General features: G+C 38.4%; 71 protein-coding genes, 1 rRNA gene and 2 other annotated features (1 of these 74 running past the window's edge). Of the genes, 1 reads left to right on the top strand and 71 read right to left on the bottom strand.

Going from position 1 to position 57671, the window contains the following annotated elements:
- Positions 1–536, top strand: partial view of a spore germination lipoprotein GerD gene (gene gerD, locus LD272_RS20505; RefSeq protein WP_226038461.1) — the 3' portion only. Its footprint begins 115 nt before the window's first position; only the last 536 of its 651 coding nucleotides appear in the window; its start codon lies beyond the left edge, outside the window; the stop codon is at positions 534–536.
- Between the two features lie 49 nt (positions 537–585).
- On the opposite strand, the gene salA is transcribed toward gerD, so the two are convergent.
- The 71 genes from salA to rrf all read right to left on the bottom strand — a co-directional run bounded on the left by salA (position 586) and on the right by rrf (position 57532).
- On the bottom strand, positions 586–1635 hold the full coding sequence (salA, locus tag LD272_RS20500) for an iron-sulfur carrier protein/transcriptional regulator SalA (RefSeq protein WP_226038460.1): 1050 nt from the start codon (positions 1633–1635) through the stop codon (positions 586–588).
- A 103-nt stretch (positions 1636–1738) separates the two neighbouring features.
- A complete protein-coding gene (cwlD, locus tag LD272_RS20495) occupies positions 1739–2452 on the bottom strand; it encodes an N-acetylmuramoyl-L-alanine amidase CwlD (RefSeq protein ID WP_226038459.1) in 714 nt (237 codons plus the stop codon).
- A 324-nt stretch (positions 2453–2776) separates the two neighbouring features.
- Positions 2777–3169 carry a 30S ribosomal protein S9 gene (gene rpsI / locus LD272_RS20490; RefSeq protein WP_226038458.1) on the bottom strand — a complete coding sequence of 131 codons (393 nt, stop codon included), beginning with the start codon at positions 3167–3169 and terminating at the stop codon, positions 2777–2779.
- A 20-nt stretch (positions 3170–3189) separates the two neighbouring features.
- Complete coding sequence (gene rplM / locus LD272_RS20485) at positions 3190–3627, bottom strand: 50S ribosomal protein L13 (protein ID WP_226038457.1); 438 nt, start codon at positions 3625–3627, stop codon at positions 3190–3192.
- 270 nt (positions 3628–3897) lie between these two features.
- A complete protein-coding gene (gene truA / locus LD272_RS20480; protein ID WP_226038456.1) occupies positions 3898–4647 on the bottom strand; it encodes a tRNA pseudouridine(38-40) synthase TruA in 750 nt (249 codons plus the stop codon).
- Between the two features lie 17 nt (positions 4648–4664).
- A complete protein-coding gene (locus tag LD272_RS20475; protein WP_226038455.1) occupies positions 4665–5462 on the bottom strand; it encodes an energy-coupling factor transporter transmembrane component T family protein in 798 nt (265 codons plus the stop codon).
- Positions 5455–6327: an energy-coupling factor ABC transporter ATP-binding protein gene (locus LD272_RS20470; protein WP_226038454.1), complete on the bottom strand. Its 873-nt coding sequence runs from the start codon at positions 6325–6327 to the stop codon at positions 5455–5457. Before LD272_RS20470 ends, LD272_RS20475 begins: the two co-directional genes overlap by 8 nt.
- The gene (locus LD272_RS20465; protein ID WP_226038453.1) at positions 6303–7142 is read right to left on the bottom strand and encodes an energy-coupling factor ABC transporter ATP-binding protein; all 840 of its coding nucleotides are present in this window, start codon (positions 7140–7142) and stop codon (positions 6303–6305) included. Before LD272_RS20465 ends, LD272_RS20470 begins: the two co-directional genes overlap by 25 nt.
- Before the next feature lie 437 nt (positions 7143–7579).
- Positions 7580–7933, bottom strand: a complete 354-nt coding sequence (rplQ, locus tag LD272_RS20460; RefSeq protein ID WP_226038452.1) for a 50S ribosomal protein L17 — start codon at positions 7931–7933, stop codon at positions 7580–7582.
- Positions 7934–7977: 44 nt separating this feature from the next.
- Positions 7978–8922, bottom strand: coding sequence for a DNA-directed RNA polymerase subunit alpha (locus LD272_RS20455; protein ID WP_226038451.1), 945 nt, complete (start codon positions 8920–8922; stop codon positions 7978–7980).
- 231 nt (positions 8923–9153) lie between these two features.
- Entirely contained in the window at positions 9154–9543 is a 390-nt protein-coding gene (gene rpsK / locus LD272_RS20450; RefSeq protein WP_226038450.1) for a 30S ribosomal protein S11, read from the bottom strand.
- A 23-nt stretch (positions 9544–9566) separates the two neighbouring features.
- Positions 9567–9932, bottom strand: coding sequence for a 30S ribosomal protein S13 (rpsM, locus tag LD272_RS20445; protein WP_226038449.1), 366 nt, complete (start codon positions 9930–9932; stop codon positions 9567–9569).
- A 24-nt stretch (positions 9933–9956) separates the two neighbouring features.
- Entirely contained in the window at positions 9957–10070 is a 114-nt protein-coding gene (rpmJ, locus tag LD272_RS20440) for a 50S ribosomal protein L36 (protein WP_003156543.1), read from the bottom strand.
- 33 nt (positions 10071–10103) lie between these two features.
- Positions 10104–10322 carry a translation initiation factor IF-1 gene (infA, locus tag LD272_RS20435; protein WP_003464670.1) on the bottom strand — a complete coding sequence of 73 codons (219 nt, stop codon included), beginning with the start codon at positions 10320–10322 and terminating at the stop codon, positions 10104–10106.
- A complete protein-coding gene (locus tag LD272_RS20430; protein ID WP_226038448.1) occupies positions 10300–10635 on the bottom strand; it encodes a KOW domain-containing RNA-binding protein in 336 nt (111 codons plus the stop codon). Before LD272_RS20430 ends, infA begins: the two co-directional genes overlap by 23 nt.
- A 16-nt stretch (positions 10636–10651) precedes the next feature.
- Positions 10652–11398 (bottom strand): type I methionyl aminopeptidase, encoded by a 747-nt coding sequence (gene map / locus LD272_RS20425; protein ID WP_226038447.1) that lies wholly within the window; start codon positions 11396–11398, stop codon positions 10652–10654.
- A complete protein-coding gene (locus LD272_RS20420; RefSeq protein ID WP_226038446.1) occupies positions 11395–12048 on the bottom strand; it encodes an adenylate kinase in 654 nt (217 codons plus the stop codon). The genes map and LD272_RS20420 overlap by 4 nt, the downstream gene beginning before the upstream one ends.
- A 50-nt stretch (positions 12049–12098) precedes the next feature.
- Complete coding sequence (gene secY, locus LD272_RS20415; protein ID WP_226038445.1) at positions 12099–13394, bottom strand: preprotein translocase subunit SecY; 1296 nt, start codon at positions 13392–13394, stop codon at positions 12099–12101.
- Positions 13394–13831, bottom strand: coding sequence for a 50S ribosomal protein L15 (gene rplO / locus LD272_RS20410; protein ID WP_226038444.1), 438 nt, complete (start codon positions 13829–13831; stop codon positions 13394–13396). Before rplO ends, secY begins: the two co-directional genes overlap by 1 nt.
- Positions 13832–13862: 31 nt before the next feature.
- Positions 13863–14045 carry a 50S ribosomal protein L30 gene (gene rpmD / locus LD272_RS20405; protein ID WP_226038443.1) on the bottom strand — a complete coding sequence of 61 codons (183 nt, stop codon included), beginning with the start codon at positions 14043–14045 and terminating at the stop codon, positions 13863–13865.
- A 13-nt stretch (positions 14046–14058) separates the two neighbouring features.
- On the bottom strand, positions 14059–14562 hold the full coding sequence (gene rpsE / locus LD272_RS20400; RefSeq protein WP_226038442.1) for a 30S ribosomal protein S5: 504 nt from the start codon (positions 14560–14562) through the stop codon (positions 14059–14061).
- Between the two features lie 21 nt (positions 14563–14583).
- Positions 14584–14946: a 50S ribosomal protein L18 gene (gene rplR, locus LD272_RS20395; protein WP_226038441.1), complete on the bottom strand. Its 363-nt coding sequence runs from the start codon at positions 14944–14946 to the stop codon at positions 14584–14586.
- A 32-nt stretch (positions 14947–14978) separates the two neighbouring features.
- Complete coding sequence (gene rplF / locus LD272_RS20390; RefSeq protein WP_226038440.1) at positions 14979–15515, bottom strand: 50S ribosomal protein L6; 537 nt, start codon at positions 15513–15515, stop codon at positions 14979–14981.
- 29 nt (positions 15516–15544) lie between these two features.
- Complete coding sequence (gene rpsH / locus LD272_RS20385; protein ID WP_226038439.1) at positions 15545–15943, bottom strand: 30S ribosomal protein S8; 399 nt, start codon at positions 15941–15943, stop codon at positions 15545–15547.
- Positions 15944–15972: 29 nt separating this feature from the next.
- Positions 15973–16158, bottom strand: a complete 186-nt coding sequence (rpsN, locus tag LD272_RS20380; RefSeq protein ID WP_010285078.1) for a 30S ribosomal protein S14 — start codon at positions 16156–16158, stop codon at positions 15973–15975.
- A 29-nt stretch (positions 16159–16187) separates the two neighbouring features.
- Positions 16188–16727, bottom strand: coding sequence for a 50S ribosomal protein L5 (gene rplE / locus LD272_RS20375; protein ID WP_226038438.1), 540 nt, complete (start codon positions 16725–16727; stop codon positions 16188–16190).
- A 26-nt stretch (positions 16728–16753) separates the two neighbouring features.
- Positions 16754–17065, bottom strand: coding sequence for a 50S ribosomal protein L24 (rplX, locus tag LD272_RS20370; protein ID WP_226038437.1), 312 nt, complete (start codon positions 17063–17065; stop codon positions 16754–16756).
- A 39-nt stretch (positions 17066–17104) separates the two neighbouring features.
- The gene (rplN, locus tag LD272_RS20365) at positions 17105–17473 is read right to left on the bottom strand and encodes a 50S ribosomal protein L14 (RefSeq protein WP_226038436.1); all 369 of its coding nucleotides are present in this window, start codon (positions 17471–17473) and stop codon (positions 17105–17107) included.
- A gap of 42 nt (positions 17474–17515) precedes the next feature.
- Complete coding sequence (gene rpsQ, locus LD272_RS20360; protein ID WP_226038435.1) at positions 17516–17782, bottom strand: 30S ribosomal protein S17; 267 nt, start codon at positions 17780–17782, stop codon at positions 17516–17518.
- A 24-nt stretch (positions 17783–17806) separates the two neighbouring features.
- Positions 17807–18007 carry a 50S ribosomal protein L29 gene (gene rpmC / locus LD272_RS20355; protein WP_017473656.1) on the bottom strand — a complete coding sequence of 67 codons (201 nt, stop codon included), beginning with the start codon at positions 18005–18007 and terminating at the stop codon, positions 17807–17809.
- A complete protein-coding gene (rplP, locus tag LD272_RS20350) occupies positions 17997–18431 on the bottom strand; it encodes a 50S ribosomal protein L16 (protein ID WP_226038434.1) in 435 nt (144 codons plus the stop codon). Before rplP ends, rpmC begins: the two co-directional genes overlap by 11 nt.
- 17 nt (positions 18432–18448) lie before the next feature.
- Positions 18449–19090, bottom strand: a complete 642-nt coding sequence (gene rpsC / locus LD272_RS20345; RefSeq protein ID WP_226038433.1) for a 30S ribosomal protein S3 — start codon at positions 19088–19090, stop codon at positions 18449–18451.
- Between the two features lie 3 nt (positions 19091–19093).
- Positions 19094–19435, bottom strand: coding sequence for a 50S ribosomal protein L22 (gene rplV / locus LD272_RS20340; RefSeq protein WP_226038432.1), 342 nt, complete (start codon positions 19433–19435; stop codon positions 19094–19096).
- Positions 19436–19454: 19 nt separating this feature from the next.
- Positions 19455–19733, bottom strand: coding sequence for a 30S ribosomal protein S19 (rpsS, locus tag LD272_RS20335; protein ID WP_226038431.1), 279 nt, complete (start codon positions 19731–19733; stop codon positions 19455–19457).
- Between the two features lie 57 nt (positions 19734–19790).
- The gene (gene rplB / locus LD272_RS20330; protein WP_226038430.1) at positions 19791–20621 is read right to left on the bottom strand and encodes a 50S ribosomal protein L2; all 831 of its coding nucleotides are present in this window, start codon (positions 20619–20621) and stop codon (positions 19791–19793) included.
- Between the two features lie 31 nt (positions 20622–20652).
- On the bottom strand, positions 20653–20943 hold the full coding sequence (gene rplW / locus LD272_RS20325; protein ID WP_226038429.1) for a 50S ribosomal protein L23: 291 nt from the start codon (positions 20941–20943) through the stop codon (positions 20653–20655).
- Positions 20943–21566: a 50S ribosomal protein L4 gene (gene rplD / locus LD272_RS20320; RefSeq protein ID WP_226038428.1), complete on the bottom strand. Its 624-nt coding sequence runs from the start codon at positions 21564–21566 to the stop codon at positions 20943–20945. Before rplD ends, rplW begins: the two co-directional genes overlap by 1 nt.
- A 25-nt stretch (positions 21567–21591) precedes the next feature.
- On the bottom strand, positions 21592–22221 hold the full coding sequence (gene rplC, locus LD272_RS20315) for a 50S ribosomal protein L3 (RefSeq protein ID WP_226038427.1): 630 nt from the start codon (positions 22219–22221) through the stop codon (positions 21592–21594).
- Positions 22222–22252: 31 nt separating this feature from the next.
- Positions 22253–22561, bottom strand: coding sequence for a 30S ribosomal protein S10 (gene rpsJ / locus LD272_RS20310; RefSeq protein WP_226038468.1), 309 nt, complete (start codon positions 22559–22561; stop codon positions 22253–22255).
- A 426-nt stretch (positions 22562–22987) separates the two neighbouring features.
- Positions 22988–24178 carry an elongation factor Tu gene (tuf, locus tag LD272_RS20305; RefSeq protein ID WP_226038426.1) on the bottom strand — a complete coding sequence of 397 codons (1191 nt, stop codon included), beginning with the start codon at positions 24176–24178 and terminating at the stop codon, positions 22988–22990.
- Between the two features lie 122 nt (positions 24179–24300).
- A complete protein-coding gene (gene fusA, locus LD272_RS20300; protein WP_226038425.1) occupies positions 24301–26379 on the bottom strand; it encodes an elongation factor G in 2079 nt (692 codons plus the stop codon).
- Between the two features lie 243 nt (positions 26380–26622).
- A complete protein-coding gene (gene rpsG, locus LD272_RS20295) occupies positions 26623–27093 on the bottom strand; it encodes a 30S ribosomal protein S7 (protein ID WP_226038424.1) in 471 nt (156 codons plus the stop codon).
- Positions 27094–27143: 50 nt separating this feature from the next.
- Positions 27144–27560, bottom strand: a complete 417-nt coding sequence (rpsL, locus tag LD272_RS20290; RefSeq protein WP_226038423.1) for a 30S ribosomal protein S12 — start codon at positions 27558–27560, stop codon at positions 27144–27146.
- Between the two features lie 101 nt (positions 27561–27661).
- Positions 27662–27913 carry a 50S ribosomal protein L7ae-like protein gene (locus LD272_RS20285; protein ID WP_226038422.1) on the bottom strand — a complete coding sequence of 84 codons (252 nt, stop codon included), beginning with the start codon at positions 27911–27913 and terminating at the stop codon, positions 27662–27664.
- 164 nt (positions 27914–28077) lie between these two features.
- Positions 28078–31692: a DNA-directed RNA polymerase subunit beta' gene (rpoC, locus tag LD272_RS20280; protein ID WP_226038421.1), complete on the bottom strand. Its 3615-nt coding sequence runs from the start codon at positions 31690–31692 to the stop codon at positions 28078–28080.
- A 64-nt stretch (positions 31693–31756) separates the two neighbouring features.
- A complete protein-coding gene (gene rpoB / locus LD272_RS20275) occupies positions 31757–35293 on the bottom strand; it encodes a DNA-directed RNA polymerase subunit beta (RefSeq protein WP_226038420.1) in 3537 nt (1178 codons plus the stop codon).
- 620 nt (positions 35294–35913) lie between these two features.
- Complete coding sequence (locus LD272_RS20270) at positions 35914–36516, bottom strand: class I SAM-dependent methyltransferase (RefSeq protein ID WP_226038419.1); 603 nt, start codon at positions 36514–36516, stop codon at positions 35914–35916.
- Positions 36517–36784: 268 nt separating this feature from the next.
- Positions 36785–37147: a 50S ribosomal protein L7/L12 gene (rplL, locus tag LD272_RS20265; RefSeq protein WP_226038418.1), complete on the bottom strand. Its 363-nt coding sequence runs from the start codon at positions 37145–37147 to the stop codon at positions 36785–36787.
- A 105-nt stretch (positions 37148–37252) separates the two neighbouring features.
- On the bottom strand, positions 37253–37756 hold the full coding sequence (gene rplJ / locus LD272_RS20260; RefSeq protein WP_226038417.1) for a 50S ribosomal protein L10: 504 nt from the start codon (positions 37754–37756) through the stop codon (positions 37253–37255).
- A 99-nt stretch (positions 37757–37855) separates the two neighbouring features.
- Positions 37856–38007, bottom strand: a sequence feature (ribosomal protein L10 leader region).
- 85 nt (positions 38008–38092) lie between these two features.
- Positions 38093–38782, bottom strand: a complete 690-nt coding sequence (gene rplA / locus LD272_RS20255) for a 50S ribosomal protein L1 (protein WP_226038416.1) — start codon at positions 38780–38782, stop codon at positions 38093–38095.
- 189 nt (positions 38783–38971) lie between these two features.
- Positions 38972–39397, bottom strand: coding sequence for a 50S ribosomal protein L11 (gene rplK / locus LD272_RS20250; RefSeq protein ID WP_226038415.1), 426 nt, complete (start codon positions 39395–39397; stop codon positions 38972–38974).
- Positions 39398–39619: 222 nt separating this feature from the next.
- The gene (nusG, locus tag LD272_RS20245) at positions 39620–40153 is read right to left on the bottom strand and encodes a transcription termination/antitermination protein NusG (RefSeq protein WP_226038467.1); all 534 of its coding nucleotides are present in this window, start codon (positions 40151–40153) and stop codon (positions 39620–39622) included.
- A 230-nt stretch (positions 40154–40383) separates the two neighbouring features.
- Positions 40384–40563, bottom strand: a complete 180-nt coding sequence (gene secE / locus LD272_RS20240) for a preprotein translocase subunit SecE (RefSeq protein WP_226038414.1) — start codon at positions 40561–40563, stop codon at positions 40384–40386.
- Positions 40564–40603: 40 nt separating this feature from the next.
- Positions 40604–40750 carry a 50S ribosomal protein L33 gene (gene rpmG, locus LD272_RS20235; RefSeq protein WP_226038413.1) on the bottom strand — a complete coding sequence of 49 codons (147 nt, stop codon included), beginning with the start codon at positions 40748–40750 and terminating at the stop codon, positions 40604–40606.
- A 69-nt stretch (positions 40751–40819) separates the two neighbouring features.
- Entirely contained in the window at positions 40820–41467 is a 648-nt protein-coding gene (sigH, locus tag LD272_RS20230) for an RNA polymerase sporulation sigma factor SigH (protein ID WP_226038466.1), read from the bottom strand.
- Positions 41468–41553: 86 nt separating this feature from the next.
- Complete coding sequence (locus LD272_RS20225; RefSeq protein ID WP_226038412.1) at positions 41554–42063, bottom strand: NYN domain-containing protein; 510 nt, start codon at positions 42061–42063, stop codon at positions 41554–41556.
- 3 nt (positions 42064–42066) lie between these two features.
- Positions 42067–42810, bottom strand: coding sequence for a 23S rRNA (guanosine(2251)-2'-O)-methyltransferase RlmB (gene rlmB, locus LD272_RS20220; RefSeq protein WP_226038411.1), 744 nt, complete (start codon positions 42808–42810; stop codon positions 42067–42069).
- Between the two features lie 7 nt (positions 42811–42817).
- Complete coding sequence (locus LD272_RS20215; protein ID WP_226038410.1) at positions 42818–43216, bottom strand: Mini-ribonuclease 3; 399 nt, start codon at positions 43214–43216, stop codon at positions 42818–42820.
- Between the two features lie 2 nt (positions 43217–43218).
- Positions 43219–44619 (bottom strand): cysteine--tRNA ligase, encoded by a 1401-nt coding sequence (gene cysS / locus LD272_RS20210; protein WP_226038409.1) that lies wholly within the window; start codon positions 44617–44619, stop codon positions 43219–43221.
- The gene (gene cysE, locus LD272_RS20205) at positions 44620–45264 is read right to left on the bottom strand and encodes a serine O-acetyltransferase (RefSeq protein ID WP_226038465.1); all 645 of its coding nucleotides are present in this window, start codon (positions 45262–45264) and stop codon (positions 44620–44622) included. It abuts the gene before it with no gap.
- 164 nt (positions 45265–45428) lie between these two features.
- Positions 45429–45646: a binding site (T-box leader), on the bottom strand.
- Positions 45647–45694: 48 nt separating this feature from the next.
- Positions 45695–47158: a glutamate--tRNA ligase gene (gene gltX / locus LD272_RS20200; protein WP_226038408.1), complete on the bottom strand. Its 1464-nt coding sequence runs from the start codon at positions 47156–47158 to the stop codon at positions 45695–45697.
- 52 nt (positions 47159–47210) lie between these two features.
- Positions 47211–47693, bottom strand: coding sequence for a 2-C-methyl-D-erythritol 2,4-cyclodiphosphate synthase (gene ispF / locus LD272_RS20195; RefSeq protein ID WP_226038407.1), 483 nt, complete (start codon positions 47691–47693; stop codon positions 47211–47213).
- A complete protein-coding gene (gene ispD / locus LD272_RS20190; protein WP_226038406.1) occupies positions 47693–48394 on the bottom strand; it encodes a 2-C-methyl-D-erythritol 4-phosphate cytidylyltransferase in 702 nt (233 codons plus the stop codon). The genes ispF and ispD overlap by 1 nt, the downstream gene beginning before the upstream one ends.
- Before the next feature lie 185 nt (positions 48395–48579).
- On the bottom strand, positions 48580–49674 hold the full coding sequence (locus LD272_RS20185; protein WP_226038405.1) for a PIN/TRAM domain-containing protein: 1095 nt from the start codon (positions 49672–49674) through the stop codon (positions 48580–48582).
- Positions 49675–49929: 255 nt separating this feature from the next.
- Positions 49930–51306 (bottom strand): DNA repair protein RadA, encoded by a 1377-nt coding sequence (radA, locus tag LD272_RS20180; RefSeq protein WP_226038404.1) that lies wholly within the window; start codon positions 51304–51306, stop codon positions 49930–49932.
- Positions 51307–51551: 245 nt separating this feature from the next.
- Positions 51552–53984: an ATP-dependent protease ATP-binding subunit ClpC gene (clpC, locus tag LD272_RS20175; RefSeq protein WP_226038403.1), complete on the bottom strand. Its 2433-nt coding sequence runs from the start codon at positions 53982–53984 to the stop codon at positions 51552–51554.
- A gap of 18 nt (positions 53985–54002) precedes the next feature.
- Complete coding sequence (gene mcsB / locus LD272_RS20170) at positions 54003–55067, bottom strand: protein-arginine kinase McsB (RefSeq protein WP_226038402.1); 1065 nt, start codon at positions 55065–55067, stop codon at positions 54003–54005.
- A complete protein-coding gene (gene mcsA, locus LD272_RS20165; RefSeq protein ID WP_226038401.1) occupies positions 55067–55615 on the bottom strand; it encodes a protein-arginine kinase activator protein McsA in 549 nt (182 codons plus the stop codon). Before mcsA ends, mcsB begins: the two co-directional genes overlap by 1 nt.
- Positions 55616–55645: 30 nt before the next feature.
- A complete protein-coding gene (locus tag LD272_RS20160) occupies positions 55646–56104 on the bottom strand; it encodes a CtsR family transcriptional regulator (RefSeq protein WP_226038400.1) in 459 nt (152 codons plus the stop codon).
- A gap of 172 nt (positions 56105–56276) precedes the next feature.
- Positions 56277–56975: an MgtC/SapB family protein gene (locus tag LD272_RS20155; RefSeq protein ID WP_226038399.1), complete on the bottom strand. Its 699-nt coding sequence runs from the start codon at positions 56973–56975 to the stop codon at positions 56277–56279.
- Positions 56976–57416: 441 nt separating this feature from the next.
- Positions 57417–57532 (bottom strand): 5S ribosomal RNA (gene rrf, locus LD272_RS20150).
- Positions 57533–57671: the final 139 nt, after the last annotated feature.

Genomic DNA, 57671 nt, shown 5'->3' with positions numbered 1-57671 from the left:
TGGTAACTGATATATTAAAAACTGATGATGGTAAAAAAGCAATTACTGAAATACTATCTGATGAAGAAATACAAAAAAAGGTGGTAATCGAGTCCAAAGTTGTCGAGGATGCTGTTAGTAAACAGTTGACCTCAGAAGAAGGAAAAGACTTTTGGAAGAAGATGTTTGATGATCCAAAATTCGTCGAGTCTTTTGCCAAAATGATCCAGAAGCAACAAGAGGATGTAACCAAAGGGTTAATGAGTGATTCAGAGTATCAAAAGAAAATGATTGAAATACTACAAAATCCAGAAATGGAAGAACAAGTTTTAAGTGTCTTAACTGGCCAAAAATTTCGCGAACATTTAGAGAAAACCATTCAAGAAACAATGGATTCACCTATGTTTAAAGCAAAAATGACAGACGTTATCTTAAAAGCTGCTGAAGAAATGAAACCCTCTGGTGAAGGTGGTGGCGGTGAAAAATCCGGATCTGGAGGTTCTTCTGAAGGTGGCGGTGAATCCGGTGGTGGAAGTGGTGAGAGCGAAGGAAGTTAACCCATCAAAAAAGGAGCTGAATTCTAATATAGAATTCAGCTCCTTACTTTTATTCAAATTTATCTATTACTTTAGCTGCAATTTTTCTATACTCTTTCCCGTTTGGATGATCTTCTTGATAGACCGATGGCGCAAATACTCCTTCTTCTTCAAAAGGCTGTTGTAAGGAGAGCTGGCCGATTACTTTGGTCTCTAATGCTTCTGCTAGCTTGTCGCCGCCACCTTTTCCGAACACAAATTCCTTTTCACCAGTTAACTGACTTTCAAAATAAGCCATATTTTCAATTACGCCCAATATTTCATGGTCTGTTGTCAGAGCCATTTGACCTGCACGAGCAGCTACAAATGCCGCTGTAGGATGAGGTGTAGTAACGATCACTTCTTTTGATGACGGAATCATATTATGAACATCTAATGCAACATCCCCTGTACCTGGTGGTAAATCAAGCAGTAAATAATCAAGTTCTCCCCACTCAACCTCTTTAAAGAAGCTAGTTAGCATTTTACCTAGTCTAGGCCCTCTCCAAATAACTGGTGAGTTGTCTTCTACAAAGAAGCCCATTGATATAATTTTGACACCAAATCGCTCAACAGGAATGATTCTGTTTCCCCTTAACTTAGGGCGTTCTTCAACTCCCATCATATCAGGAATACTAAAGCCATAAATATCAGCGTCAATAATACCTACCTTTTTCCCTAAACGAGCAAGGGCAACAGCCAGGTTAACAGTTACTGTTGATTTTCCAACTCCGCCTTTTCCACTAGCTACAGCAATAAACTTCGTATTCGATTGCCCGTCCAATAAAGACGGATCTTTTTCCGAGGTTGGCTGATGCTTTGCAATTACTTCATCTGGTAATTGGCTAAAGCGAAGACCTACTGTAGCGGCTCCGCCTTTTTTTAAAATATTAACGACGTTTTGTTGTAATTGCATTTGCTCAGCTGTATTTGTTTTTCCAATAGCGAGCTTTACACTTACATGATTTTTCTCTTCTTTAATTTTTATTTCTTCAATTCCGCCAGTTTCTTCAAACGTTTTATGTAAAAACGGATCCTTAATTGGATTTATTAAATTTGAAACCTCTTCCTTTGTTAACAAAGTAAGTCACCATCCCTTTATCGATGTTTATCTAATTACCGCTAGTATAACATATTACTCAAAGATAATAAGTGATACACATCATAAGGGGGCAATTTCTTAATTATTCTGTCGTTTTCTCTGTAGCATAACGAAGGATACCTTCATATACGCTCCCAGCTATTTTCCTTTGATACTCGACTGTTTTTAGTAATTCACGCTCATGAGCATTAGACAAAAAACCAATTTCAACTAATGCGCCCGGAATTTCCGCTTGTTTTAAGATATACATTCCATTCAGCGCAAGTGCTTCTCTAGTAGTATTCTCTAAATTCCTTATTATTTCTGATTGGACAAATTTAGCTAAGTGTTCACTTTCTTTTAAAGCTGGGTAATAAAATGTTTGCGCTCCATGCCACTTATCTGATGGAAGGGCATTTAAATGAATACTCAGGAAAAAGTCAGCTTCCTTTTCTTTAATAAACTCAACCCGCTTACGAATATCTTCACTTTTTCTACGAGATAATCCTTTGGTATCTTTTGCAGCTAAGTCATCATCAGCTTCTCTTGTTAGATACACCAAAGCACCAGCTTGCTGCAAATAATTTCTAATTTGTTTAGATACATTAAGTGCTATGTCTTTTTCCATAGTCCCGTCAGAACCAACCGCTCCTCCATCAGGATATCCATGTCCTGGGTCTAAAACAATTACTTTTCCAGATAACGGTAGTGACCAGGAATCCCAAGAATCGGTTGTTTTTTGAATAGGGTATTGAATAAGGATTACTAAAAGAATGGCACCAATAATCCAATAAGTTATTTTAACAGACTGACTCATCTAGGTATCCTCCCATAAACATTCCTGTTTCTAACTATATGGGACAAGGGTTATGTTTATGACTATTATAATCCTTAGAGGCTCAAAAACCTTTTAATAGAACTATATAAAAGTGTTAAAAATCTTATTGAACTATATTTGGTCATTAATCTTTTAACAGTATGATTTTCGAAGGGCGTCTTGGTCACCTCCAACAAGATTGACTTAAGACTTCAGGCGAGCTCGGCACTGGAAGCTAAACAACGAAGCTCGAAACTCTATACTTTCTTAGCTTACAAAAAAGACCCCCAACCAAAATGGTTGAGAGCCTTTGAAATGTTGATATTAACGTTTTGAGAACTGTGGTGCTTTACGAGCGCCTTTAAGACCGTATTTCTTACGTTCTTTCATACGAGCATCACGTGTTAGGTATCCAGCGCGCTTTAATGCAGCACGGTATTCAGGATCTGCTTCTAACAATGCACGAGCTACACCGTGACGGATAGCACCAGCTTGACCAGTGAATCCTCCACCTTCTACAGTTGCTAAAACATCGTAGCCGCCTTCAGTTTCTGTAATTGCTAAAGGCTGTTTAATTATTGTACGAAGTGTTTCATACGGGAAATAATCTTCCGCGTCACGTTTATTTACAATGATACGTCCAGTACCTGGAACTAGACGTACACGAGCAGTTGAACTTTTACGGCGTCCGGTACCGTAGTATTGTACTTGTGCCACTATTCGTTACCTCCTTTTAATTAACCGCGAAGTTCGTAAACTTCTGGTTTTTGTGCTTGATGAGTATGTTCTGGTCCTCTAAACACATGTAATTTTTTAGCCATTTGACGTCCAAGGCTTCCTTTTGGAAGCATACCTTTTACAGTAAGTTCCATCATTTGCTCTGGATATTTAGTGCGCATTTCTAATGCATTACGTGCTTTTAGTCCACCTTGGTAACCTGAATGACGGTAATACATTTTGTCATTTATCTTATTACCAGTAAGTTCAATTTTTTCAGCGTTAATGATGATTACGTGATCACCAGTATCTACATGCGGTGTGTATGTTGGTTTATGCTTTCCACGAAGGATTGTTGCAATCTCACTAGCCATACGGCCTAGAGTTTTTCCTTCAGCATCCACAACAAACCACTTGCGTTCAACATTGTTTTCATTTGCCATGAAAGTTGTGCGCATATCAGTTACCCTCCTGTATATCGAAAATTCTATTGTCGTTTTTCAAATTCATTCGCAAATATATTTGCTAGACTATCCAGCGTAAAACACTCGAAAAGCCTACTCTGACTCTATTCTAACACGAATTAACTTTCCGGGGCTATTTCGTGGTATAAAATAAATTGCCATAGAATATCATATAACAAAACGATGCACATTGTCAACAGGATGTTACACCAGGATACGTTGTTTTTTATATTTTTTCTCTAAATCTAATGACACTTAAGGTTATTACTCCTCGTTATATTGTACTTTCCATAGAAATAAACCTTGCGCTGGAGCTGTTTTTCCGGCATTTTCCCGATTCTTGGCATCTATTATTCTTCTTATGTCTGAGACAGGTCTATCATGTTTACCAATTTCAATTAATGTACCTACCAAAATACGCACCATATTATATAAAAAGCCGTTTCCTCTAATTACAAATATAATTCTATCACCCTCTTGATAACAAGTTGCGTGATAAATAGTTCTTATTTTGTCTCCTTTGACATCTGATCTTGCTGAACAAAATGAAGTGAAGTCGTGTTCACCAACCATTGATTCACATGCCTCTTCCATCGCCTCTATATCTAAATGATTTGGAACGTGGTAGGTAAAGTTTCTATTAAAAACATCGGATTGTGTTGAATTTAAAATAAAATAACGATATTCTTTTTCAACTACATCATAGCGCGCGTGAAAGTTTTCAGCTACATTCTCTGAACGTATCACACAAATATCCTCAGGTAAGACAGCATTAAGCGCTCTTGTCCAGTTCTTAATTGGAATGGTTAGATTCGTGTCAAAATGTATTACCTGACCTTTCGCATGCACGCCAGCATCCGTTCTACCTGAAGCATGAACCCGAACCGCTTTACCTTTGTGTAACTTCTTTAATGCCGTTTCGACATCTTCTTGAATAGTTCTTCCATTTGGTTGAACTTGGTAACCTGAAAAATTCGTTCCATCATAACTAACTTCACATTTGATTCGTTCCATAGGACTTCCACCTCTTATTATGTTCGAGTCAGATATAACCCTATTATAATTAAACAAAATATGCCAAAAGTAACTATATCAATTGGTTTTATCTTTAATTCACGTAATTTCGTTCTTCCCTCTCCACCTTGGTAACCACGAGCCTCCATGGCCATCGCAAGCTCCTCTGCCCGTTTAAATGCACTTACAAATAAAGGGACAAGTAATGGAACAATCGCTTGCAATCTTTCTTTTATTGGACCGGTTTTAAAATCAACACCCCTGGATGCTTGTGCTTTTGATATTTTTTCTGTTTCTTGCATTAGTGTGGGGATAAACCGTAATGAGATCGACATCATTAATGCTAATTCATGAACAGGAAACTTGATCCGTTTTAATGGATGGAGCAAACTTTCGATTGCATCTGTTATCTCGATTGGACTAGTTGTTAACGTGAGCAATGAGGTAACTAAAATCAAAAGAAAGAAACGTAATGAAATTGCAGATCCTTGTGCAACTGCTCCAGAATATACCGGAAAAGATAATAGCTCGAATAAAACGTCACCTTCTCGTGTAACCACTAGATGAAGAATGAAAGTAAAAATAATTAAGAACCAAACTGGTGTTAACCCTTTGATTATATAGGAGAGTTTGATTCTGGTGGCTAGAGCACTTCCAATCGAAAAAACAGTTAGAAGACCATAACTAGCAATAGAATTGGCAAAGAAAACGATAATGACGAAAAAGAAAATAATTGTTATCTTCGTTCTTGGATCTAGACGATGTATTATTGACTCTCCAGGGATATACTGACCAATAATAAATGCATTATTCATGATTATCAGCTCCCCTAATCAATTCCTTTAATTCTTGGGCCAGTTCACTTAGCTCTTGACCACGATAAGTCAACCGAAACCCAAATTTTTCTTCTACTTTGAAGATAAATTGAATTACTTCAGGAAGGTCTAACTGAACTTTATTTAACTCTTCTTTCTTCACAAAAACTTCGGCAGGTTTGCCCTCCATGTATTTTGTCCCATGATCGAGAATAATTACATGGTCAGCATAATGAAGTGCATCTTCCATACTGTGGGTCACAAGGACTGTTGTTAAATTCTTTTCTTGATGTAAGCGGTAGAACATGTCCATTATATCTTTTTGACCTCGAGGATCGAGACCCGCAGTTGGTTCATCTAATACCAATACTTCTGGTTCCATAGCCAGAACACCGGCTATTGCTACTCTTCTCATTTGGCCTCCACTAAGATCAAAGGGTGACCGTTCTAATAGATCTTCTGGAATTTGCACTGCCTGAATCACTTCATAGGTCCGTTTTTTGATTTCCGCTTGATCAACGCCAAAATTAGCAGGTCCAAAAGCAATATCCTTAGCAACTGTCTCTTCAAATAATTGATGTTCTGGATACTGAAACACTACTCCCACTCTACGTCTTAACTCTTTCATTTCCTTCAGTTTTTTATCTGAGGAAAGTTGATAATCTCCGATTGTTACTTGTCCTTGCGTTGGACGAAGCAAACCATTTAAATGTTGAATTAATGTAGACTTTCCTGATCCAGTATGTCCGACAATCGCAACAAATGTTCCTGATGAGACTTGAAAGGATAGATCATGAATAGCCCTATGCTCAAAAGGCGTCTTAGGTTGATAAGTATATGCTACATTTTCGAATGAGATATCCATAATTCCTCCAAAAGCTCCTCATGACTTAATGGCTGATTGTTGATCTCAACACCTAAATTAGTTAGTTGGTCCGCTAATTTAGATACAAAGGGTGTATCCAACCCAATCAGCTGCAGTTCCTCTTTTTTCGTAAAAACTTCTCTAGGTGTTGCTTCTAGCCATACCTTTCCATCATTCATTACAATTACCCGATCAGCTTTAGTAATTTCATTTAAATCGTGTGTAATCGTTACTAGTGCTAAATTATGTTTGTCTTGTACTTCTGTAATTGTACTCATAATTTCTAGTCTACCGGTAGGGTCAAGCATTGCCGTTGCTTCGTCGAGAATAATTACCTTAGGTGATATTGCCAATATACTTGCAATGGCAACCCTTTGCTTTTGTCCCCCAGACAGTCGATGTGGTTCATGAAGTAAATAGTCATTCATCGAAACGGCTGTTAGACTACTATCTATTCTTTTAATCATTTCAGGTCTTGGAACTCCTCTATTTTCTAATCCAAAAGCAACATCGTCTCTTACCGTTGTTCCAACAAACTGATTGTCCGGATTTTGAAAAACCATACCAACGCTTTTTCTGACTTCCCAGATTGTATCTTGACTTACTTTTAGGCCATCAACAATTATTTCGCCTTCTTGTGGAAAAAGTAATCCATTGATTAACTTTGCAATAGTTGATTTACCGGAACCATTATGACCAATAATTGCGACCCATTCATCTGGATAGATAACAAAACTTACATTTTTCAAAACCCAGGGATGCTCTTCTCCATATCGAAATGATACATTATTAAATTCAATAAAGCTTTGCCTCATCTGTCTCCCCCTCTGCCAAACTAACTTGTATTTCCCCGGGAATAATATATTAATAAATGTCAGTAACCTATACTGATTACCAATTACACTCGTCTTGATTATGCCTAAGACTTTATTTTATCACAAATATACGAGGATTTATCATTGAGGTAAATGAAACATCTATCTGAACAAAGCGCCGGAGCTGGCTAACTTAGTAATTAATTATCCATAGCAGTCCATTTTGTGATTTCCTAGACCATAAAAAGAAAAAACTTGCCGGTTGGCAAGTTTCTCTTAAATAGCTTGTACAAATAGTAACCGAGACTTTTACCAACCTATGATTGTAGCCTCGTTAAACCATTTTTAATATCATTAAAAAGATGATAGAACAAAAAAGGGCTGGGATTCATCCCACGGAAGAGATTCTGTCCTGCCCTTCAAGCTATCAAACCTAATTAAACTAGTTCAATAATCGCCATTTCTGCACCGTCACCACGACGCGGTCCAAGTTTTAGGACACGAGTATAACCGCCTTGGCGCTCATCATAACGAGCAGCGATGTCTGTGAAAAGTTTTTGGACTACAGCTTCATTTTCGCTAGCTTCTACATTATAAAGAAAAGAAGCTGCTTGACGACGTGCGTGTAAATCACCGCGCTTACCAAGTGTAATCATTTTATCAACAACGGAACGAAGCTCTTTTGCTTTCGCCTCTGTTGTTTCTAGACGTTCATGAATAATCAAGTTTGTGGCAAGGTTGCGAAGTAACGCCATACGTTGGTCTGTTGTACGACCTAGTTTTCTAGCCATGGATTATCCCTCCCTTTTTCGGAATTCTTACATGTTCAATTCTATCAATCGTCTTTTCTTAAACCTAATCCTAAATCATCTAGCTTATGTCTAACCTCTTCTAGTGATTTTCGGCCTAGATTACGTACTTTCATCATATCTTCTTCTGATTTATGAGCAAGCTCCTGCACAGTATTGATTCCAGCACGTTTTAGACAGTTGTAAGAACGAACAGATAAATCAAGTTCTTCAATTGTCATTTCAAGAACCTTTTCTTTTTGATCTTCTTCTTTTTCTATCATAATTTCGGCATTTTGAGCTTCGTCTGTTAATCCAACAAAGATGTTCAAATGCTCTGTATAAATTTTCGCACCTAATGAAACAGCTTCTTCTGGTCTTATGCTACCATCTGTCCAAACATCTAACGTAAGCTTATCAAAATTGGCAACTTGACCTACACGGGTGTTCTCCACTTGATAAGTTGCTTTAGATACTGGTGTGAAGATAGAATCTACAGGAATAACACCAATTGGCTGATCATCATGATTATTAGATTCGGCAGGTCGATATCCTCGACCACGTTCTGCAGTAATCTTCATTTGTAAGTTCGCATTCTTACCTAATGTAGCAATATGAAGATTTGGATTTAAAATCTCAACATCACTATCGTAAGTGATATCAGCAGCCGTAACTTTTCCATCTCCCTGTACATCAATCTCTAAGGTTTTCTCATCTTCAGAGTATACCTTTAGAGCAAGTTTCTTCAGATTAAGAACAATAGTTGTAACATCTTCAACTACTCCTTCAATCGTTGAAAACTCATGAAGCGCCCCATCAATTTGCACTGATGTTACAGCAGCGCCAGGAAGTGAGGATAAAAGTATACGACGCAAGGAGTTACCTAGTGTTGTACCATATCCACGTTCTAGCGGCTCAACGACAAATTTACCAAAGGTGCCATCATCGCTAACCTCTACCGTTTCAATCCTTGGTTTCTCAATTTCAATCATTAATTAAACCCTCCTTCAAAACGTCGAAACCCCGGTTAGACAGTTGTCTAACCGAAATCCCTCAGTTAGGCAGTTCCCGTTTCTGCACTATGCAACTTCGTATTCTTCTGTCATAAGCGTTGCTGTCTTTAGGGTGTTCAAAACGTCCGGTTATTGTCAATCGTTTCGATCCCAATACTTTTAGCTATCATAACCCATTATAGACAGAGTGACAAATTATATACAGACAAATTATACTCTACGACGTTTTGGCGGGCGGCAACCATTATGAGGAACTGGAGTTACGTCAACAATCGCTGTAACTTCTAAACCTGCTGCTTGTAGAGAACGAATTGCTGCTTCACGTCCAGCGCCAGGTCCTTTAACAGTTACTTCTAGAGATTTCAAACCATGCTCCATTGCTGATTTTGCAGCTGTTTCAGCAGCCATTTGTGCAGCAAAAGGAGTAGACTTACGAGAGCCTTTGAAACCTTGTGTTCCAGCACTGCTCCAGCTTACTGCGTTCCCTTGAACATCAGTAATAGTAACAATAGTGTTGTTAAATGTAGAACGAATGTGTGCTATACCAGTGTCAATATTCTTTTTGACGCGTTTTTTACGTGTGTTTGTTTTACGAGCCATTAATTAACTAACCTCCTTTTAAGTTATTTTTTCTTGTTAGCCATAGTCTTACGTGGACCTTTACGAGTACGAGAGTTGTTCTTAGTCTTTTGACCACGAAGTGGTAAACCTCTACGGTGTCGAACGCCACGATATGAACCAATCTCAATTAGACGCTTAATGTTTAGAGATACTTCACGGCGAAGGTCACCTTCTACCGAGTGTTTTTCGATCGCTTGACGAATATTAGCTAATTCGTCTTCTGTTAGATCGCGAACACGAGTATCCTCAGAAACCCCAGCTTCTTTCAGTACTTCTTGCGCAGTTGCTTTTCCAATACCAAAGATATAAGTAAGGGAAATTACTACACGTTTATCACGAGGAATATCTATACCTGAAATACGTGCCATTAGGTTCTTGCACCTCCTTATTAATTAACCTTGCTTTTGTTTGTGTTTCGGGTTTTCGCAAATAACCATTACTTTGCCTTTACGGCGGATTACTTTACATTTTTCACATATTGGTTTTACAGATGGCCTTACCTTCATCATCCATACCTCCTTTTGTATCGGAGCATTCATTTATTTGTATCGGTACGTTATACGACCTCTAGTTAAATCATAAGGAGAAAGTTCAACCGTCACTTTATCTCCAGGTAAGATTCGAATGAAATGCATGCGAATTTTACCAGAAACATGAGCTAGAACGGTATGACCATTCTCTAATTCAACTTTAAACATTGCGTTAGGTAACGTGTCAGTGACAGTACCTTCTACTTCAATTGCATCGTCTTTCGCCATCGAGTTGATCTCCCTTCTTTAAATCAGTCACTATTTCATTGACAAATTTTGTTAAAGCAAAACGCAACTTCCCATTTGTTACGCGACCAGTTTCTAGAAGGCTGTTTTGGACTTCCGGAGAGATATAATTAAATAGTTCAATATGATTCGAATTCTTTTTCTTGGGTCGATCATATTTTCTCTTTTCTCCATCGGCAAGCAAGACAAATCGATCATCAACAATTTGGATGACAATAGCAAATTGACCTACTTCACGTCCCTGTAAGATTCGAACAACTTGACCTATTCGCGGACTCGACTCCGTATCATTCAACCACGATCACCTTCACTTAGGCTATTGTTAAGATCTGATAACCTTCTTCTGTAATAGCAATAGTATGCTCATAATGAGCACACATCTTACCATCTTGAGTGACAACCGTCCAATCATCTGCAAGGGTTTTTACATGCCTTTTCCCTGCATTAACCATTGGTTCAATGGCTAAAACCATGCCTGGTTTTAATTGTGGGCCTTTATTACGAGGGCCGTAATGAGGAACATTAGGATCTTCGTGTAGGTCCTTACCTACTCCGTGACCCGCGTATTCTCTTACAATACTAAACCCTCTGGATTCCACATAGCTTTGTATGGCATGTGATATATTCGAAAGGCGGACACCTGGCTTTGCTTCTTCAAGACCTTTATATAAAGAAGTCTTTGTTATTTCTAATAATTCTTCAGTAGCACTATCAATAGTTCCAACCGGGTACGTCCAAGCAGAATCACCATGATATGAATTATACTTAGCACCGATATCAATACTGATAATGTCACCGTCTTTTAGCTTGCGGTCACTCGGAATACCATGTACTAATTCCTCGTTAACCGAGGCGCATATACTACCACGAAATCCATTATACCCTTTAAATGAAGGAATTGCATCCATACTGCGAATGAATTCGTCAGCAATGTTATCCAATTCTCTAGTTGTAATTCCGGGTTGTATATAAGGTTTTAGTTTTTGATGTGTCATCGCAACTATCTTACCCGCTATACTCATAATTTCAATCTCTTGTGGTGTTTTACGTATTATCATTTAGATAATTCGCCAAGTTTAGTATCGATATCTTCAAATACTTGATTAATATCTTGATCTCCATCGACACTAATTAGATAACCTTTATCATTATAGAAGTCTAACATAGGCTTTGTCTGCTCTAGGTTAACTTCTAAACGTTTTTCAACTGTATCTGGCTTATCGTCTTTTCTCTGAATCAATTCCGCACCATCTTTATCACATTTACCTGCCTCTTTAGGAGGGTTAAATAGTAGATGGTACGCCGTCCCACATGTAGGACAAATACGTCGTCCTGTCAATCTCTCAATAAGTTGATCACTAGGAACATTAACATGAATAACATAATCTAAAGATTCATTGATGTCTGTCAAAAGGTTCTCTAAAGCCTCGGCTTGAGCGACAGTTCTTGGAAAACCATCTAATAGAAAGCCTTTTTGACAATCATCCATGCTAAGACGCTCTTTAACAATTCCGATAGTAACTTCATCAGGAACAAGTTCTCCTTGGTCCATAAAAGCTTTTGCTTTATTACCGAGCTCCGTTCCTTCTTTAATAGCTAGACGGAACATATCTCCAGTAGAGATATGAGGGATCTGATATTTTTCTACTATCTTCTCTGCCTGTGTGCCTTTACCGGCACCAGGGAGACCCATAAGGATTAAATTCAAGGAATTTCCCCTCGCTCTCATTTCATCTTACATACAAGTTATTAACAGTTTTACTTGATAAAACCTTTATAGTGGCGTTTAACCAATTGACTCTCTAGTTGCTTCATTGTCTGTAATGCTACACCAACTACGATTAACAAACTAGTACCACCAATTTGTACTGCTTGAGGTAAGTTTGCCAAATTACCTAATACAAGTGGTAACACAGAAACAGCTGCTAGGAAAATTGATCCAACAAAAACCAAACGGTACATTACACGAGTAAGATACGTCTCGGTATTTTTACCTGGACGAATGCCCGGAATATATCCACCCTGTTTTTTCAAATTTTCAGCCATTTGTTCTGGGTTTACTTGAATGAATGTATAGAAATAGGTGAAAGCAATAATTAGAGCAACATAGATTACCATACCTATAGGCTGAGTGTAGTCAAATACTGTTTCTATTACACCTGCAATATTATTGCCTTCAAAAAATCCAGCAACAGTTCTAGGTGCAATAATGAATGAAATTGCAAAGATTACCGGGATAACTCCTGCAGCATTTACTTTTAAAGGTAAATGTGTAGAGTGACCGCCAACCGGAGAACGGTTAACTAATCTTTTTGCATATTGAACCGGAATCTTACGCAATGCTTGCTGGATGAAAATAACACCAACAACAACCGCAAGTACAACCAAGACTATTAATGCTACGATAATGATATTGATGAACAACTCATCTCCAACATTACCTCCAAAATACTGTTCGTATAACTGGTTAATACCATTTGGAACTGCGGCAACTATACCAGCAAAAATTAAAATTGAGATACCATTTCCAACACCATTGGCTGTAATTTGCTCACCCAACCACATTAAAAATGCTGTTCCACTTGTTAGTACAATTGCAATAACAAGGAATTTACCAACGCCGGGGTTAGTAATTAATTGCCCGCCTGTAATGGCATTAAAACCAATTGACATACCAATCGCTTGGACAAAGGCAAGAATAATTGTGAAATAGCGTGTAAATTGAGCCAATTTACGACGTCCAACTTCCCCTTGCTTCTTCCACTCTGAAAACTTTTCAACAACATCCATTTGCAACAGTTGCATAATAATGGAAGCAGTAATATAAGGCATAATCCCCATAGCAAAAATAGAGAAGTTTTGAAGAGCTCCTCCTCCAAATGTGTTAAGGAAGCCAAATACACTTTGATCATTCATAAAATCAATTGCTCCCTTATCAGAGAAAGGTACCGGAATAAAAGTACCTATCCTAAATACAATTAGCATTAATAGAGTGAAGATTATTTTGTTTCTTATGTCACCTACACGCATTAAATTGGAGATTGTTTGAAACATTAAATCACCTCAGTTTGACCGCCCGCTGCCTCAATTGCTTCTTTAGCTGAAGCAGAGAACTTGTGAGCTTTAACGGTAAGTTTCTTTTCAATATTTCCATTGCCAAGAACTTTAAGACCTGCTTTCAACTTACTTACAACACCAGTCTCAATTAAAAGCTCCGGTGTTACTTCTGTACCTTCTTCAAATCGATTTAAAGCATCAAGATTTATGATCGCGAATTCTTTTCTGTGCACATTTGTGAATCCACGTTTAGGTAGACGTTGGAATAATGGCATTTGGCCACCTTCGAACCCAAGTCGAACTCCTCCACCAGAACGAGAATTTTGTCCTTTGTGTCCACGTCCAGATGTTTTACCATTTCCTGAAGACATTCCACGACCTACACGATTACGCTCTTTACGAGCTTGTGATGGCTTCAATTCATGAAGTTTCATGCGAGCACCTCCTCTTTTGCGCTTTCGTTTTTTAAACTTCTTTAACCGTTACTAAGTGCGATACTTTATTAACCATGCCACGAACGACAGGAGTATCTTCACGGACTACTGACTGACGGATTTTTCTTAATCCAAGCGTTTTAACAGTAGCTTTTTGAATTTCCGATCTACCGATAACACTGCGCGTGAGGGTAATTTCTAACTGTTTAGCCATATTATTTCCCTCCTTATCCTAACAGTTCTTGTACAGACTTTCCACGTAGTTTAGCAATTTCTTCGGCACGCTTCAATTCACCTAATCCGTTTATCGTAGCACGAACCATGTTAATTGGAGTGTTAGAACCTAATGACTTAGATAGGATATCACCTACACCAGCAAGCTCAAGTACTGCACGGACAGGTCCGCCTGCAATTACTCCAGTACCTTCTGAAGCTGGTTTCATTAAGATATTACCTGCACCAAATTCACCAATAATCTCATGTGGAATAGTTGTACCAACGACTGGTACTGTTATTAGATTTTTCTTCGCATCATCAATTGCTTTTCTGATTGCCTCTGGTACCTCTTGTGCTTTACCAGTACCAAATCCAACGTGACCATTTTTATCACCGACAACTACTAATGCAGCAAAACGGAAACGACGTCCACCTTTTACTACTTTAGCTACACGGTTAATTGTTACAACGCGTTCTTCTAGATCTAATTTATTCGGGTCAACATGTTTTTGCAAGATATGTCCCTCCTTTAACTATTAAAATTCAAGACCTGCCCTGCGGGCAGCATCTGCTAATGCTTTTACACGTCCGTGATATAGGTATCCTCCACGGTCAAATACCACGTTTTTGTGTCCATTTTCCTGTGCACGAGTTGAAAGTAACTCGCCTACTTTCTCTGCAGCCTCTAGATTACCTGTAGACTCAAGGTTAAGTTCCTTGTCTATAGTAGAAGCGCTAGCAAGCGTTTTGCTATTTATATCATCAATAAGTTGTGCATAGATGTGTTTGTTTGAACGGAATACGTTTAAACGTGGACGTTCTGCTGTTCCAAATAAGTTTTTACGAACTCGCATATGTCTTTTTTTACGTACCGAATTTTTGTCGGGCTTTGTGATCATCTAGGTCACTCCTTTCTGTTCCCTAACTAACCTTACTTAGCTGTTTTACCTTCTTTACGACGTACATACTCGCCTTCGTAGCGAATACCTTTGCCTTTGTAAGGCTCTGGCGGTCGTATTGCTCTAATGTTTGCTGCAACAGCACCAACTAGTTCTTTGTCAATTCCTTTAACAATAACTCTTGTGTTAGTAGGAACTTCGATTTCAATCCCATCACGGTGATCAAGTTCTACAGGATGAGAATAGCCAGCGTTAATAATGATTTTGTCGCCTTGCTTTTGTGCACGGTAACCAACACCTTGAATTTCAAGAGCTTTTTCAAATCCTTTGTGGACGCCCTCTACCATATTACCAATCAAACTTCTTGTTGTACCATGTAGTGCACGATGTTCTTTATTATCACTTGGGCGTTCTACAGTTAGAACGTTGTTATCAATTTTAACTTTAATATCCTCATGGAATTTACGAGTAAGTTCCCCTTTTGGACCTTTAACAGTAACGGTATTTCCGTCTACTTTAATTTCGACACCTTCAGGTATTTCAAGAATCTTTAATCCTATACGAGACATTCAGAGCACCTCCTATCTTAAAAATATTATTACCAGACGAATGCTAGCACTTCGCCACCAAGGGCTTGCTCGCGTGCTTCTTTATCGGATAATAAACCTTTTGATGTTGAAACAACTGCAATACCAAGGCCGTTTAATACTTTAGGTACTTCATCAGCTTTAGCATATACACGTAATCCTGGCTTACTAATACGTTTTAGACCAGTAATTACTCGTTCTTCATTTACACCATATTTAAGGAATATACGTAGTACACCCTGTTTATTATCTTCAATGAACTCATAATCACGAACAAAACCTTCGCGCTTAAGAATATCAGCAATTTCTTTTTTTACGTTGGATGCAGGGAGTTCTAGCTTCTCATGACGCACCATATTGGCGTTACGAATACGAGTAAGCATATCTGCGATTGGATCTGTCATAACCATTATTCATTACCTCCTTCCCTAATCGGGGATTACCAGCTTGCTTTTTTGACACCAGGAATTTGACCTTTATAGGCAAGTTCACGGAAACAAATACGGCAAAGTTTAAATTTGCGTAATACAGAATGAGGACGTCCGCAACGTTCACAGCGTGTGTATTCTTGCACTTTAAATTTTTGCGTGCGTTTTTGTTTCGCAATCATAGATTTTTTAGCCACAATTTTCCCTCCTTGATTTAGCTCTACGCTTATTTTTGGAAAGGCATGCCAAGTTGACCTAAAAGCTCACGAGCTTCTTCGTCAGTATTAGAAGTGGTTACGATAACGATATCCATACCACGCACTTTACTTACCTTGTCATAATTAATTTCCGGGAAAATCAATTGTTCTTTTACACCTAATGTGTAGTTACCGCGACCATCAAAAGCTTTCTTAGAAATACCACGAAAATCACGAACACGTGGAAGTGATACATCTACAAGCTTTTGAAGGAATTCATACATACGTTCACCACGAAGGGTTACTTTTGCCCCGATAGGCATTCCCTCACGCAAACGGAATCCTGCAATTGATTTTTTCGCTTTTGTTATAATAGGTTGTTGACCTGAGATCAATGATAATTCCTCAACAGCGCTATCTAGAGCTTTTGAGTTTTGTACAGCATCTCCAACACCCATGTTAATTACTATTTTTTCAACTTTTGGTACTTGCATTACTGAATCATAGTTGAATTTTTCAACCAAAGATGGAACGATTGTACTTTGAAACTTCTGTTTCAGTTCGTTCATCGAGTAGCCCTCCTTTCGTCGCTAATTTATTTATCTAACGCTTCACCGGATTTTTTAGCGATACGAACTTTCTTTCCGTCACGTACTTCAAATCCAACGCGAGTTGGTTCGCCCGATTTTGGATCAATCGGCATTACATTAGAAACATGAATCGGTGCTTCTTGGTTAAGAATTCCACCTTGTGGATTTTCTTGTGAAGGTTTAGCGTGTTTTTTCACAACATTAATCCCTTCAACTAAAACACGTTCTTTTTTTGGATAAGATTCAAGGATCGTTCCTTGTTTACCTTTATCCTTGCCGGATATTACTTGTATTTTGTCACCTTTTTTTACATGCATGCTAGACGCACCTCCTTACAAGGCTTTTCGATAAGTGCTTTATATTACTTCTGGAGCTAGAGAAACTATTTTCATAAATTTCGCATCACGTAATTCACGTGCAACTGGTCCGAAGATACGAGTACCTCTTGGACTTTTATCGTCACGTACGATTACTGCTGCATTTTCATCAAATCGAATATAAGAACCGTCTTTACGACGCATTCCACTCTTCGTGCGAACGACTACAGCTCTAACAACTTCACCTTTTTTGACAACGCCACCAGGTGTTGCTTGTTTCACTGTACAGACGATCACATCTCCAATATTAGCTGTTTTACGACCAGATCCACCTAGTACTTTAATTGTAAGCACTTCGCGAGCACCTGAGTTATCTGCTACTTTTAAACGTGATTCTTGTTGAATCATACCGATGTAACCTCCCTTCGGAATCATTCCGAGCGAACTTTATTAAATAATTACCGCTTCTTCCACAACTTCTACCAGACGGAAACGTTTAGTAGCTGATAATGGACGAGTTTCCATGACACGAACGACATCACCAATTTTTGCTTGGTTGTTTTCATCATGCGTTTTAAATTTCTTCGAATATTTTACACGTTTTCCATAAAGCTTATGGAACTTATATGTTTCAATCAAAACTGTAATGGTTTTATCCATTTTGTCTGATACGACACGACCAGTGTAAACCTTACGATTATTACGTTCTTCGCTCATTTGAGGCTAACCTCCTCTCGATTATCAGTTATTTACGCTTAGCTCTCTTTCACGAACGACAGTTTTCATACGTGCGATTGATTTACGCACTTCACGAAGACGCGCTGTGTTCTCAAGTTGGCCTGTTGCTAACTGGAAGCGCAAGTTGAAAAGCTCTTCTTTTAATGATTTTACTTTTTGTTCAATTTCGGCAGTGGTTAGTTCTCTGATTTCATTAGCCTTCATTGATTTCACCACCAATTTCTTCTCGTTTTACAAATTTAGTTTTAATCGGTAATTTGTGAGAAGCAAGACGTAATGCTTCGCGCGCTACTTCTTCAGAAACACCTGCGATTTCAAACATAATCTTACCTGGTTTAACTACTGCAACCCATCCTTCAGGAGCACCTTTACCGGAACCCATGCGGACTTCTAAGGGTTTAGCAGTGTATGGTTTGTCTGGAAAGATTTTAATCCAAACTTTACCGCCACGTTTCATATAACGAGTCATTGCAATACGAGCAGCCTCAATTTGACGGCTTGTAATCCAAGAAGCGTCTACGGCTTGTAGTCCATATTCACCAAAAGCAACTGACGTACCGCCTTTTGCTTTACCATTCATTTTACCACGATGTTGTCTACGATATTTTACACGTTTAGGCATTAACATAATGCTTGCCCCCTTCCTTACTTTTTATTTTTAGTTGGAAGGACTTCCCCACGATAGATCCACACTTTTACACCCAGTTTACCGTACGTAGTATCTGCTTCTGCAGTTCCGTAATCGATATCTGCACGTAATGTGTGTAGTGGAACAGTTCCTTCACTGTAATGTTCTGCACGAGCAATGTCAGCTCCGCCTAGACGGCCTGAAACTTGTGTACGAATACCTTTTGCTCCAGAACGCATAGCGCGTTGTATTGTTTGTTTTTGAGCACGACGGAATGAAATACGACTTTCTAGCTGACGAGCGATATTCTCAGCAACTAATTTTGCATTCATGTCTGCTTTTTTAATTTCAACAATATTTATGTGAACTCTTTTTCCAGTTAAAGTATTAAGAGATTTACGAAGAGCTTCAACCTCAGAACCACCTTTACCAATTACCATACCTGGTTTAGCAGTAGAAATAGAGATATTCACACGGTTAGCTGCACGTTCGATTTCAATACTAGAAACAGCGGCATCTTTTAGACGTTGTTCTACATATTCGCGAATTTTAATATCTTCGTGCAATAAGTCTGCATAATCTTTGCCAGCGTACCACTTGGACTCCCAATCGCGGATAACACCGACACGAAGTCCTATCGGATTAATTTTTTGACCCACAGATTATCCCTCCTTCTTTTCTGATACAACCACAGTAATGTGGCTAGTTCGTTTGTTTATTTGACTTGCCCGACCCATCGCACGTGGACGGAATCTTTTCAATGTAGCGCCTTCGTCTACAAATACTTCAGATACGAACAAGTTATCTGGATTCATTTCATAGTTGTGTTCTGCATTCGCAATAGCAGAGTTTAATACTTTTTCAACAACAGGCGAAGCGCCACGTTGTGTATGATTTAAAATTGATACTGCTTCTCCAACATTTTTTCCTCGAATTAAATCTATCACCAACCGAACTTTACGAGGAGCGATACGAACAGATTTTGCAACAGCTTTAGCTTGCATCAAGAGTGCCTCCTCTCATTTAACGTTTTGTTTTCTTGTCATCGCCAGAGTGTCCCCTGAACGTGCGGGATGGCGCGAATTCACCCAATTTATGTCCAACCATATCCTCAGTGATATAAACCGGTACATGTTTGCGTCCGTCATATACTGCGAAAGTATGCCCAATAAAGTTAGGGAATATAGTAGAACGACGAGACCATGTCTTAACAACTTGCTTTTTGTCGTCCTCGTTCAACTTTTCTACTTTCTTCAATAAATGATCATCTGCGAAAGGTCCTTTTTTTAAGCTACGACCCATATATAAGCCTCCCTTCGCGATTGACTGACGGGTGTTTGTTCCCGTCGTTCAACCCCGTTATTTTTTACGTTTACGAACAATAAATTTATCAGTTGTTTTGTTACGTTTACGCGTTTTGTAACCAAGTGTAGGTTTGCCCCAAGGTGACATTGGTGATTTACGACCGATTGGTGCACGTCCTTCACCACCACCGTGTGGGTGATCGTTAGGGTTCATAACAGAACCACGTACTGTCGGGCGGATGCCTTTCCAGCGTGAACGTCCTGCTTTACCAACAGTGATAAGCTCGTGTTCTAAGTTTCCTACTTGACCGATTGTTGCACGGCAAGTACCTAATACTAAGCGCACTTCACCAGAAGACAATCTTACAAGAATATATTTATCTTCACGACCAAGAATCTGTGCTTGTGATCCAGCTGAACGAGCAAGCTGTCCTCCGCGTCCTGGCTTAAGCTCTACGTTATGAATGATTGTACCGACCGGAATGCTGTGTAGTGGAAGTGAATTACCTAATTTAATATCCGCATCTGGACCAGCGATAATTTGAGTTCCAACTTGGATTCCTTTTGGTGCTAAAATATAGCGTTTTTCTCCATCAACATAGTTTATTAACGCAATGTTTGCGGAACGGTTTGGATCATACTCAATCGTAGCAACGCGTCCTGGTATTCCTTCTTTGTCGCGTTTAAAATCAATGATTCTATATTGACGCTTATGACCGCCACCGTGATGACGAACTGTTAATCTTCCCTGGTTATTACGGCCACCGCGTTTGTGCAATGGACTTAATAGGGATTTTTCTGGTTTATCAGTAGTGATTTCAGCGAAATCAGATCCCGACATTCCACGTCTACCATTAGTGGTTGGTTTATACTTTTTAATCGCCATCTTAATTTCCCTCCTTCACAATTATATTTTTTTATACACTCTCAAAGAATTCTAGTTCTTTGCTATCTGCTGATAGTTTTACTACTGCTTTTTTACGATCTGGGCGGTAACCGCCATGGCGACCCATACGTTTGAATTTACCTTTAAGGTTCATAGTGTTTACTTGTTCAACTTTAACACCAAAGATTAATTCAACAGCATCTTTTATTTGAGTTCTATTTGCTTTTGTACTCACTTCGAACGTGTACTTCTTCTCAGCCATAAGGTCTGATGAGTGTTCTGTAATGACCGGGCGCTTAATAATATCACGTGGATCCATCATTATGCAAGCACCTCCCCTGCTTTTTCAGCTGCCTCTTTTGTCAAGATCAGCTTGTCATGCGTAAGCAAGTCTAGTACGTTAACTTCACTTACAGTTAATACTTTTACGTTTGCTAAGTTATTAGCTGAACGTGCAACAACTTCGTCTTGATTAGCTGTTACAATTAATGCCTTTTCCTCAACTTTTAATGATGCAAGTAGATTTACTACTTCCTTAGTCTTTGGAGCATCGATTGAAAGAGCTTCAAGAACTACTAAGTTGTCTTCTTTCACCTTAGATGAAAGAGCTGATTTAAGTGCTAGTCTACGAACCTTTTTAGGTAATTTGTAGCTATAGCTACGAGGTGTAGGACCGAAAACAGTTCCACCACCAACCCATTGTGGAGCGCGAATTGTACCTTGACGCGCACGACCTGTACCTTTTTGACGCCACGGTTTACGACCACCACCACGCACAGCTGAACGATTTTTAACAGCGTGAGTACCTTGATGTAGTGAAGCGCGCTGCATTAATACAGCATCATGTAATACGTGTGTATTAGGTTCGATTCCGAAAACAGCATCATTTAACTCTACATCGCCGACTTGCGATCCGCTTTGATTATATAGTGCTACTTTAGGCATGACATATCCTCCCTTCAACTTATGATTAGTTAGCCTTTATTGCACTCGTGATTTTAACGAATGATTTTCTTGCACCAGGAACGTTACCTTTTACTAGTAGAAGGTTACGCTCAACATCTACCTTAACGACTTCAAGGTTTTGAATTGTTACTTGTTCTCCACCCATTTGTCCTGGTAGGTTTTTACCTTTAAATACACGCATCGGGTCAATAACACCCATTGAACCTGGTCTTCTATGGTAACGAGAACCGTGACTCATTGGCCCACGTGATTGGTTGTGGCGCTTGATAGAGCCTTGGAATCCTTTACCTTTTGAAGTACCTGTTACATCAATTGCGTCTCCAGCTTGAAAAATCTCAACGCTAATCTCTTGACCTAATTGATAGTCATCAAGATTTGCGTTACGGATTTCACGAATGAAGCGCTTAGGGTTAGTATTTGCCTTTTCAGCATGACCTTTAGCTGGTTTGTTCGTACGAGATTCTTTTGTATCAGCAAATCCTACCTGAATAGCTTCATAACCGTCATTTTCTACAGTTTTCTTTTGAAGAATAACATTCGGTTCTGCTTGAATTACAGTTACCGGAGTTAATTCCCCGTCTTCTGAGAAAAGTTGAGTCATGCCGACTTTGCGACCTAAGATTCCTTTCGTCATCCGTCACACCTCCTAATTTCAATAATTTCTATTATAGTTTAATCTCAATGTCCACACCGGATGGTAAGTCAAGACGCATTAACGAGTCAACTGTTTGCGGTGTTGGACTAACAATGTCGATAAGACGTTTGTGCGTGCGCATTTCAAATTGCTCACGAGCATCTTTGTATTTGTGCACCGCGCGTAATACTGTATAAATAGTTCTTTCTGTAGGCAACGGAATCGGCCCAGAAACATCAGCACCTGAACGTTTAGCAGTATCTACAATTTTTTCAGCTGACTGATCAAGGATACGGTGATCATAAGCTTTTAAACGAATTCTAATTTTTTCTTTTGCCATTATTTTCCCTCCTTCTTCGCCCATTTTATAATAGACATTCTCCGCGAAAATAGCTCGGCATCCCGCCATGGCAAAGGGGCCGGGTGTGCCAACAACCTTCCGCATCATCGCCTTTTATGACCAACATTACTCATTATATATAATAAGTGTCGGCAATGCAACCATTAATTAAAAATAATTTAACTAACTGCACTTCGAATATTATACAAGACTACAAAGCATCAAGCAACCTTTTTATAAAAATAATATACAGTTAATAACTGGAATCACAACAATAACTATCAGGATGAAAACTAAAAGCTTTACAGCGAGGATAAAACTTACTGTCTTTTTGTCTGATTTTAGTTAAATGATTAAAACTATATCTAAAAAATAAGCAGACAGCGAAAGAACGCTGTCTGCTTATAGTTTTTCTATTTAAGTCTATTACTTTTGAATTGTAGCAACAACGCCAGCGCCTACTGTACGTCCACCTTCACGAATAGAAAACTTAGTTCCAACCTCGGCTGCAATTGGAGATATTAGATCAACTGACATCTCAACGTTATCGCCAGGCATAACCATTTCTACTCCTTCTGGTAAGTTAATTACGCCAGTAACGTCCGTTGTACGGAAGTAAAACTGTGGGCGGTAGTTACCGAAGAATGGAGTATGACGTCCACCTTCTTCTTTAGAAAGCACATATACTTCAGCTTTGAACTGTGTGTGCGGAGTGATAGTACCTGGCTTAGCAAGTACCTGTCCACGGTTGATATCTTCACGAGCAACACCACGAAGTAGTGCACCAATGTTATCACCAGCTTCAGCATAGTCAAGAAGCTTACGGAACATTTCAACACCTGTAACAGTAGTCTTCTTAGGAGCTTCAGTAAGACCGATGATTTCAATCTCGTCACCGACTTTAACAACTCCACGCTCTACACGACCAGTAGCAACTGTACCACGGCCAGTGATTGAGAATACGTCCTCAACAGGCATCATGAATGGCTTTTCAGTGTCACGATCTGGTCTTGGAATGTACTCATCTACTGCATCCATTAGTTCATAGATTGCATTTACATATTGCTCTTCGCCTTCAAGTGCTTTAAGTGCAGAACCTTTAATTACTGGTACGTCATCCCCAGGGAAGTCGTAGTCAGAAAGAAGGTCGCGAACTTCCATTTCAACAAGTTCTAGAAGCTCTTCATCATCTACCATGTCGCATTTGTTTAAGAATACAACGATTGAAGGTACCCCAACTTGACGAGAAAGAAGGATATGCTCACGAGTTTGTGGCATCGGGCCATCTGCAGCAGATACTACTAAGATAGCTCCATCCATTTGTGCAGCACCAGTGATCATGTTTTTCACATAGTCAGCGTGTCCTGGACAGTCAACGTGTGCATAGTGGCGATTTTCAGTTTCATACTCAACGTGTGCAGTGGAAATTGTAATTCCACGCTCGCGCTCTTCTGGAGCACCGTCGATTTGGTCATAAGCCATTGCTGTACCTGAACCTGAACGATTGTGTAATACTGTAGTGATTGCTGCAGTTAGTGTTGTTTTACCATGGTCAACGTGTCCAATAGTACCAATATTTACGTGGTCTTTGGAACGATCAAATTTTTCTTTACCCATTTATAGTTCCTCCTTAAGTAAGTAAGTGTTTATTTTATAAAATGTATGCTCACTCAAAAACAACAAGTTGTTGTTTTCAAGCTTACAATACAAGTTATACTTGAGAATAACGAAAAAATCAATTATTCACCAGCATTTTTTTTAACAATTTCTTCAGTAATGCTCTTCGGTGTTTCCTCATAATGATCGAAGTGCATTGTATAAGTTCCACGTCCTTGTGTGTTAGAACGTAGTGCAGTTGCGTATCCGAACATTTCTGCAAGTGGAACAAAAGCTCTTACAACTTGTGCATTTCCACGAGCGTCCATACCTTCAACACGTCCACGACGAGATGTAACATCACCCATAATGTCTCCCATATATTCTTCTGGAATAACAACTTCTACTTTCATCATTGGCTCAAGTAGAGCTGGGTTACATTTGTTTTTGGCAGCTTTTAGTGCCATAGATGCGGCTACTTTAAATGCCATTTCGTTGGAATCGACATCGTGATAACTTCCATCAAATAGTGTGGCTTTTAAGTCAATTAACGGATATCCAGCAATTACACCATTACCCATCGCTTCCTTAACACCAGCTTCTACAGACGAAATGTACTCACGCGGTACCGAACCACCGACTGTTTTGTTTTCAAATTCAAAACCTGCACCTTCTTCGTTTGGTTCAAACTTGATCCAAACGTGACCATATTGACCACGACCACCGGATTGACGAACGAATTTTCCTTCTACATTTGCAGCAGAACGGAAAGTTTCACGATAAGATACTTGAGGAGCACCTACGTTAGCTTCTACTTTAAATTCACGTCTCATCCGATCAACGATGATATCTAGGTGTAATTCACCCATACCTGCGATGATTGTTTGACCTGTTTCAATATTTGTTTCAGTTTTGAATGTTGGATCTTCTTCAGCTAGTTTACCTAAAGCAATCGCCATTTTATCTTGATCTGCTTTTGATTTAGGTTCAATAGCTACAGATATAACTGGATCCGGGAAATCCATAGCTTCTAAAATAACTACGTCTTTCTCATCACAAAGAGTATCCCCTGTACTTGTATCTTTCAAACCTACTGCACCCGCGATGTCACCAGCATACACTGCGTCAATTTCTTGACGAGAGTTTGCGTGCATCTGCAGAATACGACCTACGCGTTCGCGTTTATCTTTTGTTGAGTTTTTAACATATGAACCAGATTTAAGTGTACCTGAGTACACACGGAAGAATGTTAATTTACCCACATAAGGATCGGTAGCAACTTTAAATGCCAATGCAGAGAACGGGGCATTGTCGTCCGGCTTACGAGTAACTTTTTCTTCTGATTGGGGGATAATACCCTCAATAGGAGGTACATCCATTGGAGATGGTAAGTAGTCAATAACTCCATCAATTAACAATTGAACACCCTTGTTTTTGAAAGCAGATCCACAAAATACTGGGTAGAATTCTACACTTAATGTAGCTTGTCGAACAGCTAACTTAAGCTCATCATTAGAAATTTCGTCCCCTTCTAAGTATCTCATCATTAGATCTTCGTCAAACTCAGCAACAGCTTCCAATAACTTAGTGCGATATTCTTCAGCTTGTTCTTTATATTCATCCGGAATTTCTCGAGCTTCTGCACGAGTTCCCAAATCATCAAGATAGAAGAAAGCTTCCATAGTGATTAGATCTATAATCCCTTCGAAATCATCTTCTGCACCGATTGGTAGTTGTACAGGATGTGCATTTGCACCTAATCGGTCTCCCAATGTTCCAACAGAATATATGAAATCTGCTCCTACTTTATCCATCTTATTAACGAATACAACACGTGGTACACCATAAGTAGTAGCCTGGCGCCACACTGTTTCTGTTTGAGGCTCAACACCTGATTGCGCATCAAGTACTGCTACCGAACCATCAAGTACACGAAGTGAACGTTCAACCTCAACTGTGAAGTCTACGTGTCCGGGTGTATCGATGATGTTAATACGGTGACCTTTCCATTGAGCAGTTGTTGCAGCTGAAGTAATTGTAATACCACGCTCTTGCTCCTGCTCCATCCAGTCCATTTGAGAAGCACCTTCGTGTGTTTCTCCAATTTTATGGATACGTCCTGTGTAGAAAAGAATACGTTCGGTTGCTGTAGTTTTACCAGCATCAATGTGTGCCATTATACCGATATTACGAGTCTTTTCCAAGGAGAACTCTCTAGGCATGAATATTTCTCCTTCCTAATAAAAAAATTAGTTTGATTTTATTGTCTAGCCTAGTGCATAACCCCTTAGGGTGCTTAAGTGAACTCTATCTATGAAAAATCATTTCAGGTTATAACCTTAAGCATCTAGGGGGCTTCACTTAAAGAAAGTTTTAGTGAGTAGAAATCAAGTAGTTTATCTGAACCGATTAATCCTAATTGCAGATAGTTTACTTGCTTCTAAAAAACCACTTGCACTTTCTTACTACCAGCGGTAATGAGCAAATGCTTTATTTGCTTCTGCCATTTTGTGCATATCTTCTCTTTTCTTGACAGCTGCACCTGTATTATTCGATGCATCAAGAATTTCATTCGCTAAGCGTTCTTCCATTGTTTTCTCTCCGCGTAGACGAGAATAGTTAACGATATAGCGAAGTCCTAGTGCTTGGCGACGCTCTGGGCGTACCTCAACTGGAACTTGGTAGTTTGAACCACCAACACGACGAGCTTTTACTTCTAGTACAGGCATTACGTTTTTCATTGCTGTTTCAAAAACTTCCATCGCATCTTGACCACCGCGCTCTTGAACTAGTTCAAAAGCTTTATAAAGAATTTTTTGTGCTTTCCCTCTCTGTCCATCAACCATAATTTGGTTGATTAATCGAGTTACAAGCTTAGAGTTGTGTAACGGATCTGGTAAGACATCACGTTTTGCTACTGGGCCTTTACGTGGCATATGTCCCCCTCCTTTCTCTTTTATAATTGTTTTACGTCAGTTATGCTGACTTATTTTTTCTTTGGTCTTTTTGTTCCGTATTTAGAGCGACCTTGTGCACGTCCCTCAACACCAGCAGTGTCAAGCGCACCACGTACAACGTGGTAACGAACACCCGGTAAATCTTTCACACGTCCGCCACGGATTAATACAACACTGTGTTCTTGTAGGTTGTGTCCGATACCAGGGATGTATGCTGTTACCTCAATTCCATTTGTCAAACGAACACGAGCGTATTTACGAAGTGCCGAGTTTGGTTTCTTTGGAGTCAATGTTCCAACACGTGTACATACACCACGTTTTTGTGGAGAAGATTGGTTTGTTAAAGATTTTTTAAAGCTATTAAAGCCTTTATTTAGTGCCGGAGAGTCAGATTTTCTACCTTTACTCACGCGACCTTTACGTACTAATTGATTAATAGTAGGCATGTTTTTTCCTCCTTTCAGTTATAAGAATCTAATACCACATATCCAGGTGGTTCATAACAAGGCAAAAAACAAAGCCTTCGCGGAATCATCCCGCCAAAACTTTATTGCTTTATCGCCACAGTCGCTGTACCTACATCTATACCACATGCATTTCCGAGCTTTTTCATCGAATCCACTCGCACGCAAGGGATTTTCAATTCATTTGCAAGACGCGACACTTTGCTAGTTACTTGCTGATCAGCATCATCAGCGATGATAACTTCACTTACTTCACCATTTTTCATGGCTTTAACCGTTTGTTTGGTTCCTATAATTAAACCATTATTTACCTGTGTTACTTTTTCATAAGACATTTTTAAGTATATCCTCCAAAGCAACAAGGATTAACGGAAGCACCTTGAATATATTATCACTCAATAAATTTAATGTCAACTAAAATTAAAGACTTTTTAGAGTAATTTATTTATTCAAAGGATACTTCCACTAGTGCACCTTGTTTTCATAGAATTAACAGTAATTACTGCGTTATCTCTTCAGTTAATTGTTCTTCTGTTACATCTTCTATTACTTCTTCTGTTTCAGCAGTTATTTTTCGGTACTTTTGCATCCCAGTACCAGCAGGTACTAGTTTACCAATGATTACATTTTCTTTTAATCCTAGTAGCTCATCTCGTTTTCCTTTGATAGCAGCATCAGTTAAGACACGAGTTGTCTCTTGGAAGGATGCGGCAGACAAGAAGGAATCTGTTTCAAGTGATGCTTTTGTAATACCTAATAGAACCGGTCTTCCAACTGCAGGTTGATTTCCGCTTATAAGTACTTTCTTATTAGCATCCCTGAATTGATGTACTTCTAGTAATGATCCTGGTAATACTTCTGTATCACCTGCATCAGCTACGCGGATTTTACGAAGCATTTGACGAACCATAACTTCTACGTGCTTGTCACCAATTTCTACACCCTGCATACGATAAACTTTTTGAACTTCTTTTAGCAAGTATCTTTGAACACCTTCAACACCCTGGACTTTAAGAAGTTCTTTCGGATCAATCGAACCTTCAGTTAACTCCTGCCCAGCAATGACCTGATCACCAATACTTACTTTAAGACGACTACCATATGGCGTTGTGTATGTGCGACTTTCTACATCACCTTGGACGACAATCTCTTGTTTATCTTTCACTTCGTTAATATCTTGTATTGTTCCACGAATTTCAGAAATAGTAGCCTGCCCTTTAGGGTGGCGTGCTTCAAATATCTCTTGAATACGAGGTAAACCTTGTGTAATATCACTACCCGCAACACCACCAGTGTGGAATGTACGCATAGTAAGCTGTGTACCTGGCTCACCAATAGATTGAGCCGCGATAATACCAACTGCTTCGCCAACTTCAACCTCTTCACCAGTTGCTAGGTTACGGCCATAACATTTTTTACATGCACCATGTCTAGTATTACAAGTGAATACAGAACGGATTAATACATTCTCAAATCCTGCATCAACAATTTGCTTCGCTACATCTTCTGTAATTACTTCATCTTTCTTAATTAAAACCTTATCTGATTCTGGATGACGCAATACTTGGAATACTGTTCTACCAATTAATCGATCGATTAATGGTTCAATTAACTCGGTACCTTCTGTAATAGACTGTACTGTTAATCCTCTATCAGTTCCACAATCCTCTTCACGGATGATAACATCCTGCGCTACATCAACCAAACGACGAGTTAAATAACCAGAGTCGGCTGTTTTAAGCGCCGTATCCGCAAGACCTTTACGTGCACCGTGAGTAGAAATAAAGTACTCTAATACCGTTAAACCTTCACGGAAACTTGATTTGATTGGTAACTCAATAATACGACCAGCCGGGTTGGCCATTAGACCACGCATACCTGCAAGCTGCGTAAAGTTAGACGCGTTACCACGAGCACCAGAATCACTCATCATAAAGATTGGGTTTCTTGGATTTAGTGTCTTCATCAATTTTTCTTGAATAACATCTTTAGCCTGAGACCAGATAGAAATAACTCTATCGTAGCGCTCTTCTTCTGTTATTAGACCTCTACGGAACTGTTTCAATACTTTATCCACTCTCGTTTGTGCTTCTTCTAGAATTTCTTCCTTCTCAGCTAACACAACGATATCAGATACACCTACTGTAATACCTGCTTTAGTAGAGTATTTAAAACCTAAATCCTTCATTCTATCAAGCATTTTCGATGTTTCACTAATCTTAAAGTTTTTAAATACCTCAGCGATTATATCACCGAGAATTCCCTTTTTGAATGGCTGAATAATTTCGCGCTCAGCGATTACTTCTTTAATATTCGCACCCTTTTCAAGGAAGTATTTTTCTGGTGTTCGTACCTCTAGGTTGTTATGAGTTGGCTCATTCATATATGGGAATGAACTTGGTAACATATTGTTAAACAAGAGTTTTCCAACTGTTGTAATTAATAATTGATTGTGTTGTTCCTCGGTGAATGTCTCACTACCAAGTGATGATGCCTGGACCGCAATTCTTGTGTGCAAGTGAACATATCCACTCTGATATGCAATTACTGCTTCATCGAGATCCTTAAATACCATACCCTCACCAACGGCGCCTTTACGTTCCATAGTCATGTAATAGTTACCTAGAACCATATCCTGTGACGGTGTAACAACTGGTTTACCATCTTTTGGATTTAAAATATTCTGAGCAGCTAACATTAGGATACGCGCCTCTGCTTGAGCTTCAGCAGATAACGGTACGTGTACAGCCATTTGGTCTCCATCAAAGTCAGCATTATACGCTGTACATACTAATGGATGAAGTCGAATCGCACGACCCTCTACTAGAGTTGGTTCAAATGCTTGAATCCCCAAACGGTGTAGTGTTGGTGCACGGTTCAGTAATACCGGATGTTCTCTAATTACTTCTTCCAAAACATCCCAAACCTCAGAGTGCAGTCGTTCAATTTTACGTTTTGCAGATTTAATATTATGAGCTAAACCTTTTTCTACTAGCTCTTTCATGATAAATGGTTTAAATAATTCAACAGCCATTTCTTTTGGTAGTCCACACTGATACATCTTTAAATGTGGCCCTACTACGATAACAGAACGACCAGAATAGTCTACACGTTTACCAAGAAGGTTTTGACGGAAACGCCCTTGCTTCCCTTTAAGCATATGCGAAAGGGATTTAAGCGGACGATTACCCGGACCTGTTACAGGACGACCACGACGGCCGTTATCGATTAACGCATCAACTGCTTCTTGTAGCATACGTTTTTCGTTTTGAACAATAATGCTAGGAGCACCGAGATCAAGTAATCGTTTCAAACGGTTATTACGGTTAATTACACGACGGTATAAATCGTTTAAATCAGACGTCGCAAATCGTCCACCGTCAAGTTGAACCATCGGTCTAAGTTCAGGCGGAATGATAGGTAATACATCAAGTACCATCCAAGAAGGAGCATTGCCAGAATTTCTGAATGCTTCCAACACCTCTAGACGCTTTATTGCTCTAGTTCTACGTTGACCCTGTGCTGTTTTTAATTCTTCTCTTAAGTGTTCAACCTCTTTTTCAAGGTCAATATCATGTAATAACTTCCTAATTGCCTCTGCACCCATTTGCGCTTGGAAGGACTTACCGTACTTATCTCTATATGCACGGTATTCTTTTTCAGAAAGCAATTGCTTTTTCTCTAATGCTGTATCGCCTGAATCAGTTACGATATATGCAGCAAAATAAATAACTTCTTCAAGCGCTCTAGGTGACATATCTAGCACTAGACCCATACGACTTGGAATACCTTTAAAGTACCAAATGTGAGAAACTGGGGCAGCTAATTCAATATGCCCCATACGCTCACGGCGAACTTTTGACTTTGTTACTTCTACACCACATCGATCACAAACAACACCCTTATAGCGGACACGTTTGTATTTTCCACAATGACATTCCCAGTCTTTTTGCGGTCCGAAAATTCTTTCGCAGAACAACCCATCTTTTTCAGGCTTAAGTGTACGGTAATTAATTGTTTCTGGTTTCTTAACCTCACCAAAAGACCACGAACGAATCTTATCCGGAGAAGCTAAACCTATTTTCATAAATTCAAAATTATTTACATCTAGCAAGGGGCCTACCTCCCTTTTAGTATTCAGGTTTTACCCTAAGTACAGAACTCTTATAGAGTATTATTTATCGTTCTTCAACTTCTAAATTAAATTTATCTGCCGACTGGTTTTCATCTTCTTCTATATCGCGTAAATCAATTTCCTGTTCATCCGCTGAAAGCATTTTTACGTCCATTCCTAGACTTTGAAGTTCCTTAATTAATACCTTGAAGGATTCAGGAATTCCTGGTTCAGGAACATTATCACCTTTTACAATCGCTTCGTACGTCTTAACACGACCTACAACATCATCTGACTTAACAGTTAGAATCTCTTGAAGCGTATATGCTGCACCGTATGCTTCAAGTGCCCATACCTCCATTTCACCAAATCGCTGACCACCAAATTGTGCTTTACCACCTAATGGTTGCTGCGTTACTAATGAATATGGTCCAGTAGAACGAGCGTGAAGCTTGTCGTCTACCATGTGGGCTAATTTAATCATATACATAACCCCAACAGATACACGGTTATCAAACGGTTCACCAGAGCGACCATCATAAAGTACTGTTTTTGCGTCTCTCGCCATACCTGCTTCTTCTAACGTCTCCCATACATCTTCCTCACGCGCTCCATCAAATACTGGAGATGCTACATGAATACCAAGCTGTCTTGCAGCCATACCTAAGTGTAATTCCAACACCTGTCCGATATTCATACGAGATGGTACACCTAATGGGTTAAGCATAATGTCAATTGGTGTTCCGTCCGGTAAATACGGCATATCCTCTTCTGGCAATATCTTAGAAATAACACCTTTATTACCATGACGTCCTGCCATTTTATCGCCTTCAGATATCTTACGTTTTTGGACAATATAAGCACGAACAAGTTGATTTACTCCCGGTGGAAGTTCATCACCATCTTGACGATTAAAGATCTTAACATCCAAAACAATTCCTCCTGCACCATGTGGTACACGTAAGGATGTGTCTCTTACTTCCCTTGCCTTCTCACCGAAAATAGCATGAAGTAGACGCTCTTCTGCAGATAATTCGGTAACACCTTTAGGCGTAACCTTACCTACTAGTAAATCGCCATCACTTACTTCAGCACCAACACGGATAATTCCTCTTTCATCAAGGTTGCGTAGTGCATCCTCTCCAACGTTTGGAATGTCTCTAGTTATTTCTTCCGGTCCTAGTTTAGTATCACGAGCTTCTGATTCATACTCTTCAATATGGATTGAAGTATAGACATCATCTTTAACTAAACGTTCACTCATGATGATAGCATCCTCATAGTTATAACCTTCCCATGTCATAAAACCAACAAGGACGTTTTGTCCTAAGGCTAACTCACCATCCTCCATCGAAGGACCATCAGCAAGTATTTCACCTTTTACAACATGATTTCCAACGCTAACAATTGGTCGTTGGTTATAACAAGTTCCTTGGTTTGAACGAATAAACTTTTGGAGACGATAATTATCTAAGTCACCTTTTACTTGTTTACCATCCACTTCAGAAACGCGGCGGACATAGACCTCTTTTGCTTCAACACGTTCTACAATACCCTCGTTCTGACAAATAACAGCGGCACCCGAATCTTTACCGGATACATACTCCATACCGGTACCTACAATAGGAGACCTTGGTTGTAACAAAGGCACTGCTTGACGTTGCATGTTTGCACCCATCAATGCACGGTTAGAGTCATCATTTTCCAAGAAAGGAATACATGCAGTTGCAGCAGAAACTACTTGTTTAGGAGATACGTCCATATAATCAAGTCGGTCTCGGTTAACAATCGTGTTTTCCCCTCGGAAACGTGCAATAACTTCCTCATCGGTGAATGAGCCACTGTCATCGAGTTTTGCATTTGCTTGAGCAACTACATAATTGTCTTCCTCATCAGCAGTTAAGTAATCATATTGTTCGGTCACTTTCCCTGTTTCAGGATCAACTCTACGATAAGGAGTTTCAATGAAACCAAACTTATTCACTTTTGCATAGGAAGATAATGAGTTTATCAACCCGATATTTGGTCCCTCTGGCGTCTCAATTGGACACATGCGACCATAATGCGAATAGTGTACGTCACGAACTTCAAACCCTGCACGTTCTCTTGTTAGACCACCAGGTCCAAGTGCAGAAAGGCGTCGCTTATGCGTCAACTCCGCTAATGGATTGGTTTGGTCCATAAATTGAGATAATTGCGAGCTACCGAAAAACTCTTTAATAGAAGCAATTACAGGACGAATATTTATTAATTGTTGAGGTGTAATAGACGACGTATCTTGAATTGACATACGCTCACGTACCACACGCTCCATTCTAGATAGTCCAATTCGGAATTGGTTTTGTAACAGTTCACCTACAGAACGTAGTCTTCTATTACCCAAGTGGTCGATATCATCAGTATCACCGACCTGGTGTAGAATGTTAAAGAAATAACTGATTGCAGATAAAATATCCGCAGGAGCAATATTCTTAACACTGTCATCAACACTTGCGTTACCTATTACATTAAGTGTTCTTTCACCTTCTGGGTCTGTAGGGTCAATAATCTTAATTGATTGAATTTTAATTGGGTCTTGCAACACACCTTCGTGTGTTTCCACGAGTTCTTCCCCAAACTTATTTTCAGCAGCATCTAGGTAAGGTAAAACCTTATCTAATAATCTACGATCTAGCTTATCACCTTTTTGTGCAATCACTTCACCAGTTTCTTGATCCACAAGTGGCTCCGCGAGCACCTGATTGAACAAACGATTCTTTATGTGAAGCTTCTTATTCATTTTGTATCGACCCACACGAGCTAAATCGTAACGTTTAGGGTCAAAGAAGCGTGAAACAAGTAAGCTTTTAGCGTTTTCTACAGTCGGTGGTTCACCAGGACGCAGACGCTCGTAAATTTCAAGTAAAGCTTTTTCACTTGTTTCTGTATTGTCTTTTTCAAGCGTGTTCTTTAAGTATTCGTTGTCACCTAATAAATCGATAATTTCTTGATCGTTTCCAAAACCAAGTGCTCTCATTAGCACAGTTATTGGTAATTTACGAGTACGATCAATACGAACATGGACAACGTCTTTTGCGTCCGTTTCAAACTCCATCCATGCACCACGGTTTGGAATAACTGTCGCTCCATAGCCTCGCTTACCATTCTTATCAACTTTATTATGGAAATAAACACTTGGTGAGCGAACTAATTGAGAAACAATTACACGTTCCGCACCATTAATAACGAAAGTACCCGTATCAGTCATTAACGGGAAATCACCCATGAATACTTCCTGCTCTTTCACTTCACCCGTTTCGTTATTCAACAAACGAACTTTAACGCGAAGAGGAGCGTTGTATGTTACATCTCTTTCTTTGGACTCGGCTACAGGATACTTCGGTTCGCCTAAGTTATAATCCACAAACTCTAAAGAAAGATTTCCTGTGAAATCCTCGATTGGAGAAATATCCTGGAACATTTCTCTCAAACCTTCTTCTAAAAACCATTCATAGGAAGCGGTTTGAATCTCAATTAGATTCGGTAATTCTAGCACTTCACTAATGCGTGCATAACTTCTGCGCTGGCGGTGTCGTCCATACTGAACTAGTTGACCTGTCAACTGATTCACCCCTCAAATCAAGAATAAAAGATTAGAAAAAACTCGGTTTATCGTTAGAGGGAAGCAAAACATTTCGTTTCACGGTTACACCCCTTACGACGAAAACCATAGTTTCACTTACACTATTCAACCAAGTTAAATCTACGGTTGATAATATAAATGATAGACACCACCTACTAAAGTGATGTTGCCCTCGTCGCACTCTCTACCTACCAAAATTCTACAAACATCAACATATGTTGACTTTCATAATGGAAAAGGTATACTCTAATTGTGCGAAAAAAGTGTTCGACAAACATGCCGAACAAACTTGCGAACATAACCTTCTATTCACAAGCTTTTATTATTTTCACTCGCTGCTAAGCGAATGTTATACATAATTTACTTCCTATCTAGTTAGATAGTTCTAGATATCGACCAAAGCTGTCACAGAAATCCAGGAATTTTTTCATAAAAAAGAGAATAATTCCCTATTTTACAAGTGTTTCCTGCTAAAATATAATTATACATACAAAATATATATAAAAAAAATAAAATTTCCTCTTGACAACACAACTGGCCTATTGGCATTTTTCTATATTACCACAAACAAAAATTAGAGTCAATTATTTTATTTAGCACTATTTTTTACCAGCTCGTAGTATGTGATAACCTTTACTTTTATCAACTATCTCAACAGTTTCAAAGATTTCATTTAATTTCTTTTGAGCTGAAGCAGACCCCTGCTTCTTTTGAATAACTACCCAAATTTCCCCTTCTGGTAGCAGAGCATGATAACTTTCTTCAAACATCCGAAAAATCAACTCTTTACCCGCACGGATTGGTGGGTTTGTTAGTACAGCAGCAAAACTTCGTTCTTTAAGCGCTTCTAAGCGATCACTAATATAAAACTCCACATTAGTAACGTTATTTTGACTGGCATTCCGCCTCGCTAATTCAATAGCTCGTTCATTAACATCACTCATTACTACTTGTCTGTTCGGAAATGTTTTAGCAAGGGATATTCCAATTGGACCATAACCACAACCAAGATCCAACACATCTCCATCAATCTTAGGCTCCAAAAAGGTATCAATTAATAATCTAGAACCAAAATCAACTTCATTCTTTGAAAAAACGCCATGATCACTAGTGAAAGTGTACTTATTCTCTCTTAATTTAAATGTCCATGTTTTAGGATTACTTTTTGACTGGGGTTGTTTAGAAAAGTATTGTTCTGACATATCACACCTACTTTTTGTTAGCGTCTTTATATTTAGCTAGACTTTTTAAATTGGGGATGTAAACTATTATATGAATTATAAAAAACTATTAACTATATTGCGCAAATAGTTTTAATTAATTCCACGATTTCCTTTTTAGCAATAATATTATAGAAGAGATATGTTTTTTATTTATCATCACCATCATCAGTGATGGTTTTTAAGAATTTTTTTGCAATTCACAAAAACAAAGCTCGCCTAGTCTATAGGCGAGCTTTTAAAAATTATCTTACTTCACTTCAACAGAAGCGCCAACTTCTTCAAGCTTAGTTTTCATTTCTTCAGCATCTTCTTTAGAAACGCCTTCTTTAATTGCTCCAGGAGCGTTATCTACAAGGTCTTTAGCATCTTTAAGTCCAAGACCAGTGATTTCACGTACCGCTTTAACAACTTTAATTTTAGAAGCTCCAACACTCGCTAGAACTACGTCGAATTCAGTCTGCTCTTCAGCAGCTTCTCCGCCACCAGTACCAGCTGCAGCTACAGGCGCTGCTGCAGTTACACCAAATTCTTCTTCAATTGCTTTTACTAGGTCGTTAAGTTCAAGTACTGACATTTCTTTGATCGCTTCAATGATTGACTCTTTAGACATTATTATTTCCTCCTAATTGTTGTTTGTATTTTTTTAAATCCGTACCATCAAAAGGTTTATTATAAACCCTTAGTTATTAACTCATACTGCTTGATTATCGTACTATTATGCTCCTTGTTCTTCTTCTTTTTGCTCTGCAATAGCTTTTGTAGCATAAGCGAAATTGCGAACAGGTGCTTGAAGAACGTTGAGTAGCATAGAAAGTAGACCTTCGTAGTTTGGTAGGGCTGCGAGCTCTTTAATTTGCTCAAGAGATGCAACACTTCCTTCAATTACTCCACCCTTAATTTCAAGAGCTTCATGATCCTTAGCAAAGTTATTTAGAATCTTTGCAGGAGCTACGACATCATCGTTACTAAAAGCTATTGCAGTTGGCCCTACAAGAATATCGTTAAGACCAGTTAGCTCTGCCTCTTCTGTAGCACGACGAGTCATTGTGTTTTTATAAACTTTGAAGTCTACACCAGCTTCGCGCAACTGTGTACGAAGTTCAGTAACTTCTGTAACATCAAGTCCACGGTAATCCACAAGAATTGTGGATTTACTATCGCGGAACTTGTCAGAAATCTCTGTTACAATGTGTTTTTTGTGTTCGATAATCTTTGACATTGTTCCACCTCCTATTGACTTACATCATACCGATAGATACCAGTGTCAATAACGAGAAGTTCCCGTTATTCTATCAACCTTGATACTTGATTAAACTAGGATAGCAAAAAACAAGCCCCCATGTAGACACGGAGGCTTGTTGAATTAAAGATACTCTCAAAGAAAGTAGATATATCTTTTCTATTCACACACCTCGGTAGGTAATTAAGCAGTAATGCTCCTACTGTCTACGGTATAACGTATTTTATTTATTAATATATTTAAAGCAACCTTATATAGATAAGCTTTTAAACAACATTGTTTATTATAAACAACAATTTGTTCTAAGTCAACAGTTTATTTTGAAGAAACGTCAACTTTTACGCCAGGTCCCATTGTTGATGTCACAGCAACGTTACGCATATAAACACCTTTTGCCGCCTGTGGTTTTGCTTTGACTACAGTATCAAGTAGTGATTCAAAGTTCTCAACAAGTTTTTCGATATCAAAAGATGCCTTACCGATAGGAACATGAATGTTTGACTGTCTATCAACACGGTATTCTACTTTACCTGCTTTAATTTCGTTAACAGCTTTCTCAACATCGAAAGTTACAGTTCCAGTTTTAGGATTCGGCATTAAACCTTTAGGTCCGAGTACACGACCAAGTTTACCAACCTCTGCCATCATATCTGGTGTTGCTACGATAACATCAAAATCAAACCAACCTTGGTTAATTTTGCTAATAAGTTCTTGTTCTCCAACGAAATCTGCTCCAGCAGCTTCTGCTTCTTTTGCTTTCTCGCCTTTTGCAAAAACTAATACAGTTTGTGTTTTACCAGTACCGTGTGGTAAAACCATTGCTCCACGGATTTGCTGGTCAGCTTTTTTAGGATCTACTCCTAAACGAAATGCAGCTTCAACTGTTTCGTCAAAGTTTGCTTTAGCAGATTGCTTAACTAGCTCTAAAGCTTCTTTTATTCCATACTCTTTTGTACGATCAACAAGTTTTAGTGCTTCTTGTTGCTTTTTTGTTTTCTTAGCCATTATATTTTCCTCCTAGATTGTGGTTTTAACGGTTATACCTCCCACTTAATAAAGCGGAACGGGCGCCGTATTCAAATAACAAGAATGACTAGCGGCCCGCATAGCTAGACTTCCAACAACAAAGGTTGCGAAATGGTTGTTACTCCATCTTCGCAACCTTCCTCCTATGGTAAGAGTACCGTTGTGGGATTAGTCTTCAATAACAATACCCATACTACGCGCAGTTCCTTCGACCATACGCATAGCCGCTTCAACGTCAGCAGCGTTTAGATCAGGCATTTTTGTTTCAGCAATTTCTTTTACCTTGTCACGCTTTACAGTCGCAACTTTTTTGCTGTTTGGTTCACCTGATCCACTTTCGATTCCAGCTGCTTTCTTTAGAAGAACAGCTGCAGGTGGAGTCTTAGTAACAAATGTAAATGAACGGTCTTCAAACACCGTAATTTCAACCGGAATAATCATACCTGCTTCATCTGAGGTACGAGCATTAAATTCCTTACAAAATCCCATGATATTAACACCTGCCTGACCTAGTGCTGGTCCTACTGGTGGTGCTGGATTTGCTTTCCCTGCTGGGATTTGAAGTTTTACAACTTTTATAACTTTTTTAGCCACGAAACACACCTCCTTAAGTCCGTGATGTGGTAATAGGGTTTGTACCCTCCCACTCATTTCATATACAAATTAAACCTTATACTCGAGGCATAAAGAACATAAAAATTCTAGCATCTTTATAGATAAATTGCAAGTGAATGTTTAGTTGTTTTCCATAATAAGAGAAACACCTATTTAAAACCACTTCGCACTACTAGCTAAAATTTCTATATATCCCAGTACCTACAATTTCTCAATCTGAGAAAATTCTAGTTCAACAGGGGTTTCTCTTCCAAACATATTTACGTGTACTTTCACTTTTTGTTTGTCGATATCAATATGTTCGATAGAACCCGTGAAATTAGTGAATGGTCCGTCAGTTACGCGAACACTTTCCTTAACCTCAAAATCAATTTCTGTAATTGGCTCATCCATTCCCATACGTTTAAGAACAACTTCCACTTCTTCATCTAAAAGAGGAATAGGTTTTTGTCCAGATCCAGTTGAACCAACAAATCCCGTTACGCCCGGTGTGTTGCGAACTACGTACCAAGAATCATCAGTCATAACCATTTCAGCAAGTACATAGCCTGGAAATACCTTCTTTTTGGATACTTTCTTTTTACCATTTTTAATCTCAGTTTCTTCATCTTCAGGGACAAGCACTCGAAAGATTTTGTCTTCCATACCCATCGATTCTAAGCGTTTTTCTAAGTTAGCTTTCACTTTATTTTCATACCCTGAATAAGTGTGCACCACAAACCATTGTTTTTCCATAATATAGGACAAACGTTCTTGTCCTTCCCTCCCTTATAATTAACTGATAATCCAAGTCTATTCCTATCAATGACGGATAAGTGATAGCTGTTCATCACGCTTTCACAACCGATTCAGATCACACCGTAGGCTTGTATTTCATTATTTTTTTCCAATTTAAAAAACCCGCAAGACGGGTTTTTTGCTCAAAAAATATTATTATTATTCATTATAGCATAAAATATAAACTATTATTCAAAAAATAAGTTAAGAATTTGAGTAATCCCTAAATCAATAACCGCAAAAAACACCGCTACAAAAGCAACTGTACTAATAACCGTTATTGTATAACGTGTTAATTCTCGTCTTCTAGGCCATGTTACTTTTTTCATTTCCCTAGATACATTTTTGAAGAACGTAACAAGATTCATGCTTGTACCCCCAAACTGATGCCGACTAATGGCTTCTTCCTTATTTTGTCTCTCGATGCAAGGTATGAACTCCGCATCTTTTGCAAAATTTCCGAACTTCTAATCGCTCGGAAGTAACTGTATTTTTATTAGTAGTATAATTTCTGCTTAAACACTGTGTGCATGCTAGTACTATTTTTTTTGACATAATTTCCCCTATCTAAGGGTTCTCACTCCTACTAATGTAGCATGGTTATAAAACCCTGTCAACGCTTGTTTACAAGGTAATCTCACTAATTTCTAGATAGCGTTCGAGCTTACGCTTGACACGTTGCAAAGCATTATCAATTGACTTTACGTGTCGTTTTAATTCTACGGATATTTCCTGATATGACTGACCATCTAAATATAATGCAAGTACTTCTCTTTCTAATTCACTTAATAATTCTGACATTTTAAGTTCCATATCAACGAACTTTTCTCTATTAATTATTAATTCTTGAGGGTCTATCGTTTTTGACCCCCCAATAACATCTAGCAATGTCCGATCAGACTCTTCATCATAAATAGGCTTGTCCAAAGATACATAAGAATTTAGAGGAATATGCTTCTGTCTTGTTGCAGTTTTAATAGCCGTAATAATCTGCCTAGTGACACAAAGCTCAGCAAATGCCTTGAATGATGATAGCTTGTCTCCCTTGAAATCCCTGATCGCCTTATACAAACCTATCATACCTTCTTGTACAATATCTTCACGATCTGCGCCAATCAGAAAATATGTGCGAGCTTTCGCACGAACAAAGTTTCTATACTTGTGAATCAAATGGTCCAATGCTTGACTATGCCCACAATGAACTAATTTGATCAGCTCATCATCTTCAAGAATTCCTAAATCTAGTTCCTGGTTGTCTGTATCCTTGTGCAAGGTGCTCACCTGGACTCCCCCCGATTATATTCCGTGAATATATAGAAGTATTATACAGGAAGCGCTTCCCAAACGTCAACAATGCGTCAGTGTTTACCTCGACGCCATTTCTCAAATACTTCCAAAACATCTTTATTGATTGGTATTTTTGTAGATACTTGATTGTTTTTATAATTTATTAATTCTTCTTCAATTTCTTTTTCAATACTCTTTGTTTCAATCAATAGTTCCCTTGCCGATTTCCTAAGGGCCCCTTGAGCAAATATTGTTCGTTGCTCCGTATAGTCAGATGTTGCAACATACACTTTTGTTTTGACATTCTTAATTTCCTTAACAAGGCGTTCAATACATTCATCAGCAGTTTCATTTTCTTTCGTGTAGATAACATCAACGTTATAGCTTGTTTGTTTTGTTTCTACACCCTGGACATAGTAAGCATCAAAAACAATAATAACTTTCTCACCTTTATACGCTTGATACTCCGCCATCTTCTCTATTAGTATTTTTCTCGACTGAGCCAAATCGAGGTCTTTTAATGCTTTCAACTCTTCCCATGCACCGATGATATTGTACCCGTCAACTAATAATACAACCATGACTTACTCGCCAATCGGGTGACGTTTTCGGTAAACTTCATACATAAGAAGGCTTGCCGCAACTGAGGCATTTAGTGAAGTAACCCTTCCCTGCATTGCTAGCCGAACAGTCCAGTCACATTTTTCTTTCACAAGACGGCTCATCCCTTTTCCTTCATTTCCAATAACTAAAGCAATTGGAATGCTTCCATCTAGCTGTCGATAATCCTCAGATCCTTCCGCTTCCGTTCCAACAACCCACACATTCCGTTCCTTTAACTCTTCAATCACGTTTACTATATTTGTAACACGCGCCACAGGTATATATTCAATTGCACCAGCCGAAGTCTTTCCGACTGTAGCAGTTAAACCAACCGATCGACGTTTTGGTATGATAATACCGTGAGCACCTGTCGCATCTGCAGTTCGCATGATAGACCCCAAATTATGAGGATCCTCTATTTCGTCCAAAATCATAAAAAACGGCTCTTCATTTTTTGCTTTCGCTGCAGCAAACAAATCATCTAGATCACTATACGAATACGCGGCAACCGATGCTACCACTCCTTGATGATTACCTTCTACCAATTGATCAATTTTTTTCTTAGGTACGCGTTGAACGATTGCACCACTTTGCTTCGCAAGAGTATTTATCTTTTGAAATGATTGTGTATGTAACTGATCAGACACCATTAACTTATTGATTGATCGTCCTGACTTTAGTGCCTCAATCACCGGGTTTTTTCCAATAATCCATTCTTCTGACATTACTTCATCACCTTCCTTCAACAAATTCTATTGCCATGCTTACTAATTCTTTAAGTCTTGCCTCTTGTCCATCTAGGTATAAATAGCCAATTAGAGCCTCAAACGCCGTGCCATACCGATAGGTTTGAACATCTGTATTCTTAGGAACAGAACCTGATTTAGCGTTTCTTCCTCTCCGTACAACGCTCATTTCATCGTCAGATAGTAACTCTGAATCTAGCCAGTGCAATATCACTTTCGCTTGCGCTTTAGCAGAAACAAATTTAATAGCTGTTTGGTGTAAGTGATTGGGCTTAACTGACCCTTTATTAATCAAGTGTTGCCTAACATAGATTTCGTGCACAGCATCCCCCATATACGCGAGGGTTAAACTTTTCATTACCTTTGCATCATTAGTACTATTCATCATCAGCCCCGCTTCCATCTAGTTCCTTGAGGGGTGTCCTCTAAAATGATATTTCTCCCTTTTAAGTCATCCCTAATTTTATCTGCTAATGCAAAGTCCCTATTCTTCCTTGCATCTATTCTTTGTTCTATTAATGATTCAATCTCGTCCTCTAAGAGGCGTTCCTGCTCTTGCAACTCGATTCCAAGTATACCTGTAAGCGATGATAATACTTCTTGAAATGCGGTAATCACATCTACAGAGGTTTGCTTTGATTGCAAATAAACGTTCGCATCTTTCGTTATATCAAAAAGCACAGCAATAGCATTAGCTGTATTGAAATCATCATCCATTTCATCTGTGAAACGTTGCTTGTATTGTTCAACTTTATCTTTCCACTCTTTACTATCATTAGCTAAGTTAGTACTAGAATTTTTTCTGTGCTCCAAGTTTTGATAAGCTGTCTTAATTCGATCCAAACTATTTTGAGCCCCTTCTAGTAGTGCTTCACTGAAATTAATCGGATTTCGGTATTGAACACTCAACATAAAGAAACGAATAACTTGAGGGTCATGTTGCTTAATAAGGTCATGCGCTAGCACAAAGTTCCCTAGAGACTTAGACATCTTTTCATTATCAATATTAATATACCCGTTGTGCATCCAATAGTTTGCAAACGTGTGACCATTACTAGCCTCAGATTGCGCAATTTCATTTTCATGATGCGGAAATGTTAAATCTTGACCCCCGGCATGAATATCTATTGTTTCACCAAGATATTTTTTAGCCATAGCTGAACATTCAATATGCCAACCTGGTCTTCCGTTTCCCCAAGGTGATTCCCATGCAATTTCTCCAGGTTTAGCCTGTTTCCATAACACGAAATCTAACGGGTCATTTTTCTTTTCGCCAACTTGTATTCGGGCACCAGAACGCAACTCGTCAATTGGTTGATGAGAAAGTTTCCCGTAACCATCAAAGGCGCGGGTTTTAAAATAGACATCTCCATCCGCCTCGTATGCGTAATCTTTATCAATAAGATTAGCAATGAATTCAATTATATCAGTCATTGTTTCTGTTACACGCGGGTGATGAACAGCCTCTTTTACACCTAGTGCCGCTACATCAGCCATGTATGCATTGATATAACGCTCTGCCACTTCTGACACTTCACCACCAAGATCATTTGCCGCTTTAATGATTTTGTCATCTACATCTGTGAAGTTTAGAACATATTTCACCTCGTAACCTCGATATTCTAAATACCTTCGAACGGCGTCAAAGACAATAGCAGGTCTAGCATTACCAATATGGATGTAATTATATACAGTTGGACCACAGACATACATCCTAACTTTATTTTCTTCTATTGTTTTAAAGGGTTCTTTTTGTCTAGTTAACGTATTATAAATCTGAATGGGCATTTACTTGTTCCTTCCTTTCAATTCAACTAGCTCGTTTTTTAAATTTTTTATTTCATTTTTCATTTCTTTTATCACTTCTGACATTGGATCTGGTAACTTATGGTGATCAAGATCTCTTCTTACCTTCTCACCATTTTGAATTACTACACGCCCCGGAATGCCAACAACAGTAGAGTGGTCAGGCACGTCGTTTAGTACAACCGATCCAGCTCCTACTTTAGAACTTTCCCCAATAGTAATCGATCCTAATACTTTTGCCCCGGTAGCAATTAGAGCATTATCTTTAATTGTCGGGTGACGCTTGCCCTGCTCTTTTCCAGTCCCCCCGAGCGTTACACCTTGAAAGATGGTAACATTATCTCCTATTTCACAAGTTTCACCAATTACTACTCCCATTCCATGGTCAATAAAAAAGCGATTGCCTATCTTTGCACCTGGATGGATCTCAATTCCTGTTAAAAAGCGGCTAACTTGTGAAATAAAACGGGCGATAAAGAAAAACTTTTTATTATATAACGCATGTGCTAATCGATGGGCCCAGATGGCGTGTAGTCCTGAGTACGTAAGAAAAACTTCAAAATAAGTCCGCGCCGCGGGGTCTTGATCAAAAACCACTTCAATATCCTGCTTTAACAATTTTGACATACTCACACCAAACAGCCTCCTTCTTAGATTGATGACGTTTAAAACAAGGGATGGAAAAAAGCGCAGGCGCCGGAGCTTTGACGTGGCTAACTTAGTAACTAATCATCCACAGCAGTCCTTTTTATAATTTTCCTAGAAAAAAAACGCCTCTGTGTTTATCAAAACACAGAGACGCTTTTTGCGCGGTTCCACTCTGTTTAGGGATAATCAACCCCTCAACTTAGTCTCTTATAACGGTGAGAACCGCCCTTATTTACTTAATTTCAATAAGAGACTCAGAGGTGCATTTCAAAAGAACGGTCTAAAAATCACTTTCAGCCAAAGCGGTGATTCTCTCTGTATAAGATCGCTACTTTTTACTTCTCCTCATCAACGTTCATATTTGTAATACTACTATATTATATAATCCACTAAATGTGAAACAATCAGTTTAGTTTTTTTCTAAAGCTGAATATATTCTTGCCACTACCCTATCTTTTCCTAGCAAATGAATCGCATTAGGCAGTTCTGGGCCGTGTACTTGTCCTGTAGTAGCAACTCGGATTGGCATGAAAAGTTTTTTGCCTTTATGTTTAGTTTCTTTTTGAGTTGCTTTAATTTCAGCCTTTATCGTTTCAGGTGTAAAGTCTTCAAGTTCAGTTAACTTCTTGGCAAATGCTTGTAACACTTCCGGTACTTGTTCGCCTTGCAATATCTCCAGTGCTTCTTCAGTAAAATCAATTTCTTGTTTAAAGAAAAGCTCTGTCAATTCTACAATTTCTGCCCCAAAGCTAAGTTGATCTTTATAAAGTCCGATTAATTCTAAAGACCAATTATGCTGGTCTACATCCATATCTTCCGGAAGTCTACCTGCAGCAACTAAATGAGGCAAACTTAATTTTACAACATCATCAAAATCCGCCGCTTTTATATATTGGTTATTGACCCATTTAAGCTTTTGAGGATCAAAGATTGCTGGTGAAGTAGATAAACGCTCTGGATCAAACATTTCGATAAATTGATCCTTTGTAAATAGTTCTTCTTCCCCTACAGGTGACCATCCAAGCAACGAAATAAAGTTAAATAACGCTTCTGGTAAATAACCTAAATTCTTATATTGCTCAATAAATTGCAAAATGTGTTCATCACGCTTGCTTAGTTTTTTGCGATTTTCATTTAAAATTAGGGTCATATGACCAAACGTTGGCGCCTCCCAAGCAAACGCATCATAAATCATCATCTGTTTTGGCGTGTTTGATATATGCTCTTCCCCTCTTAAAACATGGGAAATTTTCATTAAATAATCATCGATTGCTACTGCAAAATTATAAGTAGGAATACCGTTCTTCTTAACAATAACCCAGTCACCAAAATCACTTGATTCAAATGTGATCTTGTCTCTAACAATGTCATTGAACTTATACGTTTTATTTTTTGGAACTCGGAAGCGAATGCTTGGTTTACGCCCTTCTGCTTCAAAAGTATCTATTTGTTCTTGACTCAAATTGCAATGAGCACCAGAATACTTAGGAACTTGTCCGTTTGCTCTTTGTTCTTCCCGTTCTTGATCTAACTCTTCTTCTGTCATGTAGCATTTATAAGCAAGATCTCTTTCGAGTAACTCATCCACATATTTTTGGTATGTTTCCAAACGTTCTGTTTGGCGGTAGGGTCCATAGTCGCCTCCAATATCTGCGCCTTCATCCCATTCTATTCCTAGCCATCGCAAATAATTAAGTTGGCTCTCTTCGCCACCCTCTACATTCCTTTTTTCATCTGTATCTTCTGTTCGAATAATAAACTTCCCGCCTAAGCTTCGTGCATATAAATAGTTAAATAGTGCAGTACGAGCATTGCCAATGTGTAAATTTCCTGTTGGACTTGGTGCGTAACGAACTCTTACTTCATTTGTCATAATTATCTACTCCTTCATCCATACGTGCAAAATTCTTTTTACTATACAATTTTTATTGTTGATTAGCATACAACAAAACCACAGCCTGAGCAGCAATTCCCTCATTGCGTCCAGTAAATCCTAATTTCTCTGTAGTTGTAGCTTTTACATTGACTTGGTCGACGTTGACAGTCAAAATACGCGCAATATTACTTCTGATTTCTTCTATGAATGGCGCCATCTTTGGTTGTTGGGCAATTACAGTGCAATCTAAATTCCCTAATTGATAACCTCTGTTAGTTACTAATTGCCATACATGACTAAGCAGTTTTTCAGAATCCGCATCCTTATATAATGGATCAGTATCTGGAAAGTGTTTACCTATATCACCTTCTCCAATTGCACCTAAACAAGCATCTGCAATCGTATGTAATAAAACATCTGCATCAGAGTGTCCTAAAAGTCCTTGTTCATGAGGAATTGTTACCCCACCAATAATACAAGGACGGTTATCAGCAAACTGATGAACATCAAAACCTTGCCCAATACGAAACATCATGCTTTCTCCCTCTCGTCATTTTTTTCTTTTAAAAAAGCCTGGGCACGTTGCAAATCCTCAGGAGTTGTCAGTTTAATATTATCATAGCTACCCTTTACTATTTCGACAGGATAACCCATCCGTTCAACTAAAGATGCATCATCTGTACCAAGAAAGTTCTCAGTTGCAGCCAAATCATGTGCTTGGTGGATAACATCAACACGAAAGGCTTGCGGTGTTTGAGCAGCCCATAACGTTTTTCTATCTAATGTAGTTAATTCATTTCCATTTAATTGTTTAATCGTGTCAGTTACAGGTACAGCTAATAAAGCTGCTTTCTTTTTATTTGTGATGGTAGCCAACTGGTGGAGATTATCTTTACTCACAAATGGTCTTGCCCCGTCATGAATAAAGACGATACCTTCTGGATCGTTTATATGACTTAGTCCTTTCAGCACACTATTTTGGCGCTCACTTCCACCTTCAACCAGTATAACTGTTTTATTTACAGGATACTCATTTATTAAATCCTGCATCCGTTTCATTTCATTATAATTTACAACTAGTATAATCGAATGACACCAGCTATCATCAGCAAAAACATCCAGCGTATGTATGATTAAAGGCTTATTCCCAACCTTAATAAACTGTTTATTTTCACCAGCATTCATCCGCTTACCTTCACCAGCAGCTAACACAATTGCATAATATTTAAACATATTTATCCGCCTTATGAGTAGAATATAGTAAGGGACTTGTCCACTAATTTTCTAATTTAACCTGAACAAGTGTCAATGGTTTTTACTACTATTTATTTTTTACCAAAACTAATTCTCTCTGATAGTATAACAAAAGCGATAACATGATGTTATCACTTTTGTTTACCATATATGTTATACCTTTTTTAGAGTGCTTTTTCAAGTAATTTTGGTTTAGCAAATATCATACGGCCTGCAGAGGTTTGCAATACACTAGTAATTAGCACTTCAATCGTTTTACCGATATAGTCTTTACCTTCTTCTACAACAATCATTGTTCCGTCATCCAGATAGGCAACACCTTGCTTTTGCTCTTTCCCATCTTTAATTACCTGAACAGTGAGCTCTTCACCTGGTAATACTACCGGTTTAACAGCATTAGCAAGATCATTAATATTAAGCACCTGAACGTTTTGGAATTCACAAACTTTATTAAGGTTAAAATCATTGGTGACGACGATTCCGTTTATTACCTTTGCTAGTTTCACTAACTTACTATCTACTTCTTGTATTTCTTCAAAATCACCTTCATAAATTTCCACGTTCACTGGTATATCCTTCTGCATCCGATTTAAAACATCTAAACCACGTCGGCCTCGGTTTCGTTTCAATACATCTGAGGAATCGGCAATATGCTGAAGTTCTTCCAATACAAACTGTGGAATAATTACTGTCCCCTCTAGAAAGCAAGTTTGGCAAATGTCTGCAATTCTGCCATCAATAATAACACTAGTGTCTAATATTTTTACTTTTGGAACATCACTTTCTGTCAGATCTTCATCTGATTTTTTATTATCTTTTTCCTTTTTGGCCAATGTTAACAGTCCCAAAAATTCATCTCTTCGCTTAAAACCAACCTGAAAGCCGAGATAACCCATAAGCACAGTTAAAAAGATTGGTATGACCTGCGACACCACTTGGATCTGAATGTCTTGCAAAGGAATGTTTACTAGAAATGCAATAACTAATCCAATAATAACTCCCAAACTACCAAATAAAAGGTCTGCCACTGGAGCCTTAACCAATCTTTCTTCCACTAGTCGGAAGAAGTCAACAATATAATCAACAGCCCAAAACGATAATAGAAATAAAATAATAGCACCTAGAATTAAGCCTACATAAGGGGACTCTATCCAGTTACCGCTTGAAAAATCTAATAACCCAATTAAATCTGGTACATACAAATACCCAATGGTACCACCCGCAACAATAATAAATAACTGCACGATTCTTTTTAGCACCACAGTCACCTCCTATCAATTAGTATTTCCAATTTTATAAAAGTTAATCTAATATATTTATAAATTATATCAATTGTATTCATATAAAATAACACAATTGGCAAAAACAGTCAAATAAGCAAGCATAAAATTTTACCACAATTGATATAACAAGTCAAATGTTGTTATCTTTTCATTTAGGCTTGTTTGTCCATAATTTCCCCTTGAAATCAATCTAGTTAATTTTGAGAATAGCGAGCGCTACTGGCCTTTAACTTATCTTTCACCAAGTGAAGCCTTTAAAGCTTCATGAACTGAATTTATACCTATAACTTCAATTTCTTTAGGAATTGTCCAACCATCTAGGTTTCTGCTTGGTATTATTGCACGTTTAAATCCTAGCTTGGCAGCTTCTTGTACTCTTTGTTCAATTCTAGACACTCTTCTAATTTCTCCAGTTAAGCCAACCTCTCCTATTAGAATATCATCTGGTCTTGAGACTTGATCTCTAAAACTAGAAGCTATACTAACAGCAATTGCCAAGTCAATCGCTGGTTCGTCTAATTTCACTCCCCCAGCAACTTTTACATAGGCATCCTGGTTTTGTAACATTAGCCCAACTCTTTTTTCTAAAACAGCCATTAATAACGGCACACGGTTATGATCTATTCCTGTTGCCATTCTTCTAGGGTTTCCAAAGCTAGTAGGCGAGATAAGGGACTGGATTTCTACTAAAACAGGTCTACTTCCCTCCATAGATGCCACAACAGTTGAGCCCGCAGCTCCTTGCGATCTTTCTTCTAAAAATATTTCTGAAGGGTTTAATACTTCTCGTAAACCTTCTTCTTTCATTTCGAATATACCCATTTCATTCGTGCTTCCAAACCGGTTTTTCACACCACGTAGAATTCTGAAAGTGTGATGACGCTCACCTTCAAAATATAGCACCGCATCTACCATGTGCTCTAGAAGTCGTGGACCTGCAATTGACCCTTCTTTAGTAACATGCCCCACAATAAAAATTGGGATATTATTACTCTTAGCTATCCGCATTAGTTCACTTGTACATTCGCGCACTTGCGATACGCTGCCAGGTGCACTAGAAACTTCCTCGCGAAATATAGTTTGAATTGAATCAATGACGACAAAAGAGGGAGCTAATTGTTCTATTTGGTTCGCGATATCCATTAAGTTAGTTTCTGCTAAAACATAGAGTTGATCAGACATTACTCCGAGACGATCTGCTCTAAGTTTCGTTTGTTGAGCAGATTCCTCTCCTGATATATATAAAACACTTAAGTTTTTATCCGCAAGCTGGGCAGAAACTTGTAGTAGTAAGGTAGATTTCCCTATCCCTGGGTCTCCTCCAATAAGTACGAGTGAGCCTAGGACAATTCCCCCTCCAAGCACTCGATTAAACTCTTCCATATTCGTTGTGATTCTAGGTTCTTTTAGCGATTGAATTGCGGTAATACTCTCCGCTTTAGGTTTCGATGTTTGTGCTGTTACCATTGTATGTCTTGAAGCGTTTTGTAATGCCACCACTTCTTCGATTAATGTGTTCCAGTTATTGCAGCTAGGGCATTTGCCCATCCACTTTGGCGATTCATAACCACATTCTTGACAAACATATTTCGTTTTTCTTTTTACCAACGCTGTCGCACCTCATTCCTATACCCATTCTATACGAGTTGTATGACGTATAAGTTACAAAGTTCTATCATTTTATTTAAAACTTTATGGAAAATGTGGAAATTTTATGGAAAATTAAAATCTATTTAAATTTTAATGCCATTATCGACGTTATTACCATTTTATAAATTTCTTACTATGAAAAAATCGGAAGGTCATGACCTTCCGATTTAACCATATACCCTAAGACTTAATTAACACTGTACTTACTCTGCGGAAACAGCAAACTCATCCTTACTATTTATGTCAATTTTAACCTTTTGACCTTTTTGAATAGTTTCCTTTAATAGTTCCTCTGATAATAAATCTTCTACATTTTTTTGAATTGACCTTCTTAATGGACGCGCCCCATATTCCGGATCAAAACCTTCTTTTGCAATTTTTTCAATTGCTTTATCTGTTATTTGGAAGTCAATTTCTTGATCGGATAAACGCTTCTGTAATTGCTGTACCATTAGCGTCACAATCTCTTTCATATGCTTTCTTTCTAAGGAATGGAACACGATGGTTTCATCAATTCTGTTTAAGAACTCAGGACGAAATGCTTTTTTCATTTCTTCTACCACTTTTGACTTCATTCCCTTGTAATCCTCTTGTTCTTCTTCAAAATTGAACCCGACGTATTTATTTCGTCTAAGTTCACTCGCACCCACGTTTGAGGTCATTATCAAAACGGTGTTTCTAAAATCTACTGATCGCCCTTTAGAATCCGTTAAACGCCCGTCTTCTAAGACCTGCAACAGAATGTTGAATACTTCCGGATGAGCCTTTTCCACTTCATCAAGCAGAACAACTGAATAAGGTTTTCTACGTACCTTTTCTGTCAATTGTCCACCTTCTTCATAACCTACATATCCCGGCGGTGACCCTACTAATCGAGATGTAGAGTGTTTTTCCATGTACTCAGACATATCAATTCGAATCATAGCGTCTTCATCACCGAACATAGCGTCAGCTAACGACCTCGCCAATTCTGTTTTACCTACTCCTGTTGGACCTAAGAAGATAAATGAACCAATTGGTCGCTTCGGATCTTTTAGTCCTGCTCTCGCTCTACGAATCGCTTTTGACACAGCTTTAACAGCTTCATTCTGACCAATGACGCGGTCATGAAGGATAGATTCCATATTAAGTAATCGATCCGTTTCATCTTTAGTTAGTTTTGATACAGGTACACCAGTCCAGGTTGAAACGACACTTGCTATGTCTTCAACAGTTACTTCTGAACTTTCTTGACCTTGTTTTTCTTTCCATTCTTCTTTTGTTTTATCTAATTCTTCGCGTAGATGTTGTTCGTTATCCCTTAACGAAGCTGCTTTCTCGAATTCCTGACTTTGAACTGCCGCATCCTTTTCCTTTCTAACTTCTTCAAGATGTTGCTCCAATTCTTTTAAGTTAGGCGGAGCTGTATATGAACGAAGACGAACTTTTGATGCTGATTCATCAACTAAATCAATTGCTTTATCAGGTAAAAAGCGATCTGTTATATATCTGTCGGAAAACCTTACAGAAGCTTCAATTGCATCATCTGTAATTGTCACACGGTGGTGTGCTTCATAACGATCTCGTAAACCTTTTAAGATTAAAATGGATTCGTCTAAAGTTGGTTCTTCAACTTGGATAGGCTGGAAACGACGTTCTAGTGCAGCATCTTTTTCAATGTACTTACGGTATTCATCCAACGTAGTCGCACCAATACACTGGAGCTCACCGCGAGCAAGCGAAGGTTTTAAGATATTAGAAGCATCAATAGCACCTTCTGCCCCACCTGCACCAATTAATGTATGCAATTCATCGATAAATAGAATAATATTACCCGCTTGTCGAATTTCTTCCATTACTTTTTTGAGACGATCTTCGAATTCTCCACGGTATTTTGTTCCAGCTACAACCGTACCCATATCAAGGGTCATTACTCGTTTGTCACGAAGTGTCTCAGGAATTTCATTATTAACTATTTGTTGTGCTAAACCTTCAGCAACAGCCGTTTTACCAACACCAGGCTCACCTATTAACACGGGGTTATTCTTTGTACGGCGGCTTAATATTTGAACAACTCGCTCAATTTCCTTTTCACGTCCTATTACTGGATCTATATTTCCTTCTTTAGCAATAGAAGTTAAATCTCTAGCTAGTGAATCTAACGTGGGTGTATTGGCTGTAGCTGATTGGCCTCCTCGGCTATGCTGACTAGATGCCGACTCATTACTCCCTAATAACTGAAGTACTTGTTGACGAGCTTTATTTAAGCTTACACCTAAATTATTAAGAACACGTGCAGCCACACCTTCACCTTCCCGAATTAATCCAAGTAAGATGTGTTCTGTTCCAACATACGAATGTCCTAACTTTCTAGCTTCATCCATTGATAACTCAATTACCTTCTTAGCCCTTGGTGTATAATGAATAGTTTGTGAGACCTTTTGTCCTCTTCCGATAAGTTTCTCTACTTCTTCTTGTATTTTTTCTGTTTCTAACCCAAGTGAACTAAGGGCCTTTGCAGCAATACCTTCCCCTTCACTTACCAACCCTAATAAAATATGCTCTGTACCTATGTTATTGTGACCAAGCCTTACAGCCTCTTCTTGTGAGAGGGCTAGAACTTTCTGCGCTCTTTCAGTAAAACGTCCAAACATCATCTGGGTATCCTCCTAGCGTTATTTTTCTAATTTTAATCGTTCTCGAATTAATGAAGCTCTTAATATATCCCTATCTTGAGGTGAGAGTGTTTTTTTGGCATAATGTTGTAAAAACCCAGGTTGGGTTACAACCAACAATTCATTTAATATTGTTTTAGAGACATTACTAATAAATCCAACGTCAATCCCAAGTCTTACGTCTGATAAACATATAGCCGTCTCTTTTGATTCTATGATACGACTATGCTCTAGTACCCCGTAAGATCTAAAAATACGATCTTCCAATTGAAGTTCTGATTGTTCAATTAGTAGTTGTCGTGCTTTGCGCTCTTGTTCAACTAATTTATTTACAACACTCCGTAAATCCTCAACAATATCTCGTTCAGATCTACCAAGGGTAATCTGATTGGATATCTGAAATATATTACCTAGCGCCTCACTACCCTCACCATATATACCCCTTACCACAAGTCCTAACTGATTAATCGCAGGAATCATTCGACTAATCTTTTGTGTTAAGGCTAAGGCGGGTAAATGCATCATAACTGAAGCACGCATTCCCGTTCCAACATTCGTTGGGCAGCTTGTTAAATATCCTCTAGTTTCATCAAATGCATAATTTATTTTCTCTTCTAACCAATCATCAAAATCAAATGCCTGTGCTAATGCTTCCTCTAGTTGAAAACCTGGAAAGTACAACTGAAACCGTATATGATCTTCTTCATTAACCATAACAGATACCTGTTCGCTTTTTGAGATTAATGCTCCTCCCAGTTTTCCGTTTTCTGCCAAATGCGGGCTGATTAGATGTTTCTCAACAAGTACACGTTTTTCAATTGGTTTTAAATCACTCATTCTAACAAATTCAAGATCATGATAATTTTTAAAAGACTGCTGGTGATATTCTTGATTAAAAAAATCCAGAATTTTTTCTAAGTCCTCATTCTCAGCAATAATAGGGAAAGGGGTTTGATCAAAGTTTCTAGCTAACCTGATCCTGCTGCTCATTACAATGTCGCTATCCGGCCCTTCATCTTTCATCCATGGACTTATTGCTTCATTCATAAATTGCTGTAATGACATTACACCTCACCCTCTCCATCATGGTTAGTGCCTTTTTCCTTTTCCATTTCCTTTATTTGATCACGAACCTGTGCAGCTTGTTCAAATTCCTCACTCTGAATTAACTGTTGAAGCTTTTCTTTATATCCATTTAATAATTTCTTCTGATAAATATTACTGCCTATTCTTTTAGGTATTTTACCTTCATGAACAATATTACCACTATGAACACGTCTGAAAATTGGATTTAAACGATCTGAAAATGTATGATAACAAGATGCACAACCAAATTTACCAACTTGAGTAAACTCTTTGTAAGTCATACCACACTTTGGACATTTTAGACCTTGTTCATCTGAAAGATTTTTAGACTTCTGTTCATTTAGGGAAGTATCAAAGTTAAATAGGCCCGATAGTAAATCATGTAGTGAATAAGCTTCTTCCCCGTACGAAACATAGCCTTTCTCTTTTGCACAATGCTCACAAACATGAATTTCTGTTTTACTTCCATTCACAACTTTTGTGAAATGTAATGTTGCTGGGCGTTCATGACATTCTTGGCACTCCATACCATCATCTCCCTCCAAAGACTGACTGTCTTAGTATTTTAATGAAGATAACATTGCTGTCATTATTCTTGCCCTTAATTCGTCTCTTAGAGGCAGTTGAAATGCAAGTGTTGTTCTACTAATTGCACTTAACATAATTTTCGCCTCACGCTTTGTAATCAATTCTTCTTCTAACATTCTTTCATAAATATCAACTGCCGCTTGCTGAGTTACTCTTGGCTGAATCATTTCAGTAATTTCATCAATTAGCTTCGCCTTATCCACATTTGTGATTCTAATAATGCGGATATAACCTCCGCCTCCCCGTTTACTTTCGACTATATATCCTCTTTCTACTGTAAAACGAGTGTTTATCACATAATTAATTTGAGAAGGAACACATTCAAATCTATCAGCTATCTCGCTACGTTTTATCTCTATTGTATTCTTGTTATTACCTTGAATAATATTTTTTAAATATGCTTCAATAACATCAGAAATATTACTCATATTGCCCTCCTCCTCAATTATTGACTTTGACTATCTTTGACTTTAATTATACTCGACTTTTTACTTGATGCAAATGAAATGTTTTATTTCTATTCTTGCCGTTAAATTCAAAAAAATCCCTGTAAAAAAACAAGGATTTTTCAATAAATACTAAGTTATAATTTTTCTTGATTTATTGCCGTTCGTTGACTTTTTTTACATGTTCCATTTTTGAGACTCGATCATATAATTTATATTTGTCATACCCTTTTATACTATCAATTACTATGAATAGATTTCTATCCAAATCCACTTTCTTCTCAATTTCTAATTTCCCAACTTTTAAGTTAAATTCGTCAAACACTTTTAATATGCTTTCTATATCCATTTCAGGAGCAATTACAATTTGAGTGGATAATTTGTTCCGATCTTTTCTAAAAAGTTTTTCAAATTTATTTAGAAATACTAAACTCAACAATATAACGATTGTGGTTAAGACTGCTTCACTATACATTCCTACTCCAATTACTAAGCCAAGACCAGCAACAGCCCAGATAGACGCAGCTGTAGTTAATCCCTTTATTGTCATTCCATTAACAATAATTGTACCTGCACCAAGAAAACCAATACCACTTATTACGTAAGATGGAATTCTAGCAGGATCAAACCTAATATTATCATGTTTTTGAATATACTCTTCAAAACCATACAACGAGAGTAACATCATTAAACAGGCTCCTACTCCGACAAGAATATGTGTACGAAAGCCTGCAGAATGATTATTACGTTCTCTTTCAAAGCCAATTAGACCAGATAGTATGAGAGCAATAAATATTCGCGTTGCCATTAAAACAAAATCATCACTAAATAAGTTGTCTATAGCTATTGCCATTTTTTCACCATCCTCATTCTAATTGTATTATCATTTTTATAAATTCATTAGTATTATTCTATCTGAATTTCTAAAATTGTAAAATAAATCAATGTTTTTTACTTTCTCTCATAGATAGTTATAAATCCTAGATATCAGAACAAAAGCGCTGGTGCCTTTGAATTAAGAAAAGACACTCTAAGTTGCCTTCCTTTGTGATCACCCTAGGGCAATAAGACAAGCCTCGGCATGGCGCTCTTTACAACATAGAGGATGCGACTTAAGACCTCAAATGGGGCAGCTGCTCCTGCAATTACTCGTCGCAAAACCACTTTGAAGTTTAACTTAGGGTTATTTCGCTGGATCTGGATGAACTATCTTAGGAATTAATTATCCACTTTATAATTTACTAGACTACAAAAAAGCCTCTAAAAGAATAACCTTTTAGAGGCTTAATTTAATGCCTAGCGGCGTCCTACTCTCGCAGGGGCAAAGCCCCAACTACCATGGGCGCTGGAGAGCTTAACTACTGTGTTCGGCATGGGAACAGGTGTGACCTCTCCGCTATTGCCACTAGACCAACAGGTATATTTAAAGGCAATGCACCTTCAAAACTAGATAAGAAAAACAAGACATCAACGTGAAAACAAAACGACATTCATAAGCTTTCGCTTTATCATTCTAGCTTCGACTCCCAAATCCTCGCTGTTATAAGCA

It is taken from the genome of Aquibacillus saliphilus, assembly GCF_020404745.1.
Taxonomy (GTDB): Bacteria; Bacillota; Bacilli; order Bacillales; family Amphibacillaceae; genus Aquibacillus; species Aquibacillus saliphilus.
This window is presented reverse-complemented; position numbering and strand designations above follow the sequence as displayed.

Excerpts from the sequence above, each read along its gene's own strand:
- rpsM (WP_226038449.1), bottom strand. The coding sequence starts at position 9,932 with ATGGCACGTATTTCAGGTATAGATATTCCTCGTGATAAACGTGTAGTA.
- LD272_RS20455 (WP_226038451.1), bottom strand. The coding sequence starts at position 8,922 with ATGATTGAAATTGAGAAACCAAGGATTGAAACGGTAGAGGTTAGCGAT.
- rplE (WP_226038438.1), bottom strand. The coding sequence starts at position 16,727 with ATGAACGAACTGAAACAGAAGTTTCAAAGTACAATCGTTCCATCTTTG.
- LD272_RS20225 (WP_226038412.1), bottom strand. The coding sequence starts at position 42,063 with ATGGTTGTATTATTAGTTGACGGGTACAATATCATCGGTGCATGGGAA.
- rplO (WP_226038444.1), bottom strand. The coding sequence starts at position 13,831 with ATGAAACTTCATGAATTGAAGCCATCACAAGCTCGTAAAGAGCGTAAT.
- rpsL (WP_226038423.1), bottom strand. The coding sequence starts at position 27,560 with ATGCCTACTATTAATCAATTAGTACGTAAAGGTCGCGTGAGTAAAGGT.
- cwlD (WP_226038459.1), bottom strand. The coding sequence starts at position 2,452 with ATGAGTCAGTCTGTTAAAATAACTTATTGGATTATTGGTGCCATTCTT.
- LD272_RS20475 (WP_226038455.1), bottom strand. The coding sequence starts at position 5,462 with ATGAATAATGCATTTATTATTGGTCAGTATATCCCTGGAGAGTCAATA.
- LD272_RS20215 (WP_226038410.1), bottom strand. The coding sequence starts at position 43,216 with ATGAATAGTACTAATGATGCAAAGGTAATGAAAAGTTTAACCCTCGCG.
- tuf (WP_226038426.1), bottom strand. The coding sequence starts at position 24,178 with ATGGGTAAAGAAAAATTTGATCGTTCCAAAGACCACGTAAATATTGGT.
- rpsJ (WP_226038468.1), bottom strand. The coding sequence starts at position 22,561 with ATGGCAAAAGAAAAAATTAGAATTCGTTTAAAAGCTTATGATCACCGT.
- nusG (WP_226038467.1), bottom strand. The coding sequence starts at position 40,153 with ATGGAAAAACAATGGTTTGTGGTGCACACTTATTCAGGGTATGAAAAT.
- mcsB (WP_226038402.1), bottom strand. The coding sequence starts at position 55,067 with ATGTCATTACAGCAATTTATGAATGAAGCAATAAGTCCATGGATGAAA.
- rlmB (WP_226038411.1), bottom strand. The coding sequence starts at position 42,810 with ATGTCAGAAGAATGGATTATTGGAAAAAACCCGGTGATTGAGGCACTA.
- clpC (WP_226038403.1), bottom strand. The coding sequence starts at position 53,984 with ATGATGTTTGGACGTTTTACTGAAAGAGCGCAGAAAGTTCTAGCCCTC.
- rpsH (WP_226038439.1), bottom strand. The coding sequence starts at position 15,943 with ATGGTTATGACAGATCCAATCGCAGATATGCTTACTCGTATTCGTAAC.
- rpmC (WP_017473656.1), bottom strand. The coding sequence starts at position 18,007 with ATGAAGGCTAATGAAATCAGAGAACTAACCACTGCCGAAATTGAACAA.
- mcsA (WP_226038401.1), bottom strand. The coding sequence starts at position 55,615 with ATGGAGTGCCAAGAATGTCATGAACGCCCAGCAACATTACATTTCACA.
- LD272_RS20285 (WP_226038422.1), bottom strand. The coding sequence starts at position 27,913 with ATGTCTTATGAAAAAGTAACACAGGTAAATAATGGTTTAATTATAGGA.
- rplA (WP_226038416.1), bottom strand. The coding sequence starts at position 38,782 with ATGGCTAAGAAAACAAAAAAGCAACAAGAAGCACTAAAACTTGTTGAT.
- rplR (WP_226038441.1), bottom strand. The coding sequence starts at position 14,946 with ATGATCACAAAGCCCGACAAAAATTCGGTACGTAAAAAAAGACATATG.
- secE (WP_226038414.1), bottom strand. The coding sequence starts at position 40,563 with ATGAATCTTGTTACGTTCTTCAAAAATGTATCTAGGGAAATGAAAAAA.
- rpsG (WP_226038424.1), bottom strand. The coding sequence starts at position 27,093 with ATGCCACGTAAAGGCCCAGTAGCAAAACGTGATGTCTTACCAGATCCG.
- rplF (WP_226038440.1), bottom strand. The coding sequence starts at position 15,515 with ATGTCTCGTATAGGATTAAAGATTCTTGAAATACCTGAAGGTGTCGAA.
- rpsQ (WP_226038435.1), bottom strand. The coding sequence starts at position 17,782 with ATGAGCGAAGAACGTAATAATCGTAAGGTTTACACTGGTCGTGTCGTA.
- fusA (WP_226038425.1), bottom strand. The coding sequence starts at position 26,379 with ATGCCTAGAGAGTTCTCCTTGGAAAAGACTCGTAATATCGGTATAATG.
- rpmG (WP_226038413.1), bottom strand. The coding sequence starts at position 40,750 with ATGTCAAAAAAAATAGTACTAGCATGCACACAGTGTTTAAGCAGAAAT.
- rplX (WP_226038437.1), bottom strand. The coding sequence starts at position 17,065 with ATGCATGTAAAAAAAGGTGACAAAATACAAGTAATATCCGGCAAGGAT.
- secY (WP_226038445.1), bottom strand. The coding sequence starts at position 13,394 with ATGTTTCAAACAATCTCCAATTTAATGCGTGTAGGTGACATAAGAAAC.
- LD272_RS20465 (WP_226038453.1), bottom strand. The coding sequence starts at position 7,142 with ATGAGGCAAAGCTTTATTGAATTTAATAATGTATCATTTCGATATGGA.
- rpmJ (WP_003156543.1), bottom strand. The coding sequence starts at position 10,070 with ATGAAGGTAAGGCCATCTGTAAAACCAATATGTGAAAAATGTAAAGTA.
- rplV (WP_226038432.1), bottom strand. The coding sequence starts at position 19,435 with ATGCAAGCTAAAGCTGTTGCAAAATCTGTTCGTATCGCTCCTCGTAAA.
- gltX (WP_226038408.1), bottom strand. The coding sequence starts at position 47,158 with ATGACAAATGAAGTAAGAGTTCGTTACGCACCAAGTCCAACAGGAAAT.
- map (WP_226038447.1), bottom strand. The coding sequence starts at position 11,398 with ATGATAATACGTAAAACACCACAAGAGATTGAAATTATGAGTATAGCG.
- ispF (WP_226038407.1), bottom strand. The coding sequence starts at position 47,693 with ATGTTTCGTATTGGGCAAGGTTTTGATGTTCATCAGTTTGCTGATAAC.
- ispD (WP_226038406.1), bottom strand. The coding sequence starts at position 48,394 with ATGTTTAAATATTATGCAATTGTGTTAGCTGCTGGTGAAGGTAAGCGG.
- rplP (WP_226038434.1), bottom strand. The coding sequence starts at position 18,431 with ATGTTAATGCCTAAACGTGTAAAATATCGTAGACAACATCGTGGTAAA.
- LD272_RS20470 (WP_226038454.1), bottom strand. The coding sequence starts at position 6,327 with ATGGATATCTCATTCGAAAATGTAGCATATACTTATCAACCTAAGACG.
- rpsS (WP_226038431.1), bottom strand. The coding sequence starts at position 19,733 with ATGGGTCGTAGCTTAAAAAAAGGACCTTTCGCAGATGATCATTTATTG.
- LD272_RS20270 (WP_226038419.1), bottom strand. The coding sequence starts at position 36,516 with ATGTCAGAACAATACTTTTCTAAACAACCCCAGTCAAAAAGTAATCCT.
- rplM (WP_226038457.1), bottom strand. The coding sequence starts at position 3,627 with ATGCGCACAACTTTCATGGCAAATGAAAACAATGTTGAACGCAAGTGG.
- rplC (WP_226038427.1), bottom strand. The coding sequence starts at position 22,221 with ATGACGAAAGGAATCTTAGGTCGCAAAGTCGGCATGACTCAACTTTTC.
- rplL (WP_226038418.1), bottom strand. The coding sequence starts at position 37,147 with ATGTCTAAAGAGTCAATCATTGAAGCGATCAAAGAAATGTCAGTACTT.
- LD272_RS20160 (WP_226038400.1), bottom strand. The coding sequence starts at position 56,104 with ATGAGTAATATTTCTGATGTTATTGAAGCATATTTAAAAAATATTATT.
- rplW (WP_226038429.1), bottom strand. The coding sequence starts at position 20,943 with ATGATGGATCCACGTGATATTATTAAGCGCCCGGTCATTACAGAACAC.
- cysE (WP_226038465.1), bottom strand. The coding sequence starts at position 45,264 with ATGTCAAAATTGTTAAAGCAGGATATTGAAGTGGTTTTTGATCAAGAC.
- infA (WP_003464670.1), bottom strand. The coding sequence starts at position 10,322 with ATGGCGAAAGACGATGCAATTGAAGTAGAAGGTACTGTCACTGACACG.
- cysS (WP_226038409.1), bottom strand. The coding sequence starts at position 44,619 with ATGCCCATTCAGATTTATAATACGTTAACTAGACAAAAAGAACCCTTT.
- rplB (WP_226038430.1), bottom strand. The coding sequence starts at position 20,621 with ATGGCGATTAAAAAGTATAAACCAACCACTAATGGTAGACGTGGAATG.
- rplN (WP_226038436.1), bottom strand. The coding sequence starts at position 17,473 with ATGATTCAACAAGAATCACGTTTAAAAGTAGCAGATAACTCAGGTGCT.
- rpmD (WP_226038443.1), bottom strand. The coding sequence starts at position 14,045 with ATGGCTAAACAGTTAGAAATTACCCTCACGCGCAGTGTTATCGGTAGA.
- rpsK (WP_226038450.1), bottom strand. The coding sequence starts at position 9,543 with ATGGCTCGTAAAACAAACACACGTAAAAAACGCGTCAAAAAGAATATT.
- rplQ (WP_226038452.1), bottom strand. The coding sequence starts at position 7,933 with ATGGCTAGAAAACTAGGTCGTACAACAGACCAACGTATGGCGTTACTT.
- rplJ (WP_226038417.1), bottom strand. The coding sequence starts at position 37,756 with ATGTCAAAGATTATCGAACACAAAAAACACATTGTAACAGAGATTTCT.
- truA (WP_226038456.1), bottom strand. The coding sequence starts at position 4,647 with ATGGAACGAATCAAATGTGAAGTTAGTTATGATGGAACGAATTTTTCA.
- rplD (WP_226038428.1), bottom strand. The coding sequence starts at position 21,566 with ATGCCTAAAGTAGCACTATATAATCAAAGCGGATCGCAAGTCGGCGAT.
- LD272_RS20155 (WP_226038399.1), bottom strand. The coding sequence starts at position 56,975 with ATGGCAATAGCTATAGACAACTTATTTAGTGATGATTTTGTTTTAATG.